The 57,671-nt window shown below is 45.3% G+C and carries 47 protein-coding genes (1 of these 47 only partly in view); 26 read left to right on the top strand and 21 right to left on the bottom strand.

The window, feature by feature from the left end; genetic code table 11:
- The first annotated feature begins 234 nt into the window (after positions 1 to 234).
- Together ACQEXT_RS04635 and ACQEXT_RS04640 are read left to right on the top strand one after the other, a co-directional pair.
- On the top strand, positions 235 to 1,632 hold the full coding sequence (locus tag ACQEXT_RS04635) for a tryptophanase (protein ID WP_426950826.1): 1,398 nt from the start codon (positions 235 to 237) through the stop codon (positions 1,630 to 1,632).
- Between the two features lie 351 nt (positions 1,633 to 1,983).
- Positions 1,984 to 4,533 (top strand): glycosyl hydrolase family 18 protein, encoded by a 2,550-nt coding sequence (locus tag ACQEXT_RS04640; protein ID WP_426950827.1) that lies wholly within the window; start codon positions 1,984 to 1,986, stop codon positions 4,531 to 4,533.
- A gap of 81 nt (positions 4,534 to 4,614) precedes the next feature.
- Here ACQEXT_RS04640 and ACQEXT_RS04645 read toward each other — a convergent pair whose 3' ends face one another.
- From ACQEXT_RS04645 to ACQEXT_RS04660, 4 genes are read right to left on the bottom strand one after another with little or no spacing between them, the layout of a single operon-like run.
- On the bottom strand, positions 4,615 to 6,729 hold the full coding sequence (locus ACQEXT_RS04645) for a type I secretion system permease/ATPase (protein WP_426950828.1): 2,115 nt from the start codon (positions 6,727 to 6,729) through the stop codon (positions 4,615 to 4,617).
- 17 nt (positions 6,730 to 6,746) lie between these two features.
- Positions 6,747 to 8,657 carry a bifunctional diguanylate cyclase/phosphodiesterase gene (locus tag ACQEXT_RS04650; protein WP_138970872.1) on the bottom strand — a complete coding sequence of 637 codons (1,911 nt, stop codon included), beginning with the start codon at positions 8,655 to 8,657 and terminating at the stop codon, positions 6,747 to 6,749.
- A gap of 5 nt (positions 8,658 to 8,662) precedes the next feature.
- Positions 8,663 to 9,373 carry a transglutaminase-like cysteine peptidase gene (locus ACQEXT_RS04655; RefSeq protein ID WP_426950829.1) on the bottom strand — a complete coding sequence of 237 codons (711 nt, stop codon included), beginning with the start codon at positions 9,371 to 9,373 and terminating at the stop codon, positions 8,663 to 8,665.
- Positions 9,374 to 10,765, bottom strand: a complete 1,392-nt coding sequence (locus ACQEXT_RS04660; protein WP_138970873.1) for an HlyD family type I secretion periplasmic adaptor subunit — start codon at positions 10,763 to 10,765, stop codon at positions 9,374 to 9,376.
- A 212-nt stretch (positions 10,766 to 10,977) separates the two neighbouring features.
- Here ACQEXT_RS04660 and pdxH point away from each other — a divergent pair, with 212 nt between their 5' ends.
- Positions 10,978 to 11,613, top strand: coding sequence for a pyridoxamine 5'-phosphate oxidase (pdxH, locus tag ACQEXT_RS04665; RefSeq protein ID WP_426950831.1), 636 nt, complete (start codon positions 10,978 to 10,980; stop codon positions 11,611 to 11,613).
- A 14-nt stretch (positions 11,614 to 11,627) separates the two neighbouring features.
- On the opposite strand, the gene ACQEXT_RS04670 is transcribed toward pdxH, so the two are convergent.
- The 3 genes from ACQEXT_RS04670 to ACQEXT_RS04680 all read right to left on the bottom strand — a co-directional run bounded on the left by ACQEXT_RS04670 (position 11,628) and on the right by ACQEXT_RS04680 (position 15,667).
- Entirely contained in the window at positions 11,628 to 12,341 is a 714-nt protein-coding gene (locus tag ACQEXT_RS04670; protein WP_331427771.1) for a helix-turn-helix transcriptional regulator, read from the bottom strand.
- A 260-nt stretch (positions 12,342 to 12,601) separates the two neighbouring features.
- The gene (locus tag ACQEXT_RS04675) at positions 12,602 to 14,428 is read right to left on the bottom strand and encodes an SUMF1/EgtB/PvdO family nonheme iron enzyme (RefSeq protein WP_426950833.1); all 1,827 of its coding nucleotides are present in this window, start codon (positions 14,426 to 14,428) and stop codon (positions 12,602 to 12,604) included.
- Between the two features lie 141 nt (positions 14,429 to 14,569).
- The gene (locus ACQEXT_RS04680) at positions 14,570 to 15,667 is read right to left on the bottom strand and encodes a PEGA domain-containing protein (protein WP_269375134.1); all 1,098 of its coding nucleotides are present in this window, start codon (positions 15,665 to 15,667) and stop codon (positions 14,570 to 14,572) included.
- 495 nt (positions 15,668 to 16,162) lie between these two features.
- Between ACQEXT_RS04680 and ACQEXT_RS04685 the strand changes: the two genes are divergently transcribed.
- From ACQEXT_RS04685 to ACQEXT_RS04710, 6 genes are all read left to right on the top strand, one after another.
- Positions 16,163 to 16,978, top strand: coding sequence for an AraC family transcriptional regulator (locus ACQEXT_RS04685; RefSeq protein ID WP_138970878.1), 816 nt, complete (start codon positions 16,163 to 16,165; stop codon positions 16,976 to 16,978).
- A gap of 187 nt (positions 16,979 to 17,165) precedes the next feature.
- A complete protein-coding gene (gene putA / locus ACQEXT_RS04690) occupies positions 17,166 to 20,285 on the top strand; it encodes a bifunctional proline dehydrogenase/L-glutamate gamma-semialdehyde dehydrogenase PutA (RefSeq protein WP_426950835.1) in 3,120 nt (1,039 codons plus the stop codon).
- A gap of 24 nt (positions 20,286 to 20,309) precedes the next feature.
- On the top strand, positions 20,310 to 21,008 hold the full coding sequence (locus tag ACQEXT_RS04695) for a 1-pyrroline-5-carboxylate dehydrogenase (RefSeq protein WP_426950837.1): 699 nt from the start codon (positions 20,310 to 20,312) through the stop codon (positions 21,006 to 21,008).
- Between the two features lie 68 nt (positions 21,009 to 21,076).
- On the top strand, positions 21,077 to 22,564 hold the full coding sequence (gene putP / locus ACQEXT_RS04700) for a sodium/proline symporter PutP (protein ID WP_426950839.1): 1,488 nt from the start codon (positions 21,077 to 21,079) through the stop codon (positions 22,562 to 22,564).
- Positions 22,565 to 22,732: 168 nt separating this feature from the next.
- A complete protein-coding gene (locus tag ACQEXT_RS04705; RefSeq protein WP_138970882.1) occupies positions 22,733 to 22,966 on the top strand; it encodes a hypothetical protein in 234 nt (77 codons plus the stop codon).
- A gap of 100 nt (positions 22,967 to 23,066) precedes the next feature.
- Positions 23,067 to 23,543 carry an Lrp/AsnC family transcriptional regulator gene (locus ACQEXT_RS04710; RefSeq protein WP_004744557.1) on the top strand — a complete coding sequence of 159 codons (477 nt, stop codon included), beginning with the start codon at positions 23,067 to 23,069 and terminating at the stop codon, positions 23,541 to 23,543.
- Positions 23,544 to 23,575: 32 nt separating this feature from the next.
- Here the strand turns inward: ACQEXT_RS04710 and ACQEXT_RS04715 are convergent, their stop codons facing one another.
- The 3 genes from ACQEXT_RS04715 to ACQEXT_RS04725 form a co-directional block, all read right to left on the bottom strand.
- The gene (locus tag ACQEXT_RS04715; protein ID WP_138970883.1) at positions 23,576 to 24,280 is read right to left on the bottom strand and encodes a DUF445 domain-containing protein; all 705 of its coding nucleotides are present in this window, start codon (positions 24,278 to 24,280) and stop codon (positions 23,576 to 23,578) included.
- Between the two features lie 119 nt (positions 24,281 to 24,399).
- Complete coding sequence (locus tag ACQEXT_RS04720; protein WP_426950840.1) at positions 24,400 to 24,828, bottom strand: acyl-CoA thioesterase; 429 nt, start codon at positions 24,826 to 24,828, stop codon at positions 24,400 to 24,402.
- A 217-nt stretch (positions 24,829 to 25,045) separates the two neighbouring features.
- Positions 25,046 to 26,476, bottom strand: a complete 1,431-nt coding sequence (locus ACQEXT_RS04725) for a methyl-accepting chemotaxis protein (RefSeq protein WP_426950841.1) — start codon at positions 26,474 to 26,476, stop codon at positions 25,046 to 25,048.
- A 275-nt stretch (positions 26,477 to 26,751) separates the two neighbouring features.
- Between ACQEXT_RS04725 and ACQEXT_RS04730 the strand changes: the two genes are divergently transcribed.
- The 3 genes from ACQEXT_RS04730 to ACQEXT_RS04740 all read left to right on the top strand — a co-directional run bounded on the left by ACQEXT_RS04730 (position 26,752) and on the right by ACQEXT_RS04740 (position 28,161).
- Positions 26,752 to 27,207, top strand: coding sequence for a GNAT family N-acetyltransferase (locus ACQEXT_RS04730; RefSeq protein WP_426950843.1), 456 nt, complete (start codon positions 26,752 to 26,754; stop codon positions 27,205 to 27,207).
- A 242-nt stretch (positions 27,208 to 27,449) separates the two neighbouring features.
- Entirely contained in the window at positions 27,450 to 27,806 is a 357-nt protein-coding gene (locus ACQEXT_RS04735) for an acyl-CoA synthetase (RefSeq protein WP_426950844.1), read from the top strand.
- 7 nt (positions 27,807 to 27,813) lie between these two features.
- Complete coding sequence (locus tag ACQEXT_RS04740; protein ID WP_426950845.1) at positions 27,814 to 28,161, top strand: GlpM family protein; 348 nt, start codon at positions 27,814 to 27,816, stop codon at positions 28,159 to 28,161.
- Between the two features lie 34 nt (positions 28,162 to 28,195).
- Here the strand turns inward: ACQEXT_RS04740 and ACQEXT_RS04745 are convergent, their stop codons facing one another.
- The 5 genes from ACQEXT_RS04745 to ACQEXT_RS04765 form a co-directional block, all read right to left on the bottom strand.
- On the bottom strand, positions 28,196 to 29,035 hold the full coding sequence (locus ACQEXT_RS04745; protein WP_426950846.1) for an energy-coupling factor transporter transmembrane component T family protein: 840 nt from the start codon (positions 29,033 to 29,035) through the stop codon (positions 28,196 to 28,198).
- A complete protein-coding gene (locus ACQEXT_RS04750; RefSeq protein WP_426950848.1) occupies positions 29,032 to 30,720 on the bottom strand; it encodes an ABC transporter ATP-binding protein in 1,689 nt (562 codons plus the stop codon). The genes ACQEXT_RS04745 and ACQEXT_RS04750 overlap by 4 nt, the downstream gene beginning before the upstream one ends.
- Positions 30,721 to 30,726: 6 nt before the next feature.
- The gene (locus ACQEXT_RS04755) at positions 30,727 to 31,275 is read right to left on the bottom strand and encodes an ECF-type riboflavin transporter substrate-binding protein (RefSeq protein ID WP_331418143.1); all 549 of its coding nucleotides are present in this window, start codon (positions 31,273 to 31,275) and stop codon (positions 30,727 to 30,729) included.
- 285 nt (positions 31,276 to 31,560) lie between these two features.
- Positions 31,561 to 32,691, bottom strand: a complete 1,131-nt coding sequence (locus ACQEXT_RS04760; RefSeq protein ID WP_426950849.1) for an HlyD family secretion protein — start codon at positions 32,689 to 32,691, stop codon at positions 31,561 to 31,563.
- Complete coding sequence (locus ACQEXT_RS04765; RefSeq protein WP_426950850.1) at positions 32,691 to 33,071, bottom strand: DUF3302 domain-containing protein; 381 nt, start codon at positions 33,069 to 33,071, stop codon at positions 32,691 to 32,693. The genes ACQEXT_RS04760 and ACQEXT_RS04765 overlap by 1 nt, the downstream gene beginning before the upstream one ends.
- Positions 33,072 to 33,214: 143 nt before the next feature.
- On the opposite strand from ACQEXT_RS04765, the gene ACQEXT_RS04770 reads away from it, so the two are divergent.
- Positions 33,215 to 34,105 carry a DMT family transporter gene (locus tag ACQEXT_RS04770; RefSeq protein ID WP_426950925.1) on the top strand — a complete coding sequence of 297 codons (891 nt, stop codon included), beginning with the start codon at positions 33,215 to 33,217 and terminating at the stop codon, positions 34,103 to 34,105.
- Between the two features lie 4 nt (positions 34,106 to 34,109).
- On the opposite strand, the gene ACQEXT_RS04775 is transcribed toward ACQEXT_RS04770, so the two are convergent.
- The 4 genes from ACQEXT_RS04775 to deoD all read right to left on the bottom strand — a co-directional run bounded on the left by ACQEXT_RS04775 (position 34,110) and on the right by deoD (position 39,525).
- Positions 34,110 to 35,690, bottom strand: coding sequence for a diguanylate cyclase domain-containing protein (locus ACQEXT_RS04775; protein ID WP_426950927.1), 1,581 nt, complete (start codon positions 35,688 to 35,690; stop codon positions 34,110 to 34,112).
- Positions 35,674 to 37,158: a tetratricopeptide repeat protein gene (locus tag ACQEXT_RS04780; RefSeq protein ID WP_426950852.1), complete on the bottom strand. Its 1,485-nt coding sequence runs from the start codon at positions 37,156 to 37,158 to the stop codon at positions 35,674 to 35,676. The genes ACQEXT_RS04775 and ACQEXT_RS04780 overlap by 17 nt, the downstream gene beginning before the upstream one ends.
- Before the next feature lie 126 nt (positions 37,159 to 37,284).
- A complete protein-coding gene (locus ACQEXT_RS04785; RefSeq protein ID WP_426950854.1) occupies positions 37,285 to 38,754 on the bottom strand; it encodes a transposase in 1,470 nt (489 codons plus the stop codon).
- A gap of 60 nt (positions 38,755 to 38,814) precedes the next feature.
- On the bottom strand, positions 38,815 to 39,525 hold the full coding sequence (gene deoD, locus ACQEXT_RS04790) for a purine-nucleoside phosphorylase (RefSeq protein WP_005394915.1): 711 nt from the start codon (positions 39,523 to 39,525) through the stop codon (positions 38,815 to 38,817).
- A gap of 351 nt (positions 39,526 to 39,876) precedes the next feature.
- Here deoD and ACQEXT_RS04795 point away from each other — a divergent pair, with 351 nt between their 5' ends.
- From ACQEXT_RS04795 to ACQEXT_RS04810, 4 genes are read left to right on the top strand one after another with little or no spacing between them, the layout of a single operon-like run.
- Positions 39,877 to 40,827, top strand: coding sequence for a YbgA family protein (locus ACQEXT_RS04795; RefSeq protein ID WP_426950855.1), 951 nt, complete (start codon positions 39,877 to 39,879; stop codon positions 40,825 to 40,827).
- Positions 40,817 to 41,608 carry a MerR family transcriptional regulator gene (locus tag ACQEXT_RS04800; RefSeq protein WP_426950857.1) on the top strand — a complete coding sequence of 264 codons (792 nt, stop codon included), beginning with the start codon at positions 40,817 to 40,819 and terminating at the stop codon, positions 41,606 to 41,608. Before ACQEXT_RS04795 ends, ACQEXT_RS04800 begins: the two co-directional genes overlap by 11 nt.
- Positions 41,609 to 41,612: 4 nt before the next feature.
- On the top strand, positions 41,613 to 43,043 hold the full coding sequence (phrB, locus tag ACQEXT_RS04805) for a deoxyribodipyrimidine photo-lyase (RefSeq protein ID WP_426950858.1): 1,431 nt from the start codon (positions 41,613 to 41,615) through the stop codon (positions 43,041 to 43,043).
- Positions 43,033 to 43,938 (top strand): L,D-transpeptidase family protein, encoded by a 906-nt coding sequence (locus tag ACQEXT_RS04810; protein ID WP_426950859.1) that lies wholly within the window; start codon positions 43,033 to 43,035, stop codon positions 43,936 to 43,938. The genes phrB and ACQEXT_RS04810 overlap by 11 nt, the downstream gene beginning before the upstream one ends.
- 52 nt (positions 43,939 to 43,990) lie before the next feature.
- Here ACQEXT_RS04810 and ACQEXT_RS04815 read toward each other — a convergent pair whose 3' ends face one another.
- The gene (locus ACQEXT_RS04815; protein ID WP_006880552.1) at positions 43,991 to 44,239 is read right to left on the bottom strand and encodes an Lpp/OprI family alanine-zipper lipoprotein; all 249 of its coding nucleotides are present in this window, start codon (positions 44,237 to 44,239) and stop codon (positions 43,991 to 43,993) included.
- A gap of 344 nt (positions 44,240 to 44,583) precedes the next feature.
- Here ACQEXT_RS04815 and ACQEXT_RS04820 point away from each other — a divergent pair, with 344 nt between their 5' ends.
- Positions 44,584 to 45,927 carry a DEAD/DEAH box helicase gene (locus ACQEXT_RS04820; protein ID WP_138970586.1) on the top strand — a complete coding sequence of 448 codons (1,344 nt, stop codon included), beginning with the start codon at positions 44,584 to 44,586 and terminating at the stop codon, positions 45,925 to 45,927.
- A gap of 116 nt (positions 45,928 to 46,043) precedes the next feature.
- Here the strand turns inward: ACQEXT_RS04820 and ACQEXT_RS04825 are convergent, their stop codons facing one another.
- Positions 46,044 to 47,687: a methyl-accepting chemotaxis protein gene (locus ACQEXT_RS04825; protein ID WP_426950860.1), complete on the bottom strand. Its 1,644-nt coding sequence runs from the start codon at positions 47,685 to 47,687 to the stop codon at positions 46,044 to 46,046.
- A 350-nt stretch (positions 47,688 to 48,037) separates the two neighbouring features.
- Here ACQEXT_RS04825 and ACQEXT_RS04830 point away from each other — a divergent pair, with 350 nt between their 5' ends.
- The 8 genes from ACQEXT_RS04830 to ACQEXT_RS04865 all read left to right on the top strand — a co-directional run.
- A complete protein-coding gene (locus ACQEXT_RS04830; RefSeq protein WP_331418153.1) occupies positions 48,038 to 48,859 on the top strand; it encodes a phosphate ABC transporter substrate-binding protein in 822 nt (273 codons plus the stop codon).
- Between the two features lie 101 nt (positions 48,860 to 48,960).
- Positions 48,961 to 49,890: a phosphate ABC transporter permease subunit PstC gene (gene pstC, locus ACQEXT_RS04835; RefSeq protein WP_426950862.1), complete on the top strand. Its 930-nt coding sequence runs from the start codon at positions 48,961 to 48,963 to the stop codon at positions 49,888 to 49,890.
- 50 nt (positions 49,891 to 49,940) lie between these two features.
- On the top strand, positions 49,941 to 50,804 hold the full coding sequence (gene pstA, locus ACQEXT_RS04840; protein WP_138970602.1) for a phosphate ABC transporter permease PstA: 864 nt from the start codon (positions 49,941 to 49,943) through the stop codon (positions 50,802 to 50,804).
- A 51-nt stretch (positions 50,805 to 50,855) separates the two neighbouring features.
- Positions 50,856 to 51,605: a phosphate ABC transporter ATP-binding protein PstB gene (gene pstB / locus ACQEXT_RS04845; RefSeq protein ID WP_138970583.1), complete on the top strand. Its 750-nt coding sequence runs from the start codon at positions 50,856 to 50,858 to the stop codon at positions 51,603 to 51,605.
- A 246-nt stretch (positions 51,606 to 51,851) separates the two neighbouring features.
- On the top strand, positions 51,852 to 52,400 hold the full coding sequence (locus ACQEXT_RS04850) for a hypothetical protein (protein WP_426950863.1): 549 nt from the start codon (positions 51,852 to 51,854) through the stop codon (positions 52,398 to 52,400).
- A gap of 26 nt (positions 52,401 to 52,426) precedes the next feature.
- A complete protein-coding gene (locus ACQEXT_RS04855; protein ID WP_426950865.1) occupies positions 52,427 to 56,260 on the top strand; it encodes a beta strand repeat-containing protein in 3,834 nt (1,277 codons plus the stop codon).
- Positions 56,261 to 56,323: 63 nt separating this feature from the next.
- Entirely contained in the window at positions 56,324 to 57,013 is a 690-nt protein-coding gene (locus tag ACQEXT_RS04860) for a C39 family peptidase (RefSeq protein WP_138970580.1), read from the top strand.
- A 12-nt stretch (positions 57,014 to 57,025) separates the two neighbouring features.
- Positions 57,026 to 57,671: the 5' portion of a hypothetical protein gene (locus ACQEXT_RS04865; protein WP_138970579.1), read on the top strand. It continues 29 nt past the right edge of the window; the window shows 646 of its 675 coding nt (coding positions 1-646); it begins with the start codon at positions 57,026 to 57,028; its stop codon lies off the right edge, out of view.

Consider the following 57,671-nt stretch of genomic DNA (forward strand, 5'->3'; position numbering starts at 1 on the left):
TGAAGTGTTCAATGAATCAGGAGGATGATGCTGTGGCATATACAAATATGTTAGACAACAGACTAGTGTTGTCGTCATGGTATAACATTGACTACACCCTATCTTTACTCAATAAAGAGTCAACGTTTCGTTAATTCCCTCAGGTGCGCTCGCGCCTAATTAAATACATCTTAACTAAACTCATTCGCGACATGACATCGCGAATCGAACAGATCTATCTTAAGGAAATTCACAATGAAACGTATCCCAGAACCTTTCCGTATCAAAATGGTTGAACCGATCAAAATGACGACATATGACGATCGTGTTAAAGCGTTGAACGAAGCAGGATTAAATCCATTTTTGCTTAGAAGTGATGATGTCTATATCGACCTGTTAACCGACTCTGGAACCGGTGCCATGAGTGATAATCAGTGGGCCGGTCTCATGATGGGGGACGAATCGTATGCTGGTAGCCGTAACTACTACAATCTTTGTGCCGCTGTGGAACATTTCTTTGGCTATAAGCTTACCGTTCCTGCCCACCAAGGGCGTGGTGCTGAACAGATTCTATTTCCGGCGCTGATCGAACGTATGAAAGCCGTACGTGGCGGTAAAGATCCGGTTTTTATCTCTAATTATCACTTTGATACAACGGCGGGTCATATCGAGTTGAACGGTGGCAAGGCAATCAACGTGGTTGATAAACATGCCTTTGACACCACTACGCCATATGATTGGAAAGGTAACTTTGATCTCGAAAAGCTCCAATCCACTATTGCTGAATATGGCGCTGAAAACATCTGTGCCATCATCACTACGGTTACGTGCAACAGCTCGGGTGGTCAACCTGTTTCGATGGCAAACATGCGTGCTGTCTATGAGATTGCGGCAAAGAATGATATTCCAGTGGTGATCGATTCCGCACGCTACTGTGAGAATGCTTATTTTATAAAGCAACGAGAAGTGGGATATCAAGATAAGTCGATGTTAGAAATCATTCGCGAAATGTACCAGTACGGCGACATGCTGACGATGTCTGCGAAAAAAGATCCAATGGTGAATATCGGTGGTCTGTGTTGTATCCGAGATCATGAAGAGTTGTTTCAGGCCGTGCGTACCCGCTGTGTTCCAATGGAAGGGTTCGTTACTTATGGCGGTATGGCGGGACGTGATATGGAGGCCTTAGCTCGTGGTCTGTATGAAGGTGCTGATGAGGACTATCTTCACTATCGTATCAGTCAAGTCGCCTATTTGGGTGAACGACTAAGAGAGGCAGGTATCCCAATCCAGTATCCAACGGGTGGACATGCAGTCTTTGTCGACGCTGCGAAGATTCTTCCACATATCCCAGCCGATGAGTTTCCAGCTCAGGTACTGTGTAATGCTTTATATCTAGAAGCCGGAATTCGAGCTGTCGAGATTGGTTCATTATTGTTAGGTCGTGATCCTGCTACTGGGGAACAGAAAGCATCGGAGCTCGAGCTAATGCGTTTGACGATTCCGCGCCGCGTCTACACCAACGATCATATGGATTACATTGCGGATGCGATTATCGAGTTAAAAGAGCGTGCACATGAGCTAAAAGGGCTTACTTTTGAATATGAACCGCCCGTTCTGCGTCATTTCACGGCGCGGTTTAAGTCGAAATAATCCGTAAATTCTTGCAAATTTTGCTACTAAATAACTGCCGTACTCGTTGAGTGCGGCAGTTTTATGTATCTCTTTGTTGTTGATAAATAGATTTATAGTCTGAAAATTATCTAATAGATCTATCACTATAATACTTAATGCTAACTGTTGGTTTTTGGGACAATGTCTTCTTTGCGATGCAATAACCTGATAACAAATTGTTAATTTCTGACTTTCACTCGAAAGTCATAGTTATCGTCATACCTAAATAACGGAAGTTTCTTAAATACTTGTCGGGATGTTCTCTGTTTTGTGGGGAGCAGATTGAACTCTAATTTTAGAGTCGACAAACAAGGAATGAGAGAAATAGGTATGAATCGTATAACTTTGTGTGCCGCGAGTATCGTATTGGCGATGTCGGGCATAGCAGTGGCGGCGCCTGCAGTGCCGATAGTGGATAAAAATGGTTCGAATGATCTTCAGTTTTCGAAAATTCAATTAGCAATGGAAACCACTTCTGGCTATGACCAGATGGTCCAATATAGCGAACTGGTCGACATCGCTATTCAGTTTAACCAGTGGAGTAGCAGTGTTACTGGTGACACGTATAAGATCTACTTTGATGGTCAGCAAGTCGCGACTGGCCCGATTAATGGCGCACAAACCGTTGCTAGCTTCACCTATAGCCAAGCTGGTCGTTACCAGCTTACCGTTGAAGCATGTGACGCTACAGTCTGTAGCACCAGTGACCCCGCAGAGATCGTTATTGCTGATACTGATGGCGCTCATTTAGCGCCGTTGCAGATGAACATTGATGCCAATAACAAGTCTTATAATACCGACCCTAATACCGTCGTCGGTACTTACTTTGTAGAGTGGGGTATTTATGGTCGAGACTTCACCGTAGATAATATTCCAGCGGATAACCTTACTCACATTCTTTACGGATTTATCCCAATTTGTGGCCCGAATGAGTCACTGAAAGCGGTAGGCGGAAATAGTTTCCAAGCGCTTACCACCGCTTGTCAGGGAATGTCTGACTATGAAGTTGTCATTCACGACCCATGGGCTGCTTATCAGAAAAGCTTCACTCAGGCAGGCCATGAGTACAGTACGCCAATCAAGGGCAACTACGGTATGTTAATGGCGCTTAAACAGCGTAATCCAGATCTTAAAATCATACCTTCAATTGGTGGTTGGACACTTTCCGACCCATTTTTCGACTTTACCACCAAAGCCAATCGAGACACTTTTGTCGCCTCCGTAAAACGATTCCTGAAAACATGGAAGTTCTATGATGGCGTTGATATTGACTGGGAATTCCCAGGTGGTGGCGGTGCCGCTGCGGATTTAGGGGACCCAGTTAATGATGGCCCTGCTTACATCGCTTTGATGCAGGAACTGCGCGTTATGCTTGATGATCTGGAAGCGGAGACTGGACGCACTTATGAACTGACATCTGCGATTGGTGTTGGCTACGATAAGATTGAAGATGTCGATTATGGCAATGCAATTCAATACATGGATTACATCTTTGCCATGACCTATGACTTCTATGGTGGTTGGAACAATGTTCCAGGACATCAGACGGCGCTTTACTGTGGCACATTTATGCGCCCGGGCCAGTGTGATGGTAGCGGTGTTGATGAGAATGGTGAAGCATACAAAGGTCCGGCATACACGGCAGACAATGGTATTCAGGCTCTGTTGGCGCAGGGTGTTCCAGCGAACAAACTTGTGCTGGGTGCGGCGATGTATGGCCGTGGCTGGGACGGTGTGACTCCGGATACCTTGTCCGATCCAACTGACCCAATGACAGGTACAGGTAGTGGTCCTCTAACAGGCACCACTGCTCAAGGTGTCTGGGAAGCGGGTGTGATTGATTACAAAGGCATTAAGTCTTACATGCTGGGTGCGGATAATACAGGCATTAATGGCTTCCAGTATGGTTATGATGATCAAGCACAAGCACCGTGGGTATGGAACCCAAGTACTGGCAAATTAATTACTTTTGATGATTCGCGTTCTGTGATTGCTAAAGGTAACTACGTACGTCAACTTGGTCTTGCTGGTCTTTTCTCTTGGGAACTGGATGCAGATAATGGTGATATCTTAAACGCAATGCATGAGGGTCTGGCTGACGGTAGTGTAACGCCTGATAATCGCAATCCAATTGCTCGCGCCGGAGCGGATGTTACGGTTGTTGGCCCTGCAAGTGTGACACTTGATGGCAGTGCTTCTAGTGATAGTGATGGCAGCATCGTTAGTTACCAGTGGACACAGACGGCGGGTACGTCTGTCAGCCTGAGCGGAGCGGCCTCAGCTTTAGCAAGCTTCGATGTTGTTGAAGTCACTCAAGCGGAAACACTTTCATTCCAATTGAGCGTTACTGACAACGAGGGTGCGGTCGCCACTGATACCGTCAATGTCACTGTTAATCCAGCCGATCAGCCAGTTGAAAACCACGCTCCTGTAGTAGAAGTTTCGGCACCTGCTAATGCAAGTCAGGGTGATGTGGTGCAAATCACCGCCTCAGCAACAGATGCAGATAACGATCCTCTTACTTACAGCTGGCAAATCCCGGCGGGTCTCGAGGCGACGATCAACGGAGCGTCTGTGAGTTTTGTTGCGCCAGAGTATAACCAGGACACTTCATTGATATTCACTGTGTCGGTTAGTGATGGCCAGGCTACGACGGCGGCATCAAGTACGGTTGTTGTCGCTGCCTCAACGGGCACTGGTGGTCAGTGTGACAACTTGTGGGATGCCACCATTCCTTATCCAAACTCAGGTACTCAGGTAGTATGGGAAGGTTATGTATGGGAAAACAAATGGTATGCAAACATTGGAGAGAACCCATTGAACTCCGGACAATGGGGAGTGTGGAAACAAGTCGGTATCGCTGACTGCTCTGCACAATAACTTAGATCAATAGTTATTTAAATGAAAAGCCATTCGGTTCCGAATGGCTTTTAATGTTGTAAATTTAGCCAAAACAACTAACTAGTTGACGGCTCTCACTTTACCTTGCTTCAGATTGTTAAGAACTTCCGATTTCGGACCGTCTGCAATGATACAGCCTTTTTCCATCACAATGACGCGGTCAACCACATCGAGCATCGACGTCTTGTGGGTAATTAAAATCAAGGTTTCACTCGCCTTAAGTTGGGCTAGTTGCTGCTTAATGTGCATTTCTGAGCGGTTATCCATCGCACTGGTAGGCTCATCCATCAGCAATACTGGAGGACGACCGAGCAGTGAACGGGCAATGGCGACTGCCTGACGTTGACCGCCAGATAGCAACATACCCCCTTCACCGACTTGTCTCTCTAAACCGGCAGGGTCCTGCTGAGTAAACACGGTAACACCAGCACGGTTCGCTGCATCGAGAACATCACGGTCATCGGCGAGTGGACGGCCAAGCGTAATGTTGTCGCGGATACTGCCATAGAACAATTGACTGTCTTGCGGCACGCAGCCAATGTTACGGCGAATATCAATATGGTGCAGTTGATCAATATCGGTGTCATCGATACGTACATGACCTTCGGTCGGCTTGTAAAGCCCCATGATCAATCGCTCTAGCGTGGTCTTTCCGGAACCTATTCGACCAATAACGGCGACTTTTTCACCTGGGTTGATGGTCAAACTTAAATCACGGATAGAGGCTATCGGTGAATCTGGATAGTGGAACGTCACCTTATCCAGTTCAATCTTGCCATGCACAATCGGGCGGTGGATGTAGCGTTTGCCTTCTTCCTGCTCATCTGGCATCGACATCACCTGCTCAATGATGGTCATTGACGATTTTGCTTGGTTGTAGCGAGTCGATAGCAGAGACAGTTGAACCATAGGACCAATTGCTCGGCCACTGAGCATGGTCGCCGCGATTAGGCCACCCATTGTAAGGTCTCCTTCTGCGATCAAGTAAACACCCAGTATAATCATCCCGACGTTAGAAGCTTGCTGAACGAAGCCTGCGGTATTTTGAATCCCATCTGTGATTCTGCGGCTCTTAATGTTCCAGTTCGCCATGTGAGCCACTGCTTCTTCCCAGCGGAACTGGAACTGGCTTTGTGCACCAAACAGTTTGACCGTTTCTAGGCCAGACAAGCTCTCAATCAGGTTGGCATACTTCTGCGACGCCAAGCGTGAACCCTCTTCGATGGTGTGTCGAAGCGGACCTTGGATCAGTAGTGAGTAAATAACCAGAATTAATACACCGACGATAGGCACGATCACCAAGTTACCTGCCATCAGCCAGATCAAGATCAGGAACAGAATCGCGAAAGGCAGGTCAATCAAAGAGCCTATAGTCGCCGAAGTAAAGAACTCACGAATCGATTCAAACTCCTGCAAATGTCGGGCGAAGGCACCGACAGAAGCCGGACGAGCTTCCATTCGAATTCCCATTACCTTGCTGAACAGTTTCGAGGAGATCAGTATGTCGGATTTCTTACCGGCTACATCAATAAAGTAGCTGCGCAGTAACTTGAGGGTTAAGTCAAACAAGAAGATGACAAAGATACCGCTGGCCAAAACCCACAGGGTTTCAAACGCTAGGTTAGGCACGACTTTGTCGTAGACCAAACGAGTAAACATTGGCGCGGCGATGGCGAATAAGTTGATCAGAATCGAGGCGATAAGTACATCGCGATAGATCTTTTTCGATTGCCAGATCGTTCCCCAAAACCAGTGCCCTTCACGCGTCTTGAGTACTTCAGGGGAGCGTTCGTCATAGCGGAACTGCTTTTTGACCAGAAAGTAGCGTCCTATGTAGAGCTCTTCCAGTTCCTTGAGTGGAATCGAAATGGGTACCAAGCCTGACGCTCCGGTTACGATTTCGGCTTCACTCCTATCGTCATTGATGCTGTTCAATACACAAGCATCGCCACTTTTGAGTATCAACACCACCGGTAGGACTAATTGAGATATGTCGGTCAATGCCGATCGGTTTTCTTTCGCCACTAAGCCTGCGCGTTCAGCGGAACGCGGGAAAAGAAAAGGGGTTAGCTTACCGTCTGAAAGCGGTAAGCCATTGATGAGTGCCTCTGGAGAGTTTGCTAAACCGTAGTATCGACTGACGTAGATAAGCGAGTTTAATAGCGGATCCTGCATGCTATACCTTTATATTGTTATTTATCTACGATAAAGCCTTGGAAGACTTCAATAAAGTGTTCTGATAAGAAATCCAGCTGCGTCTGAGTTTCGACACGCGATGCAATCGTCTTAATGCCCAAGTTATGGGCGGTTCTAGAGATCGAAGTCAGAGTGAACTTCTGTTTCTCATCATCAAGGTGATGCGTGTACAAGTAATCAAGCTTCACATAAGCTGGACGGAATTCATTGATGTAATCCAATGATTGGAAATTACGTCCATAGTTGTCAACACCAAAATCTGCGCCAGCAGCACGGACGGCATTACAGAATAGCGCCGTATGGTGCGGAGAGTTGATAAAGCAGTTTTCTGGAATCTCAAAGTGCAGTAATGACGCGATTGAATTGTGCTTGTTAAGCAGTTGCGTTACCCAGCGAATAAAGCTTGGTTGTGAAATGCTGCTCTGTGCAATGTTGATGGCAATCGGCTCTTCAAACTCTCCAGATTCAAGTCTTTTGACAATAGATTCGATAACGTACTCATCGAACAGATGACTGGCGTTAAGCTGTTCAAGAGCGAAAAGGTATTGGTTTGCACTGTATCGCTCGCCATCTTTCTCAATCGCAGAGAACACTTCTCGGTGGTAAGCCTTACCCCAGCTGTCATTAGCTGCCTGGAAGCGGAAACTGAACCAATCGTTGCTGATGGCCTCTTCCACCAAGTTTTTCCACTGCTGTTTACCCATCAGCCCTTCACTGCGTTCGCCTGTGACGTAACCATAGCTCAGCTCTGGATTTGATTTTGCATTGGCCAGAGCGTTGTCGAGCATGGTTAACAATTCAGACGAGCTGGTGGAGGCTTTGTTGTAAACAACACCTAACGCCAAGTTAGACGTAGCCATACCAGTTGGGTCGGCATTTATATCTTGGACATAAGTAACGATACTTTCTGCGATGAGTTTGAGATCGGGTTCTTCGGTATTCGGTAAGATGAAACCAAACTCTTCCGTAGAGATACGCGCGAGTGTCACGTTTGGTGACGAGAGAGAAACTTTAAGATGATCGGCTAACTCACGAACCATGCCATCACCTGCTTCGTAGCCTTTGTCATCATACAATTCGCGGATAAAACTCGCTTCTAAAATCGCCACACCACCAATACCGCCTTCACCAATCCAAGAATTAAGTTGGCTCATGTAGTATGCGCGGTTACCCAGTTGTGAAACAGGGTCGATATAGGCGCGTTCACGCAGTTGTTGTGCTTCTTTTGCTTGAGCTTGGAACGACTTTTCAAGTTGTGCCGACATGCTGTTGATACCATCGACAACATAGATGAGATCTTGGGTTGCAGGTCTTGGTAGCGGCTCGCCAAACTGGTTTTTAGCAACCTGTTCCATCTTATTGACGATAAGTTGAAGAGGGCGCAGCGCACGCTTGAGGATGAATGAGATAGAGAACAAGCCAATGAGCATGATGATACAGAATGCAATCACTAGACGCTCAAATGCAAGCCATAGCTGGGTGTAGGCTTCCCCAGGGTGACTCACAATCTCAACTTCGGCAAGTTGCATCCAACCACTGGTCACGACCCGACGATCATGGATCTTCTCAAACAAGTTAAGGTTAGTGAACCACTTAGGCACATTGTTTGGTTTGATCGGATATGAACGGAGTATTTCATCGCCAGTGTCTAGGAAGATCAGGCGAACAATCGAATAGCTACTGCCATCGAAAAGCGCATTGATTACTGATTCAACGGCCACTTGGTCCTTGTCTTCCAAATAGGGCGCTAAAGCCAACCCCACGGTATTGATGGTGTTGTTCACCTCAGAGCGTTGTTGTTGAATGAGGTTACTTCGTGTTGTGTTGAATTCGATGATAAACACCGAAATCAATAACATCAAAATCACCGCAATCATGCCCGCGACAAGTTGTTTATATAACGTCATATTGCCTACTCATCATAGTTAACTATGGGTTTATTAAGTTTGAGCGATTTCTCGCGAGCACGTAGGTCATTCCATAGGCTTAACCTCGATGATTCCCCCGCGAGTTGTCCGTTTTTCGACTTCATTAACCACAAGTTCTTACCGTTAAAACTGTAGATAGGTAACAGATCTCGTCGCGTTGAAGCTGGTTTTATTTCTGGGTTGATATTGTCTAACAGTATGGGCTCTGCACTTGGCTTTGAGTAGTAGGCGAGCACCATATGGAATTGATTCAGTTCGATAGCTTTTACGTACACTAAGCGTAATTTTTTGTCGGAAACGCCAAGTTCTAGCAGGGAGAAATATTTAGCGATGGTAAAGTCTTCACAATCCCCCGCATTACTGCCAAGAAATTCGAGGGGTGTTGCCCAATAATCATTTTGTCCCCACAAGTTAATGTCATTGACAAAATTGAGTTGGTTGAAGAAATTGTTGACCTTAGTCAGTTTCTGACGCTCAGACAGCGATTTGTATTGAGACATCTCTTTGCGCCATGTCTCAACGCGTCTCCCTGCGCGCTCGCCGTAAGTTTTACGCACAGCATCAATCCAACGTTGCTCTTGAGTGTTAAGAGCAAACGAGGTGGTTGATGCCAGCAAAAGTAGTGTAACTACTAATGCTGACTTCAATATGAAGCGAGCTTTCAAGCGTGCATCCCTACGTAATTGACCATACATCTATTCCTTTAGCGCGTTGTTTTGGGCGCTGAGTATCGGCTTGAGCAGATATTCAAGGATGGTGCGTTTACCAGTAATAATGTCTACCGAAGCCGTCATACCAGGTATGATTGGCAAGGTGTTATCTTTGTCAAGACTGGTTTCTTTAGTACGAATACGAACCAGATAAAAGCTGTTGCCCTCTTCATCAGTGGTGGTATCTGCACTGATGTGTTCCAAGGTGCCTTCTAGACCACCGTATTTAGTGAAATCATACGCACTAAACTTAACGATGGTGTGTAACTCTGGACGTAGAAACGCAATATCTTGGGGAGCAATCTTTGCTTCAACCAGCAAGGTATCTTCACTCGGGACAATTTCAACAATATCCATACCTGGTTGAATAACGCCACCGACAGTATTGACGTTGAGTGTTTTTACTGTACCCGTGACAGGTGAGGTCACGACTGTACGGTTTACTCTATCTTCAAGTCCAACCGTTGACTCCGTCATCGACGATAACTTGTCTTGCGCTTGGTTGAGTTTTTCTTGTTGCTCAGAGCGGAACTTCTGCGCAGCGTCGATGCGGCTCAACATCGCTTCTCGAATCGCTGATTTAAGCACCGGCATTTTTAGCTCACTTGAAGTTAACTCACGTTGAGTATCGTTGACTTGGCGTTGAAGCTTGAGCAACTCAATACGCGGTACAACCCCTTCATCCGCGAGAGGCTGGGTAATTTCCAGCTCTTTTTTTGCAAAGCGGTAGCTTTCACGCAGGTTTACAATTCGTGCCTGAATTTCAACCAGATCCTGTTGTTTCTGCTTTACCTGTTGGTCAATCAGTGAGATTTGGTTACGAAGATTATTAAGATCTTGGCGATATTCAGCGCGCTGACGTGCAACCAAGTCTGGTTGCAGTTCACTTAAAGTGGGTGGGAAAGCAAGTTTATTAAAATTCAATTGGACGTTTTTTTGCCAATTATTTTCGTTGAACTCCTCATCGATATCGACACTGGTGATCGAGGCTGAAAGTTGCAGAACGCTTGCGGTTAAGTTGGCAACCTGTTGCTCTCGTTCACGGTAGTCTGAGCGGAATCGAGTATCATCGATAAGCAGTAGCTGCTGACCTTTCTCAACCGTTTGTCCTTCGCGAACCAAGATCTCTTTTACCAGACCTCCTTCAAGGTTTTGTACGACCTGAACCTGGGATGATGGCACAACTTTGCCTTGACCGACGGTCACTTTATCGATCTCTGCCCATGATGCCCATAGAATGGCAAACACGAAAAAGACCACCATTACCCACAGCATGATGCGAGCGCTGCTTGGCGTATTTAGCAATAGAGCGGCTGTTTTATCGTCAACGTAATCCAGCTCGTCAGGAGTAAGCTTGTTGTAACTGCTCTTACTCATTGGTGATCCTTGTAAAATGGTGTTATTTAATTGATTTTATTATTCATTGCCTAAAATGTTAAGGATTTGCTGTCAGTTTTGTTCCTCTAATTGATATATAGCGATGTTTTAATAGCTAGTTTGTATAGAGTGTAGCGTTATCCATCGCGCTAGGCTTGAGTTCTTGTAATTAAGGGCGCACAATCGACAAAAAATTTCGCCAAGGAGAAAAGATGGAACTTGAAGATATTCGCCGTGAGTACACCAAAGGTGGCTTGCGTAGAAAAGACTTGCTAGCGGATCCGATTGCCCAATTCGATTTATGGCTTCAGCAAGCGATCGACGCTAAGCTGACTGACCCAACGGCAATGACGGTCGCAACGGTGGATGCATCAGGGCAACCTTTCCAACGAATTGTGCTACTAAAAGATGTCAATCAAGATGGTTTCGTTTTTTATACCAACCTTGGTAGCCGTAAAGCCCAGCAGATTGAAGCGAACGCAAAAGTTAGCCTGCATTTCCCTTGGCATCCACTTGAGCGTCAAGTGCATATTACGGGTGTGGCTGAAAAGCTATCTGCTGTCGAAAACATGAAGTACTTCTCTTCTCGTCCCAAGGCAAGTCAGTTGGCGGCAATCGCCAGTAAGCAAAGCAGCCGTATTAGTGCTCGTGGCGTGTTAGAAGGTAAGTTTCTAGAGCTCAAACAAAAGTTTGAAAAAGGCGAAATCCCTGTACCGAGTTTCTGGGGCGGATTTCGAATTAAGCCGCAAAGTATCGAATTTTGGCAGGGCGGTGAGCATCGCCTTCACGACCGCTTCTTGTTTTCAAAACAAGCTCAAGAGTGGCATATTGACCGCTTAGCACCATAAAAAAATACGCCGCTTTATGCGGCGTATTCGTTATCTAGGGCAACAGACAGCTGTCTTTTTAATAGCGTCTTAGGTATGTGAGACCCATATCCCTGCTCTAAAGCCATATCGATCAATTGCGCTTTGGAGTGAGCGCCAAACTTTACTCGCAGTCTCGCGACATAGCTTTCTAATGTCTTTATCGAGATGTTCATGATTGTGGCGATGTAGTGGGGTTTCTTACCATAGAGCAGTAAAAACAGCGCTTCTGATTCTCGGTTAGTCAGTTTGAGATCAAAGCGTGTTGTCGTCGGTGTTTCAGCGATAAGATTACTTTCAGGCGGTAAACCTGTCGCGCGACATATCCAGTGACCCACTTCTAGAATTGCGGTATCAGACAGCTCTTGCCCATAAAAAATTGTCCCTTGAATCTTTTCTGAATCATCTAGCCATGGGATTTTGGTAAATAAATGCGCCCGCCAGCTGCCATCTGGGTATGGGTGAATATCGAGAACTCTCAAGGACGTATTGTTTTCAATGACATACCGATCTTGTTTAACAAAATCAGCAGCACAGTGAGATGTGGGACTGGGCATTTGAAAGTCGGTAAGGCCAATACAATCTTGTGACTTCTCGAAACCGATCAGTTTGGCATAAGCAGTGTTAGCATAAACAAAGACAGAGTTGAGGTCTTTGCATCCCCAGAAACCGGGGAGTTGACGGAATAAAGAGACTTGCTGCTCGTTCACTTAAAAAAACTTCTTACTAAACAGAGTGAGTATGATACCAAAGTCACATGTGCTGTACGATAAAAAATGCCAGGCACCGTAGGATGACTGGCAAACACAAGATAAATCTTGTCGACGTGTAGAAGAGGTTCTATGCACTCAGTAAATTACTGAGCATAGACATATCAATTGATACCGAGGAGGATGGATAAATCCAACTCGCTAATGATTGTATCTGAAGAGAATAAGATAAAAAGGGGGGAAATCCCCCCCTAATATAACTAGTTAATGTCTCTAACGACTCGGAAACCTAAGTAGTTAGCGGCAGAGAATGGTGAAAGGTATAGCTGCTTGTCTGCTGCAGCCATATCTGGAGAGAAGTTCCACGCACCGCCTTTAGCAATGCCTCTCGGGCTACTTGTCCACTGCCAAACATTGCCGACCGCATCATAAACGCCTAACTGATTAGGTTTGAAAGCGCTAACGGGCGCAGTGCTTTGGTTTGACCAAGGAGTGCCACTCCAGCCAGTGTTTGCTTCACCTGGTGCAAATTCATTACCCCACCAGTATTTATCTTGGCTGCCAGCACGTGCCGCAATTTCCCACTCTTCTTCTGTTGGTAGACGGTAAGAAGCGCCAGTCTGCTTACGCAACCAATTAGTGTAAGAGACTGCATCGTTTTGGCTCACACACACAACCGGTGAATTAGGCGATTGTTTGAACCCAGGATCTCGCCAACTGCTGTTTGGAATTGGTGTCACTTCGCCTTGAGCTAGCGTGGTACAGGTGTTTTTTAGCTCAGCATCGGTTTGGTAATTGGTTTGTTCAACGAAGGTTGCAAACTGACTGACGGTGACAGGTGTCGCGCCAATACCGAAAGCATGATCAAGCGAAACTTGGTTAGAAGCCTTCTCCCCAGTGTAGTAAATACCTTGGAGAATGGTGACCAATTCTGGTGCGTGACCGCTGCTTGCCAAGCCATCAGCAAATTTAGCCCCAGCGCGTAGCGGGTTGGCTTTTTCAGTCAGTACCGCACGTAAAGACGTATCCGAGTTAACGGAAAGTTGTTGGCTGTATGACTTGTAGCCTTCTTTCTCAATCGTAATGTCGTGGATACCTATTGGTAGCATGATTTCTATAGGAGTACTGCCATAAGAAACGCCATCGATCGTTACGCTGTCGTTGTATTGGTTAGAGCGAATAGCGAGTGTGACCCAAGCGATTTCTTGGTCATCTTGGAACTGCTGATTTCCTGCTGCTCCAGGCGCAAAACAGTATTGATTATCGATTTGCAGAAGCTCACAGGCCACTTTTGCTTTAGGACGAGCCTCAAGCTCTACATCCATTAGTGTTCGATAACGAACACCATCGTAGAAGCCCTGTTCGGTAGTAATGTGTTTGACAACGTGGATGTTAAGAGCGACATCATTGATATTGCGCTTGACCAGTGAACTTTCGCTGGTGTGTTCAACAATCTCACCGCGAAATTGCTTAACTGCTTTCTGCAAAGCTAGCTCTTTAGTTTGCTGATCACATTGCGCCAAAGTTAAAGAGGCTTGGCAGCGGTTAGTGAAACTGACCGAAATTTTCTGTGGCTGTTCCAGTTCAAGCTTGAGCTGTTCGACTCTGGCGCGAAGTTTTTGTTCGTCCAATTCTGCAATAGCAAGCTTAATGGCATCGGCTTCTGCTTTACGAGTCGCGAGATTCGCTCGCTCTTCCTCAAGCTTTTGTTCAGCGTCAAGGCGTGCCTTTTGATTTTGCTTCACTGACGACCAAGCATCTTGATAGGCCTTCTGAGATGCAGCTAGGTCAACATTGGGATCATCAATCATACGTTGATAGTCCATTTCAAGCTTATTCTTGGCACTCGCAAACGACTTATCAAGAGACTCTGCCGTTTGTTGCAGAGACTTTAATTCGGCTTGCTGCTTATTGAACAGAGCTTGCTGCTCGTCTGAGGCTTTTTGTGCAGACTTTAACTCATCGTGTTTGCTAAAAAGCTTATCGTCGATCTGAATAACCGACATCTTCGCTTCCTGTGCGGAAGCGGGAGATACAAGCAAACAAGGAGATAATGCTAATAAAAGGATTGATAAACCTGGACGCATCGTCTTTCTTCTACATCTAATTATTGATTAATTGGGTATTTTAAACGAAAACGCCATCTTGTCTTAAGTTATCCGTTGATAACTTAGGATCAAAATGGCGTTTTAGCTCATCTTTGTGAATCCGGTAGGTTTTTTTAGCCGTTATCCATTTGGACGTAGCTTAACCCAAACCGTGTCATTTGCGTTGACAGTGATCACGCGATTGTATGTCTGAAAACCATTTTTCGACACTGTAACTTGATGTTGGCCACGTGGTAGAACAACTTCTACTGGCGTGCTGCCATAGTTAATGCCATTGATAACTACGGAATCATCATATTGATCTGAACGAACAGTCACATTCACCCAGTTTTTGTCTTTCTTAGCGGTTTTCTCTTCTTCACTGCCTTTTAGACAGTAACGAGTTGAAACGTTAAGTAGTTTACACGCTGCTGAGGCCTCTGGACGCGCCTGCAATTGCGATTGCATTTGAGTGAAGTAGCTATTGTTGCCTTCAAAACCAGAGCGGATGAGCTGGCTCTCTTGAACATGAACATTCAACTGAACGCCTTTGGCATTTTGCTTCGCTAGGTTTGACTCCGTCAAACGATCCATCAGTTTAGCTTTGAACGCTTTGACGGCTTTCTGTTTAGTCAGGTATTGCCCCTGGCTAGCACACTCGCCCAACGTCATGGTCGATGAACAAGTTGTTTTGTAACTTGTTTCGAGTACATCACTTTCGCGTAGCTCAGCAGAAATACGTTTTACACGCGCTTCCACTTTCTGCTCTTGTAAGTAAGAAAGCTCAGAAGTTAGACGGGCCTGCTTCTGTTTTACTTGTGAGAGGCGCATTTCACTTTCAGTTATCGCTTGTTGGTTTTCCAATAGTGCAGACTGGTTATCTTTCACTTCAGTCCACACATCTTGGTAAGCTTTCTGGAATGAAACTAGGTCGATATCTGGATCATCTAAAAGACGGTTATACTGTTTGTCCAGAGCTGACTTAGTGCGATTGCGCTTCGCATTGAGTTCTTCCTCATTGCGTTTCAGCTTAGTTCTATCATTCTGAAGTTGTTGGAGACGATCAGCTTCAGAGTTAAACTCCGCAGCCATCGTGCCCATTTCTGCTTCTTTATTTTCTAACTTAACTTCGATTTCAGAAACAGGGTCACCCTGTACATTTTCTTCTGCGAAAATCGAAGTCGAAACCCAAAGAGGGCTTAGCGCAAGCAAAAGCGCTGGCATGCGACGTATGATCATAAGTCCCTGCAACAATTAACGTTTAATAACCAATAAAAAAATAGTCAAACATAGTGCATATCAATCAAATAGTGCACTTTATATAGAAAAAAAGACAAACTTTTGACAGTCCATTGCAAAGGTGCCTTGAAAAGGTCTATTTCTTCCTTCTATTCACACTAAATAATAGAGCGAATTACCTAAGCTTATCATAAATCGAGATAAACTTAGGTGGTACATCATCCATTTTGGGCTGATTGAAGAAATATGCAAGTAAAGATTCTCGATCAGGAATAACGAAAATCGATAGAAGTGACATAAGCCGTAATTTATGTGCACTTGATCATTCTTCCAGTACGACAAATGACCAGATTTTCAGCAGTTCGCCCCGATCATTTTCTGTTTGTTGACGATGGTAAATGCAACCATTTTTATAATCAAACAATACAATTTTCGAGTTGCGTCACTTCTGGTATATCATGGCTTATCGAACATGTAATTTGACTGTGTGTCTCTATGTCATCATCCAATAAGCCGCTAAGTGATTCATCCACTGCCAAAGAATTGTCACCAAAACCAGCTCAATTGGTTACGTTGCCTTCGTATATGGAATGTCACGCGCACGACTATACTCAGGTGGTGATCGGTTTACGTGGTCAAGCGGAGTTTGAAGTTGGTGGCTACGGCAATATGGTCGGTCCTGGGCAAGGTTGCGTCGTGACATCCGGTTCAGGGCACGCATTCGGTGGTGTCGTCGGTCAATCTGATATTCTGGTACTCAATATGCCGGTTGCTTCGCAATCTGACGCTTTGATGATGCAGCGTCTTAACGAGCTTAACCAGAAAGAGACGTACTTTCAGCTCAACAATCAAATCCAAAAGCTTATCCAGATGTTAGTGGCTGAGATGCATTCTAGCCCAGATGACTTGCTGCTCAGTCGAGCTTGCAGTGATACGGTTGTGGCTTTATTACAGCGCCATATGTCGGCCTTTGAAGCGAGTCGTAAAGAATCGCGCTTCGATCTTGAAGCGATAGATCGCTATATCGAGCAGCACATGAATCAGAGAATCTCAGTGATGCAGCTCGCAGGCAGTGTGTTCTTAGGTGAGAGTCAGTTTCACTCCTTGTTTAAAGAGCAGATGGGGATTACACCTCATCAGTATGTGCTGGGCAAGCGAATCGACATGGCGAAGCAGCTAATAGAGCAGGGCAATCTCACTTTGGGACAGGTAGCCGAGTTCACCGGATTTTCAGGTCAAAGCACCTTTACTCATACTTTTTCCCGCCTCCAAGGTATTTCACCTTCTCAGTACAAGAAACGATTTGGTTAAATAAGCTAATGTAAACGGTATAAAGTTTTACTTAATTGAGTGTGACTCTGTTTTTGTTTTGTTAATATTCAGAGTTTTTAGCAAAAAACTCGGAGTTTTTGACAAGTATTCTTCTCAAGCTCAAAATACACTGCATGCCATTGTAGAAAACCTGAAATGATTTCAGGTGTGAGATTGAGGAAAACGCATGTTTACAGCGAGTAATGTGTTAAACGCTGAGTTTGTCGAGCAGCCGCTTGATAAACTTTGGTCGTTGATCTCGCCACTTTATATGGTGGACGAATCACAATGGCTTAAGCAACTACTGCCATTAGCAACACCCACTGAGTCAGAGAAAGAGCAGATTGCCATCAAAACGACGGATTTGATCAATACGATTCGTGCTGACAAAAAGTCCATTCAGATGATTGACGCTCTGTTACTGGAGTATAGCCTTGATACTCAAGAAGGCATTCTGCTTATGTGTCTTGCTGAGGCTTTGATGCGTATTCCTGACGCTGCGACAGCCGATGCTTTAATCCGTGACAAGCTCACTGTGGCAGATTGGAAATCACACCTGAAAAATTCTGATTCCGTGTTTGTTAATGCGTCTACATGGGGCTTAATGCTCACTGGTAAAGTTGTTGGCCTTTCTGATAGCGAATCTCAAAGTCCGGTAAGCGCGGTTAACCGACTAGTGAACAAGATGTCTGAGCCTGTGATCCGTAAGGCGATGCATCAGGCAATGAAAGTCATGGGACACCAGTTTGTACTTGGCCGTACCATTGCCGAGGCTCAAAAAAACGGTCGTCACATGCGTGATAAGGGCTTCACTTACTCTTATGACATGCTAGGCGAAGCGGCACTTACCACCGCTGACGCAAATAAGTACTTCAAAGATTACTTAATGGCAATCGAAGCGGTAGGCCGTGATGACTATGCTGCAGATGTGAGTCCAGCGCCTTCTGTGTCGATTAAGCTTTCAGCACTTCATCCTCGCTATGAGGTTGCGAATGAACAACGTGTTCTGACAGAACTTTACGATACCTTACAGCAATTGCTGCGTCGAGCGGTTGAGCTTGACGTCGCGATTACCATTGATGCTGAAGAAGCAGACCGCCTAGAGCTGTCCCTCAAATTGTTCGAAAAAGTGTACCGAAGTGAATTGGTCAAGGGCTGGGGTAAGTTTGGTCTAGTGGTTCAGGCTTACTCTAAGCGAGCGCTTCCGGTTTTGGTTTGGCTAAATGGCTTAGCGAAGCAGCAGGGAGATATGATTCCTCTGCGTCTTGTTAAAGGTGCTTACTGGGATAGTGAGATCAAATGGTCACAGCAGGCTGGTTATACTAACTACCCTGTTTATACGCGCAAAGAAGCGACAGATGTGGCTTATTTAGCTTGTGCTCGATTCCTTTTGAGTCAACATGTTCGTGGTAATATTTTCCCGCAATTTGCGAGCCACAATGCTCAGACAGTCACATCGATTGCAGTGATGGCTCAGCATAAAGATTTCGAATTCCAGCGTCTGCATGGCATGGGCGATTCGCTGTACAACCATGCGATGTCAGCCTACCAACAATCCGTGCGCATTTATGCACCGGTTGGTAGCCACAAAGATCTGCTGCCATATCTTGTTCGCCGCTTATTGGAAAATGGTGCAAACAGCTCATTTGTTCATCGCTTGGTCGATGCTCGTTGCCCTGTCGAAACACTGACGCAGCATCCAGTAGATATGCTTAATGCGTTTGATTCTTTCTCCAACACAAGCATTCCTCTTCCAACCAACGTGTTTAACGAGCGCAAGAACTCTTTGGGTATCAACATTGATATCGAGAGCGAAGCGAAGCCGTTTGAACATGAAGTAGAGAGTTTTCTATGTAAGCAGTGGCTAGCGGGTCCGATCATCAATGGCAACATGTTTGCCGAAAGCATGATCAAGGAAAACATCAACACTGAACAAGTCACCGCTCCTTACGACCGTCGTATTCAAGTAGGTCAGGTTGCGTTCGCTACGCTTGAGCATGTTTCGGCAGCGATTGAAGGTGCTGAGCAGGCCTTCCCTGCATGGCAAGCATCACCAAAAGCTCAGCGAGCAGAGAAGCTAGAGGCTCTCGCTGATCTGTTGGAAGAGAATCTCGCAGAGCTTGTCGCGATTTGTCACCAGGAAGCAGGTAAAACGATTCATGACAGTATCGATGAAGTGCGTGAAGCGGTTGATTTCTGTCGTTACTACGCTAAGCAAGTGGACGCGTTAGGTGAACTAACCATTAACGGTTTTGATGGGCAGACTCGTCAAGTGTCTCGTCAAGGTCGTGGTGTTTTCGTTTGTATTAGCCCTTGGAACTTCCCTCTGGCCATTTTCCTTGGCCAAGTGACAGCCGCTTTGGTTGCAGGAAATACAGTCGTGGCGAAACCAGCAGAACAGACCAGCTTAATCGCGGCTCGTGCGGTTGAACTGATGCTCGATGCAGGATTCCCAGCAGGGACGATTCAGCTATTAACAGGCCGTGGCGCTGAAATTGGCTCGGCTCTGACGTCACACCCAGCCATCGCAGGTGTCGCTTTCACTGGTTCAACAGCGACGGCGCAGCGCATTAACCAAACATTAGCAGAACGTGACGCCGCTCCAGTGCCTTTGATTGCTGAGACGGGTGGTCAGAACGCAATGATTGTTGACAGTACAGCATTACCCGAGCAAGTGGTGAGAGATGTGATTCGCTCTGCGTTTGCTTCTGCGGGTCAGCGCTGTAGTGCACTGCGTGTTCTATACGTTCAAGAAGATATTGCCGATCGCATTGTTGCTCTGATCCAGGGGGCGATGGAGGAGTTAAGCGTTGGTAAACCTTATCTTCACTCGACAGATGTTGGTCCGGTTATCGACGTCAATGCGAAGAGCAAGTTGTTAAAGCATATCGAGTTTATGACTGAAACAGAGAAAAAAGTCGCTCAACTGGTGCTTACGGATGAGCATGAAAACGGTGACTTCGTTGCTCCTTCAGCCTTTGAAATCCGTGATATTTCTTGTCTTAAAGAAGAACAGTTTGGCCCGATCTTGCACATCGTTCGATTCAAAGCAAGTGAACTCACTCAGGTGGTTGAGCAGATAAACAATACTGGTTTTGGCCTAACCATGGGTATCCATAGCCGAAATGAAACCACTTACCGCTGGATTGAAAAACATGCTCGTGTTGGTAACTGCTACATCAACCGTGATCAAGTTGGCGCGGTGGTAGGAGTGCAGCCATTTGGTGGTCAAGGCCTATCAGGCACTGGACCAAAAGCGGGTGGTCCACACTATCTTTACCGTTTTACGCAAACACAGTTTTGTTAATCGAGTGAGCAAGGAGAAGTAATTATGGTTCATCAAGTAACTCGTTTTTCTGATGCTTTCTCTGCTTGGGAAAACTGGAATTTAACTAATTTTGATTCTAAAAGTGAGTGCCTACTCGCTTTTAAACAGGCTTTACAACAAGTTCAGCCTGAGTTGGCTTCGGTCGTTTCGTACCATATTGATCAAGCGTCGGCATTGATTGCTGATACCCATAGTCTGGTCGGCCCTACAGGCGAAACCAACGAACTTTACACCGCAGGTCGTGGTGTGGCTCTTGTTATTCAGGATGATGTTCAAGAGCAAGCGAAGCTATCCGTCGTTGCGCAACTAACGGCTGCGCTGATCGCGGGTAATAGTGTCATCTTATGCAGTGATGATGCGGAGCTTTGCCAAGTGTTAGAGGCTGCCTATGTTCAGTCTTCACTTCCAACTCACCTTGTCCAGTTTGCCGCATATGATGCTTATCATCAGTTGCTCGAGTCGGACGTGCGAAGCATTGGTTATGTTGGAAATCCAGAGGTGGAAAGGACGATTAACCGCCAACTGGCTAAACGTTCGGGCGCTATTGTAAGCCTGACGTCTGAAACGGATCTTGTGAGCATTCCTGTTGCCCACGATCCTCATTTGGCGCTCCGTTTTATTACTGAGCGTACAAGAACAATAAATATAACAGCAGTGGGTGGCAATGCGACCTTGTTAGAGCTCGGAAACGAAGCCCACTAAACTTCATTGATTTGCCCTCGTATTGAGGGCATTCAGGGAAGGCGATCTTTCAAAAGAGGACATATCACATGGAAAATAGCTTTGCTATTACAACCACGTTTATTGCGTATCTGGTGTTGATGCTTGCCATTGGTGTTATCGCATACCAGCGTACAAAAAATTCAAGCGACTACTTTCTTGGTGGTCGTTCATTAGGCCCTTGGCCGGCGGCGCTTTCTGCAGGTGCATCCGATATGAGTGGTTGGCTTCTGCTTGGTCTGCCGGGTTATGCGTACGCAGCGGGCATTGAAGCATTTTGGCTAGCGGGCGGTCTACTGGTAGGCACATGGTTGAACTGGTTAATTAATGCTAAACGTCTTCGTACTTACAGTATCACGACTGACGCACTGACTTTACCAGAATTTCTATCTCGTCGTTTTAACGATAAATCTAAACTGATTCAGGTTATTTCTGCTTTCTTTATTCTTTTATTCTTCCTTTTCTACACCAGTTCAGGCTTGGTTGCAGGCGGAAAATTATTTGAAACAGTCTTTGGCCTAGATTACTCCACGGCAGTAATCATTGGCACCGTTTGCGTCGTCTCTTACACGCTATTCGGTGGCTTCCTGGCGGTATCTTGGACCGACTTAGTGCAAGGTCTGCTGATGGCAGCGGCACTGATGATCGTTCCAATTACTGCGTTGGAAGGTGGTTTTGGTCAGCTTGGCAATGATCTTGCCGCGATTAACCCTGAGCTATTAACGCTATGGGATGACTCTAAAGGTGAACCACTTTCTGCGATTGCGATTATCTCTCTGGTGGCTTGGGGCTTAGGTTACTTTGGTCAGCCACATATCCTGGCGCGTTTCAAAGCATCTCGCTCAAATAAAGATCTGACAACGGCTCGTCGTATTGCGGTGATCTGGACTGCGCTATCAATGGCAGGTGCGATTCTAGTAGGTCTCGTTGGCTTAGTTTATGTGACAAACTCTGGTGTAAGCATTGATGATGGCGAGAAGATCTTTATGCTTCTGGTGAACTCTCTGTTCCACCCTGTTATTGCCGGTATCCTACTTGCTGCAATTCTAGCTGCGGTAATGAGTACTGCGGATTCTCAGTTACTGGTTTCCTCTTCAGCGTTGGCAGAAGATTTCTACAAGCAAGTGTTTAAGAAAGACGCAAGCTCAGAAGAGATTGTTATGGTTGGGCGTATTGCCGTCGTTGGCATCTCAGTTGTTGCGCTAGTTTTAGCGATGACACCTGACAGCTCAGTGCTTGGCTTGGTTTCTTACGCATGGGCTGGTTTTGGTGCTGCATTTGGTCCTGCGCTAATCCTTAGCCTTTACTGGGAAAGAATGAATCGTAATGGTGCACTGGCGGGTATTGTAGTTGGCGGTGTGACTATCGTTATTTGGAAGCAGTTATCAGGTGGCTGGTTCGACGTGTATGAAATTGTCCCTGGTATCATTTTCTCGACTCTTGCTATTGTTGGTGTAAGTTTAACGACTGGCGAGCCGGAAGAGGCTGTGAAAGCGCAGCACAACACGTTCAAAAAGCACTTAGCTGAACTGGACTAATTGATATTGGTTCGAATGAAAAGCCCCTAAATTTAGGGGCTTTTTTGTTGTCTATTGACTATTTATTGAACTTGTCTCACGTTTTCTAAACTAATGTTTGAATTTAATGAACTCTAGGTTTCAAAATATGTCAGTTATCAATAACGCTAACACTTAGGACGAACGGAAATGCCTCACATGTACTGTCATTGTTGTGATAAAAAAACGGCACATAAAATTGTCATGAAGCGTTGTGAGACGCAGAATAACTCGGTAGTTAAAAATATGGCGAACTTCTTTGCCACCGTTTTCCAAGGTGACCACTATGTAAAAATGGAAAAGCAGGCCTTTTGCAGAGTTTGCAATAGCCAAACAGAAGTTGTGACCGCACAAGACGCTTTTTCTGACGCAAAAATCGCATAACCTTCACATAATTTATCGCTAACTCAACGATCGCTATCTGTGGCTCGGTGCTTTTGTTTTAGAATACCTTCAGCATCTATAACAACTTAATGAGCCGTTAATGGATTTAGATAGAATTGATCGTGAGATCCTGCGCGCCTTGAATCTGAAAGGCCGACTTCCTATTGTTGAACTCGCCAAGCAAGTTAACTTAACCACCTCTCCTTGTTCTGATCGGGTAAAAAGATTGGAGAAAGAAGGTTATATTACGGGCTACCATGCTGAGCTAAATCCAGAAAAGCTGGGCTTGGATGTACAAGTGTTCATTCATATTCGTTTGGATCAAACCAGTTTTTCAATATTTGAAAAGTTTGCTCAAGCTGTGGCGGATATGCCGGAAATTGAAGAGTGTTATTCGCTATCAGGTGACTTCGATACCATGATTAAGGTGCGTGTAAAGGATATGAAAGCGTACCAGAACTTTATGTCGACCAAATTAGGAACCTTGCCCGGCGTGATACAAACTCGCAGTGAAGTGGTTATTGAAGAGCATAAGACCAGCTTTGGCGTTAATGCAGATCTCATATCGAAACTATAAAAAAAGGAAGCTTACCGCTTCCTTTTTCAATTTTAGGCAATAAAGGATGAAATTATGCCAATAATGCCACCAAAGATCCCGCCCCAAACGACCAACCAGCCTAGGTGTTCTTTGATCATTCTCTGAACGATTTCCTTAACCAGTTTGGGCGTCAGTTCATTGAGGCGCTGATCGATGATGTTCTCAACGTTAGTGCGTATTTCATCCATCATCGCTGGGGCTTCAAACTGTTCTTTTAAGGCATCTTTGATGGTGTCGCTCTGACTCATGTCGACAATCGCTAGTTTCATTTTCTCGACAAAAGGTTGTTTCATAGGTTGGAGCGCATCTGTGCCACCAAACATCGCCAGCATGCCACCGAATTGAGAGTTGGCGATGACGTCAACGAGTGAGTCAAACGTTGGGTTAAAGTCTATCTTTTCAATCACTGGCTCAAGGTTAAGGGACTTGCCGCCAGCCATTTCCTTGCTTAAGAACTTGTCGATGTTTTCTTGGGTAAAAAACTGCTCCATCATCAGTGTCTTGATTGCTGATTTAAATTCTTCAAAACGCGCAGGAATAACACCGGAACCATAGAGACCAGGCACCTTTTCAAATAGCATATGAATGGCAAGCCAGTTGGTGATGGCGCCTGAAAACGCAAATAGTCCAGCGTATAAGGCAATTTGGTTGTCTGCTTGATAGCCACCTGCTAGTAAAGCGAGTGCGATAAGATTGGTTAGTAAGCTCTTGTTCATTGACAAATAAGGTGTTTATTTACGATGGAGAGGAGTATATACCAAGTCAAATATGAGATGTCACACAAATTGATTTGGCGCTCTGATGAAATCGCCAAATCGAATCTAGGATTTTGAGCTTATCGTTCTTCGGCTAATAAAATAGCTTGTTTGATGTTTTCAGGTATAGAAGCTTTGGTGTGGTGCTTAAAGTCAAACATGACGCAAGTGGCTGAACCAACGGTCGTCACTTTACCAGTGCTTTCACTTACGATCTGGTACTCCATTGTGAATCGGTCATCTTGCAAGTCAGTGACACGGGAACCAATTAACAGCGTATCTGGATAAGTGACTGGTGCTTTGTATCGACACTCGGTGTGGCTGAGCACAGGGCCTATATGGTTTTGTTGTAGGTTAACGAGCAGATTGATTTTGTTGAAGTAGTCGAGTCTTGCTGTTTCAAAGTAGCGGAAATAAACCGCGTTGTTGACGTGTTGCAAAGCGTCCATCTCGCCCCAAGCCACCTGAATTTTCGTTACTGTAGCAAATTCGGCCAGTAGTTCTTCCATGTTACATCTCCTTAAACTGAGCTTTTATTCTAGTGGCTAAGTGCGATGCTGTGCAGAAATTGTTATCAGTTTGTGATCCTAGTTGTTCGGTACAAGGCGATGCAACTGAAACGTTCGTCACAATGAAATAGTAAAAGAGTCGGTATCCTTGTTCGTGATGGAGGGGAGTCTGCAATACAGGGCAAAAAGAAAGGACCCGAAGGTCCTTATTGGTCTATTAAGTGCGATAGCCTTTTAGTATTTGAGCCAGAGATACGGAGGCTTTAGTGAGATTGGCTACCCCCATTGAGGATTGTTCTGCCACACTACGAATTGTATTAGATTGCGCTCGAATCTCACTCAGTTCTGAGGCGATGTCATTGGCAACCGCGCTTTGTTCTTCCGCTGATGTTGATATCTGAATGCTCATATCTTTCAGAGCGCGCGCTGATTCGGAGATGGATTGTACGTCATGGCCAATGTCTGCGACGATATCACTGCTGGTTTGGGCTTGGCTCACGGTTTGTTCAGTAATTGAAGCGATAGTGCGCGTTTCTGATTGGAGTTTCTCAATCATGGTCTGGATTTCGACTGTTGCGGCTTGAGTTCGTCCTGCCAACGTGCGTACTTCATCTGCTACTACAGCAAAGCCACGTCCTTGCTCACCAGCGCGAGCTGCTTCGATGGCGGCATTCAATGCTAGTAGATTGGTTTGCTCAGAGATAGCGTTGATGGTGGTGATCACTTCATTAATTTGTGTCGTGTTATCAGTGAGGCTAGAGACGGATTGTGACGCCTGACCAATGTACTCGGACAGCTTAGTGATTTCATTGATAGCGGACTGAACGCGTTGGTAGCTTTGATCAATATGCTCAGAATCGCGCTCAGTTTGTGCTGTTGAGTGCTGAGAAATGTTCGTCACTTCTTTTGCTGAAGCCGTCATCTCTTCCATGGCGGTAGCGACAGAATCTAATGAGGCGTATTGCTGGCTGATTTGGGTTTCGCTCAATTTCATCTCTTGCTCGAATGAAGCTGAAGTTTCACTCAGTGTTGTCGCATTATCTTTCACTGTCACGACTAAGTCGGTCAGGGTATCCATTGCTTTGTCTAGAGCACAGCCGATAGTGCCAAACTCATCACGCCCTGGATGGAAGCCGAGGCGAGAGGTTAAATCACCTTCACCAATGCGTTGTGTTGTGGTGTAGAGAACCCACAGAGCACCACCAAGGAATGTGGCGACCCAGTAGCAGAATAGTGCAAAAGGAAGCGCCCAGATAAAACTGAGGGCAAAACTGGTCATTGCTTCGGATTTTAACTGTTGTAACTCACCAGCACGATTTAATGTTAACTGATAGAACTTGCCATCTTGGGCTTGTGCGGTCGCTGTAACGATGCCGTCACGGAACGTCGCTGCTTGTGAGCGGTTGACTTGAGTCACATTAGACAGTGCGCCAAGTTTCTGTGGATCGGCGACTTTGGCTAGCTCAGCGATGTGCTGTTCAGCGGTGACAACGGCTGACTGCTCGAACATTTCGATAGTATTGGTATATCTTCCGCCAGCCAATGAGGCTACCGCTAGAATAAATAGGGCAAAAATGGCCCACATCTTGTCATTGATCGACATTTTAATGAACAAGCGATCTATCGTTCGAAACTCTACTTCTTTCATACTAGGATTCCTTTTCCGTCTCAGCCGGAAAGCTTACAGTTATATTGTAAAAATCTGATTACAAATTTATCGGCCTAAGGTGAAGAATTATGAGTCATCAGTCGCAATAATTTGTAATTAAAATTCCATTTTATCCAAGTAATGTGACGATGATCGTTATTCAAGGGAGGCTCTAGTTATACCCGTTGTATATCAATCGCTGTCACGATGCAGATGGAAATATTTGGTCTTTTTCTTGCTAAGTTAACAATAGTATTGAGATAAAGAGAATGACAATGGAAATTAAAACAGGCCTATTGGATCATCCTGATGTGCTATTGCTACTTGAGCAGCACCTCGCGGATATGAATGCCACTTCGCCCGCCGAGAGTGTCCATGCGTTGGATGTAACGGCGCTGAAAGCTCCTCAAGTGACTTTTTGGACAGGCTGGAGCAATGGAAAGTTATTAGGATGTGCCGCGTTAAAACACATTGATGATACCCATGGAGAGATCAAGTCAATGCGTACTGCCGAGACTTCGCGTGGCCAAGGTGTCGCTGCATGTTTGCTCAATCATGTATTGGAACATGCCCATCATTCCGGGCTGAACCGTGTCAGCTTAGAAACGGGCTCGATGGCCTTTTTTGCTCCGGCCCGTTCATTGTATGAGAAATTTGGTTTTGAGTACTGTGAGCCATTTGCAGACTATGAGCTCGACCCTAACAGCCAGTTTATGACGCGTAATATCTAATTTAACTTAGCAATAACCCAATAGTGCGAGCGCTATATATTGGTGCGTTGGTGCGCTTTAATAGTGCAACAATACAGGTCCAAATACCACATTGCTCTAACGGCAAGATGCCGCAAAGTGTCCAACATCAATTTGGATGCAATTTTCATCTGGTGAGAATTGCACCAATCTGATGGGTCGTTATTCTTATCCGCAGTTACTACTCTAGAGCCACATATGCCACCTAGTAGGTGTTCTACACGATGAATCTGATTGTTAATATTCAAAAAAGTGTGCGAAAGCATGGCTTTGAGATGGCCACGAGACAAGCTTGGCGTTGTGGGGTAAAAGCCAATTTAGTTAAGCGAGTTATTGGCGTTGCTCGTGGACAAATTGTGTGTGTCGTTGAAGGTGTTCGTCCTGAACTATCGACAGAGATAAATAACGCGCTTCACACTGATGACAAGCAGGGCAGATATGTGTTTGTCGGAGGCATTGTTTGGCTCCCCAATGATTTGCTTGCCCCCGGTTTTCCCGACTTTATGTTTATGCATGTTAGAAATTTGGGTAGCAAGCATAAATACATGACTGATGAAGAGCTGTTCTTAAATTTGGCGTAGGTAAGCGATGGTAGCGTTATTTTTTAAATGTCTGATTGGTGCCACCGCTGTGTTGGTGATTGCACTGCTGTCCAAATCGAAGAACTTTTTTATTGCTGGTTTAGTACCGCTGTTTCCAAGCTTTGCTTTGATCGCGCATTACATTGTCGGCTCAGAGCGGAATATGGAAGATTTACGAGCCACCGCCTTGTTTGGCCTCTACTCACTGCTCCCTTATGCTAGTTATCTGTTAGCCGTCTACTATTTCAGCTATCGCTTTAGTTTGGTTCAAACCCTAAGTATGGCTACCGCCGTTTGGGTTGTGTCAGCGATGATGTTGCTCGTAATTTGGACCAGAGCTTTAGCGGTCAGTTAGAAGAAAGCCTAGAGTTCGACTCTAGGCTTTTTTGTTAGAACGGATACCAGAACAATTCGGTTTCTAGATAGCGCTTAGCTACCGCCAATATGACGATGACCGCAATGGCTAGCAGGCAGAGTTTGTCCGTGTTGCCTAGTGGTCTTGAGCTATACCATGAACGGGTATTGTGGCGTCCAAATCCTCTTAACGTCATCGCGTTGGATATTTCATCTGCTCGGTCCAAGCTTGAGAAAATGAGAGGACCAAGGATCTTAGCCACGTTCTGTAGGCGCTGCATTAGAGGTGTGTTTTTTGATATATCAAGGCCACGGGCCTGTTGAGCGTGCATGATATTGACGAAATCGTTCTTGACCTCAGGAAGGTAGCGCAGTGTCAGACTAACGGCATACGCAATCTTGTACGGCACGCCAATGCGGTTCAAGCTGGCTGCAAACTCTGTCGGGTGAGTAGTAAAGACAAATACCAAGGCAATTGGGAACATGCTGAAGTATTTGAGAGTGACCGTAACCAAATAGAACAGAGTCTCTTGAGTTAGCGAATAGTGGCCAGGCAGATTAAACACAACAGTGCTTGATCCAATGTATTCACTGCCTTGTTGGGGAGCCAACAAAAACATAAATAGTGCGTTGAGTGTTAAGACACTGGCTGTACCAATGAGCAAAGGTTTGTAAACTTTGAAAGGTACTTTTGTGATTTTTAGTAAGTACAGGCCTGCCACAATCAGTAAACCAATCAATCGGATATCGAAAGTGGTCAGTACCACAGTGACCCAAGCCATAAATAAGGCGAACTTGGTAATGCCATTTAGTGCATGCAAAGGCGACTTGGTATCGACATAACTGATACCAAACTTCATTTTAGAAGCTTTCATGCTGCGTGATTCTCTAGTTGGATGAAGTACTGCATAAACGCATTGATATCGGCTACATCTAAACGCTCTGCCAGATCATATAGGCTAGTGGTGGTTAGATTGGCTTTGTCGAGTAGCTCGGGCTGGCTGAAAACTTCAGTCATCGGCGCATCTGCTATCAAGCGGCTGTCAGAAATAACAATTGAGCGGTCAGTGTATTCGAGCACAAGATGCATATCGTGGGATATGATCATGACAGTAATACCCAACTGCGAATTTAGTTTGCGAACAAAGTTCAGCATAGAGGTATAGTTGCGATAATCCTGCCCTGCGGTAGGTTCATCAAGAATCAGCAGCTTAGGCTCTAAAGCAAGGATTGAAGCGATGGTCACACGCTTTTTTTGTCCATAGCTTAGCGCTTCAATTGGCCAGTTTCGGTACTTGCTCAAACCACAGAGTTCAAGGGTATCGAGCACTTTCTTCTCAACCTGTTGTTCTGACAATCCTTTGTTGCGTAAACCAAAGGCAACTTCATCAAAGATCATGTGGTGTGAAATCATATGATTTGGGTTTTGTAACACCACACCAATTTGCTGGCTGCGCTCAAAGATAGAAAGAGTAGCAATGTCTTCTCCCTCTAAACAGATAGAACCTGAATCTGGCTCGATCACACCCATAATTAATTTGGTAAGCGTCGATTTTCCGGAACCGTTTTTGCCGAGTACAGACACAAATTCGCCGTGAGAAATAGTAAAAGAGACGTTTTCTAACGCATTCTTCTCACCATCGTAAGAGTAGGTTAACTCGTTGATGGTAAGTAGAGTATCTTCTGAGCGAGTAAGCGTTTTGGTTGGACTCTGCCAGTTGGCAAAGTGCGGCCTATAGCCAGTGATAGGCATCTCTTTAATAGAGGAGTAAGTGTCCAATTGTTCCAACGGACAATTGGCCGCTTTTAGAGCCGTTAAGTAGAGTGGTTCACGAATTCCATGAGTTTCGAGCAGAGTTGACGCCAGTAATGCGTCGGGTGTCATGTCTGCAACAATTTCTCCTTGTTGCATTAGAATGACTCGATCTACGGGGCGGTGTAGAACATCTTCTAGTCGATGCTCTATGATGATGACTGTCTTACCCGTATCACGATGCAACTGGTCAATGATCTCGATGGTTTTTCGGCTTGTCTTTGGATCCAAAGCGGCAAGTGGTTCATCAAACAGCAAAGTATCAACATCATCTACTAGGATGCCGGCAAGCGATACACGTTGTTTCTGGCCTCCAGATAGATCGTGTGGCGAACGATCAAGCATGTCACCGAGCTCTACCATTTGCGCCGTTGACTTGACGATAGGATACATCTCGATGTTCGAGGCCAGTTGATTCTCTAACGCAAAGGCAATGTCTTCGCCTACACTCAGCCCAACGAATTGGCTATCGGTGTCTTGTAACACCGTACCAATCTGCTCAGTGTATTGGTGAAGATCCAATTGAGTCGCCGCGTTGCCATTTAAAAGCAATTGACCTGAAGTCTCGCCCTTGATGGCGTGCGGGATCAGACCGTTCAGGCATTGTCCAAGTGTTGACTTTCCGCTACCACTTGGCCCGATAATGACGATTTTCTCTCCTTTCTCTATCCTTAGATTGATATGTTTAAGCGTCGGTTTATCCAGTGACTCATATCTAAAAGAGAAGTCAGAAAATTCAATGGTCATTATCGTTTAAGCCTCCGAAAGATTGCGGCTTTGTTTGTTGCGTTTTGCGACCGATTTAAGGATAAAGTAACCCACAACGGCGATCAGAACGGTGTTACCCGCAGCGATGATCGTCAACTGAGTAAAGACCTTGGTGAATGGTTCTGCGTAGAGAACGGTGTCGAGCAAGGCTGAACAGCCGTAGCCAAATACATTGCCAACCAAAGCAAGGAGAACGAAGAGAATAAAATCTTTGTTATCGAAGTGGCCTTGAGAGATACGCTGTTTGGTTAAGATAGGGAAGAAACCGATCACCAAGCCGACAATGCCTGAGCCCAGAACCCAAGTTAGCCATACGCCCCAGCCAGCAAATAAATCGGTCACCCAGTGGCCGATAAATCCAACTAGGAAGCCAACGATAGGGCCAAATAGTACAGAGAAAAGAGCTAATACAGCCATTGCTGGTTTAAGTGTTGTATTGGCGAAAACTGGAATACCAAACATAGGCAGGCCGCCGATACCGTAGAGTGCTGCGCCGATCGCAATGACCACGACTGTTTTTGCTGAAAAGTTCATAGATAACCTTTTGTATTACATCCTTTCATCCGTGCTTTTAGCGATGAACAACGAGCGAATGAATGGCAATGAAATTGTAAAAGAACGCAATGATAGGTGCTTTATTTGATTGAGTTTTATACACCTATGTTCGTCAGGTGCAGATTATACCTTCAGAGTTTGAGCTTGGAAAGCTAACTATCTGGATGGCTAAAAAGTAGCTGGTTCTTTTACTGATTAAAAATGCCGTTCTTAATCCTGCCAATGAAAAAGGCCTCTATGGTGGAGGCCTGTTGATTGGTAGGGTTAATGATCGAGATAGAGGTAGTTTTGCCAGCTCTTCATTCGAATCAGGACTTTACGCATGATAGAAACATGGCTGAACCTATCTGAATAGACGGCCACTTCAACTGCAGTACCTAAAGGAAGTTGGTACTCAGTGAGGTCGTCAGTAATTTTAAGCGTCACAAAGACTCGTCCACTGGTTCTCAATGCTTCAGTACCAAGTAAGCTACCACGAGCTTGGAACTGGCTTTCGCCTATGGCGGGTAGAACCTCTATCACTTCGCCTTTAAACACTTTTCCTGGTAGTGCTCTGAATAGAAACTCAGCTTCAAAACCTGGTTTTAGTCTTTGTAGCGAATTTTGGCGAAACGCGGCGGTATAGATTTTTTCTTCGGTATGGACGAAAGTCATAACCGGTGCCAGCGGTAGCGGTACGGCCATTACACCAGGTCGCAGCGCAAGTTGTGTGGCAAAGCCATCTGTGGGCGCTCTCACGACGGTCTGCTCTAAATCAAACTCGGCTTTGCGAAGGTCAGCTAAAAGGCGAGCGACCGTGGTGTTTTCACCGCCGATCACAGAGTCTAGCGCTAGCTCAGCTTGTTCAACGCCCGCTGCTGCGGACTCAACGGCTGCTTGCGCTGCTTTGTAGGCTTGACGGCGAGTATCAAGTTGCTGCTCGGTAAACGCACCTTTATCGTAACCACGTTGATAGCGCGAGAACTCTCTTTGTGCTTTATCTCGTTCAGCAATCGCTTGTAATTCTGTGGCTTTGGCGGCCTGAAGCTTAGACTCTAAGCCAAGGGCTCCCTGGCTTGCTTCTTTGATTTGAGCTTCTAACTTAGCCACTTCGGCCTGATAAGGGATGGGATCAATTCGAAACAAAATATCGCCTTGTTGCAATGGCTTATTTGCTTCGACAGGGACCTCAATCACTTTACCACGCACGCCAGACACGATCGGTGTTGAAGAGAAAATCTGATTGCCGATCTGAGTAAATGGGTGGTTGAAGTTCATTAATAGAATCAGCGTACCGATCAAAACCACGCCCCCAAGCACTGCTGTTGGGACAGTCCACTTATTCAATGGGATATTGAATACTTTGAAAATGGTAATACATAGCGCGGCATAAGTCAGAATGAGTAGTAAATCCATTATTGCTCCTCCTGCTTATTGTTATCATCAGACTTTTTCTGGCTCTGGGTTGCTTTGAGGGTTGCAATTTCCTGCTCTAACTGAGCAACCTGATCGATGAGGGTGGAAACTCGATGGTGGATATCATGCTGCTCTTCTTCGAGCTTTTGAAATCCCCAGCCCCGCTCTTTTCGCCAAATGGTGGCCCAAATCCACAAAAATGGCCAAATGGCATGAAGAGTAAAGAGGCTAACCCAGCCCGCGTAGTGAATGGCGTCTTGGTGGGGGTGCCCGCGCTCTTTAGCTATTTCATAGGGAATATCGTGAATAACGATAATGCCATAGAAGATAACTAGGGCAACAAAGACCAACAGCCCTAAGGCGAAGTAGTCTAAAAACATAGCTAAGTCCCTGTAGTTGTGTTTCTAAATTTAAATCGTACGGCGGTTGAGAAATAAAGTATAGAAATAAAAACAACAAATTAGCGATTAATTGGTTACAATTTTGTCAAAAGTTAACAAACAGCAACGTTATGCGAGGAATGATGGGTTTTCAGGGAGAGATTGCCGCAATTGGCGCTGCAATGGTGTGGGCGCTTGCTACTTGGATTTATAGCCAGTTTAGCCATCGTTTTTCAGCACTGCAGTTGAATATTCTAAAAGGCGTCATTGCTTCGGTTATGATGCTGGTCGTACTGCCGTTTGACGCACAGTTTGACCAACCGATCTCTAAAGAACACTTGCTGATTTTGGCTCTATCTGGCGTGATTGGAATTGCGGTGGGCGACAGTGCGTATTTTGCCTCATTAAAGCGGATTGGTGCCAACAAAACACTCCTGCTGGAGTCATTGGCTCCGCCGCTCTCCGGTGTACTAGCCATCGTCGCTCTTGGTAGTACACTGTCATCCCAGAGTTGGCTTGGTGTTATGATCACCACTCTTGCGGTGACTTTCGTCATCTTTCAACCCACTGAAAACAGCCGCAATATGTCTTGGTCAGGCGTAGCTTTCGGTTTGTTGGCGAGTGTCTGTCAGGCGACAGGCGTGGTTATTTCTCACTATGCTCTCGTCGCCGGTGATCTTCCGCCGCTACTCGGTGCATTGATCCGACTCTCTGTGGGAGTCATTGCGGTGATAGTGGTGATTCAGTTTGTTGAAAAAGCCCCTTTTCGAATGATAAAACACCACGTAAAAGAACTGACATCACAAGCATTTTTGTGGCTGCTGGGGGCGATTTTTGTTGGTACTTTCCTTGCTCTATGGTTGCAACAGGTATCACTCAAATATGCCAATCCAGCAATTGCGCAAACCTTGATTGCGACCAGCCCTTTGTTCATGCTTGTGATTTACTTGTTTAAAGGACAGCGAATCGACGCCAAAAGTGCTGTAGGCACAGTGGTCGCGGTGGGGGGGATTTCTTTGTTCTTTATTCAGTAGTTGACTACTCAGTGCAGACTTGATTGCGCCCATTTGCTTTGGCTCGATAAAGTGCTTTATCTGCTCGGTAAAATGTGCGCTGGGTGTTTTCGCCCTCGCGATGGAGCGTGATGCCAATACTTACGGTTAGTCCGCGTTCGCCAAGAATATTTTGCCAACCAAAATTGAAAATACGCTCACGGTAGTTTTCGGCATGCAATTCAGCCTGCTCGAGTGTAGAACGTTCGAGAATCACCAAGAACTCTTCTCCACCAAAACGCACACATGAAGCGCCACGAAACTTGAAATAGGTTGAAAGTTCGTGGGAGACGTTAACAATAGCTTTGTCGCCAACCAAATGGCTCAGCTCATCATTGATCGACTTAAAGTGATCGATATCGACGACCATCAAAGCAAATGGCACATCATGCAACAGCAAGTCTTTCAGTTTGACATCCAACCAACGGCGGTTGTGTAGAGAGGTCAAAGGATCGGTGAACACGTCTTGTTGAAGCTGAGCTACGGTATGCTTTTGGCTTTCTGTAGTCTCTTTCAGCTCTCGGTTCTCTTGCTCCGACAAGATCAGTTTTAATTGCAACTCAAAACGAGAAAGTCGACGTAGTTGACTGGCGCCTAACTCCCCGATTGGGATCTTCTTCATTAGATCACTCTCAATCCGGTAGGCGCTTTTTTGGTATTCTAGGGCACTTTTGAAATCATCTCTCTGCGCGCTAATTTCCGCCAGCGAGTTACATAGCTGAAGGTTGAGGATCGGAGACGCGTATTGTTTGATTCGTTTTCGGGTTGATTCTAGAACCCAATTTGCAATATGAGGTTTATTTACTTCACACAGGCAGGCAGCAAGTTCTAAACGGATCATGTTAGACAGCCAAGTCGAGTGAATGTTACCTGTCGTGTACTGTACGTTGCCAAGACAACGCATCGCTGAGTCTAGTTGTCTGCTTTGTCGATATAACTTTGCTTGGTAGAGAAGAATTTGGCCAGACAGAACTTTGTCACTGACTAGGATGCTTAACTCTTCACACTCTTTAATCAGATCGCTTGCAGCGGTGGTTCGATTGAGTTCGATATAACAGGCCAACATATAGAGTTTGTAACGCAAACGGAGCGAACGACTACTAATGGCATGGTCGATACTGTCAACTTTTTGATAATAACGCAGTGCGCGGTTGTGATCGCCATAGGCATCGCATAAGTTGCCCATACCTATGACCGCAAGAACATAAGCATCAATGAAGCCGTTATCGACCGCTATCGTCGATGAACTGCTGTATTCACCAAGAGCGCCATGGTAATCCCCATTTTCTACCAGTTTATCTGCAAGTGCGTTACGTACCTCTAAAATGAGCTCAGCGTCTTCAGGCAGAGAGAGATACCTTAACGCTTGTCTAAGTTCATCTATGCTGGCTTGCAACTGCTTCAGCTCAAAACGAAACTCAGCGCTAATGATTAAACACTGTGCTTTTTCCTGCGATGTGGTTGCTACATGTAGTCTGACATGATCCCAAAATATCAATGCCTCTTCACCGGACACGGAAGCTGCATCTAAACCGGAGTCAGATATCTTTTTAAACAATGCTTCCATCATGATCTTCCTGTTGCAGGCTGTCTTCGAGCTGCTCTAATGTGAAAGGGAAAGAGAGGATATCTTGGTATACAACCTTAGGTAAATCTTGGTTGAGCCCACGACGGTGCCATGGGTAAATTTCAATCATTTTTGCAAGGATATGGAAAACGTTAAGCGCTTCTTCACCTTTGTCGGCCAGAAGTAATCCGATGCGTTCACTGCTCAGTCGAGCCAGCAGATCTTGTTTATTACAAATCGAGTGTGTCAGTTCCGCACAGACATCAAGGCAGTTGGAGTCATGGTGTTGGATGGTAATGACGGCATGGTTCGATCGTTTCAGTTCAGTCTTGAATAGAACTAACTGCTCCCACCAATAGGTTTCCGATACCATCTGACTTAACTGTTTGTCTGGGTCAAATTCATGTTGACCACGAATTCGGTTGATCAGCTTGCGGGCGCGTTGTTCGAGCTGTCGTTTAGACGCGCGGGCTTTGTCGTTACTGACTCTTGCTGTTTGCTCGCGGAGCATAGCAATAGAGTGTTTACGATATTTTTGAAACGCTTGAAGGGCAGTTTGGTAGTCACCCGACTCTTCAGCGACACGAGATTGTTGGAAACAGATTTGCGATAGCAACTCGCCATTGTCGAAGGAAATGGCAGACTGTTCTGCCTGTATGAGTAATTCTGCGGCTTTTTCAGGTCTTTTACGGAGAAGTTCGACTCGCGCTCGGCTAATGAATGAGTGCGCCTTCATCCAAATGAGATCGTGGCGCAGGGCGAGTTCGTGAGCTTTGCTGGTGGCTTGTTCTGCATCCTCGATGCGCTCAAGTCCTAGCAGGGCTAATCCTCTAAAATCCCACACTTCTGCTTGCCATGTTTTATCTTGATGGTCTTTTAACACTTCCATCGCACCATCGAGAACCGAGAGCATTTCTACATAGTTGTTGAGTAAATACAGATCCCAAGCGAGTAAGATTCGTGCCTTACCTTCGAGCCAGCCAATACGGCTGTTATTGGCCACCTTAACGGCTAATTCATGGGTAGATTTGGCAAGTTGGTATTCGTGGGTGATACGCCAGACATTACCAAGGCCAATCAGTGCTTCGAGTTGGATTTCTGTTTCATCAACTAGGGCAGACTGCTCTAGCGCGTTGATCCAAAATTGTTGTGCGGAGTAGTATTTGGCTTCTCCCCAGTAATGCAGGGCGTGAATGTGTAAGATTTCTGGAAGGAGGTCGTCAGTATCAAGTGCATTGAGTTTACTATGGGCGTCTTTTATGTACTTTAAGCCCTTGCGGTACTCCATTGTGCACCAAGCACAACGAGACATGATGATTAGACACTGGATTTCACCTTCAGGGAAAAGGATCTGCGATGAGCGAGCGGCGCATTGCTCAGCAATCGCCCACACTTTATCGGGTTCCGTTTCAATTCGCCCTTTGAGTTGCTCAATTTCGACTTCTAACAGTCGCTGGCTTTTATCCAATGAATCAATCCTTTACTGCATCAGTGTTCACATACTTACTGGTATTATATTAATTGCTAAAGAATGAACACTACTAAAAGTGCTAAAACAGAAACTGTTTACGGGCATTCGTCACATTACTGAGAATTATGAAAGTAGTTCGCGCAAAGTCAAAGGTGATTGAGTTAATTCTAAAGTTTGAGCGGCTGTCCTTCCTGTCTTATCCTGATAGCATAAATTATGCCATGCTCTGAATATATCAAGCATTGGCATCAGTCCACCTGGACGTAACTTGCGCCTAGGTTCATTGATAAAGCTCTCAAACAAAGTTTGAAAACGATGTTGATAAAACTCTGTTTGGCGGATTGAAGCCTTACGAAGCCACTGTTTTGGTTGGTTATTATTCCCAGCTAGGTAACAAATACCTTTAGAGGCTTGTTCGCCAGACACTATTGCCCACCTATCGCGCCACCATCCCATGTGAACAATATCGATTTTGTCGATTGGGTTTTCTTCTCGCCACGTTTTATCTTCCTCAACGTACATAAGGTCGATATTTTGACGCTGTATTCTCGGCAGGCAAACACTCAAGGCCGCAGAACGTAGTACCGGATCTTGTGGCAAATATATGGAAACTTGACGCTCACTGTGACACATATCCATCACGTGCAGAAAATGCGCGTAGGAAGTATAGGGTGGACGAATCAACGCACCCTTCGACGGGTAGTTAAATACCGTAAGATTTCCCATTGGATCTTCAACGTTACCGCGAGCCAAAATGGTTTGATATTGCTGATCAATGCGCTCCCTTAAAAACGGTGAAGGGGTTGGCGCTGGCATATTGGCTTCGGATGAATGTTCACGTGAAACGAATCGTGCCGGAAACTGATACGGATCGTGATCGACACTTCCACTAGGTTCTTCGTCAGCAGAATAATTGACGTGTTGACATAAGATGTAACCACTGTGCGCTTCACCAGTCGCTATCCACAAAACGCCATTATTGCTTTTGGGCTGGAGAGACACGTAATGAGAGGCAAGCTGATAGTCTTGAGCGTGGTTTACCCAACGGGCGTCAAACATGGCCAGTTTTCTACGACAACGACTTGCGATGTGATCGAGGTGATCGTAAAACGTCTTTGGATTGATCTCTAACTTGCGGCATATTTCGCGTACGGAATAGCCCATAAAGAGCAAACCAAGTAGGTTTTCTTGGAAGTGCAGTTTTTTATTGGCACCTGACCATTTATCGACAAACGTCGACTGACATGACTTACAACGGTAACGCTGACGGTCACCGCTATAGCCAAAGGCATGGTATAGATGTTTATGGGTGTGGACAGAAAGTCCGAAGTTTTGACAGTCGTCATTACGACAGGCGGGTAGGCCGTCGCTGTGGAGATGTCTAAGGCGGTGAAGTTCATTTAAAACTTCACGGTTATTAAGTAAGGGGGGGAAAGCACCACACTCCCGACATACCATCGCAGGTCGCTTAGGGTTAGCATGCTGCACAACGTAACGATGCGCTTCACTCAATCCAAAGTTGTCACACGCCAATGTTTTACAAAAGTTGAGCTGTAACCCGTCTGCTTCCTGTGGCAGTTTGCCAGTAGTCACTATCTCCCCCTCGGGATATTCAGGCCACCAAAGACAACTTTGGCGGCAATAAGAATAGAATTAGATGTTGATCGCTGTTTCTAGAGCCACTTTCATCATGTCGTTGAATGACTTCTGACGCTCTTCTGAACTTAGCTTCTCACCACGGATGATATGGTCAGATACGGTTAGGATAGTTAGTGCTTTCGCCCCTAAGTCTGCAGCAACACCGTAGATACCTGCTGCTTCCATATCAACACCTAGAATGCCTAGCTTTTCCATCTTCTCGAAGATGTCCGCTTCTGGTGTGTAGAATAGGTCTGCAGAGAATACGTTACCTACTTTTACAGGAACTTGTTGAGCACGCGCTTGGTTCACCGCTTCTTCAAGTAGACCGTAGTCAGCAATCGCCGCGAAATCATGGTTGTTGAAACGAATGCGGTTAACTTTAGAGTCAGTAGAAGCACCCATACCGATCACAACGTCCATTAGGTTTACGTCGTCACGTACCGCGCCACAGCTACCTACACGAATTACGTTCTTCACGCCGTACTCAGCGATAAGTTCGTGCACGTAGATACAGCAAGAAGGGATACCCATACCGTGGCCCATAACCGATACTTTTTTACCTTTGTAAGTACCAGTAAAACCAAACATATTACGAACGTCACAAACTTGCTTGACATCTTCTAGGAAAGTTTCAGCGATGTACTTAGCGCGAAGCGGGTCGCCTGGCATAAGTACTGTTTCTGCGAAATCACCAGGTTGAGCGTTAATGTGTGGGGTTGCCATAGTTATTACTCCAAATTTATTAGTCAATCACGGTGTTGATTACTAATTGTGTTGATTTTGAAAAATCTGTTGAGGCAATACTAGCTATATCTGCCAATACTCCATGAGAAGTATGTCACAAAAGAGCGGCTATGTGTGTCAAATGTGCCTATTGATAACCAAATGTGTTGAAACTGGTAAAGCAATCGATTCGGAAAAACGTTTGCTTTATGTGGTGAACCAAATAAGCAATTTTTTCGTACCATTTCCCATGATTGTACAAACACTATTTTTGTACAGTTGAAGAAAATTATGCTAAAACTTGTACAGGATTTTTACTTGTATAGCCACAAAGTTCGTAAGGAGCTCGCTATGGAACAGAAGATTAAGATTGGCATCAGTGCTTGTGTATTGGGCGAACGAGTGCGATTCGACTCCGGCCATAAAGTCAGTAAGTTTGTGACCAAAGAGCTCGCGCCTTATTTTGATTTTGTATCCGTCTGCCCTGAGGTGGGAGCCGGGATGCCAGTACCAAGACCGACGATTCGCTTAATTTCGAATGAAGAGCGAATTGCTTTGGTCGAAACGAAGGATCCAAGCAAGGAACATACTCAACAAATGCTCGACTTTTCCAAAGCAAAAGTAGAGGCGCTAGCGAGTGAGCAGTTATGCGGCTATATCGTCTGTGCTAAATCACCAACTTGTGGCATGGAAAGAGTCAAAGTCTACAAAAATGGTGGGGCTGAAAACATTGGTGTTGGGCTTTATACCAGAGAGTTAATGGAACGAATGCCATGGCTACCGGTAGAAGAAGACGGTCGGCTCAATGATCCTGTGCTCAAAGAGAACTTTGTAACTAGGGTCTACACCTTACAAGATTTCTATCAGTCTATGGGTGATGAACCGACAAGAGGGAAAATCGTCGCATTCCACTCTAGATATAAGTTGGTACTGATGGCACACCATCCTCAGTCCTATAAAAAATTAGGCAGCTTAGTCGCCAATATAAAAGAGTATCGGCTTGATGAGTTTTACTCTCTCTATCGTGAAGGGCTAATGAAAGCGATGTCGTACCGAGCGAGCAGAAAGAATAACACCAATGTTCTTCTCCATATTCAGGGCTACTTTAAACGTCAATTAGGTAAAGCCGAGAAACAAGAGCTGCGTCAGACCATCGATGATTATCGTGTCGGTTTACTCCCTTTGCTTGCCCCCCTAACTCTGCTTAAACATTACTTGTCGGCGCATCCTGATCAGTACCTTTCTCAGCAGGTGTTCTTCCAACCCCATCCTCAGGAGTTACGTTTAAGATATGGATTGTGAACAAAAGCAGTATGCAATTAGAGAAGTGTCTCAACTGACTGGTGTAAAGCCCGTGACATTGCGGGCTTGGCAACGGCGCTACAATTTAATTCAGCCACACCGTACGGAAAAAGGTCACCGAATCTATACTGAGCAGCACATAGCGCTTATTGGGGAGATACAGAGTTGGCTGAGTAAAGGAGTCTCTATCGGTAAGGTCAAACAGGTTTTAGATCTGAATGACGCCGGCGAGGCAAATGAGCTGACCGTTGTCAATCATTTGGATGAGGTACCGTTGTTGTTAGAGGCTTTAGCTAAGCTCAGCAAAAACAAAGCGGACTCCATCATTGCCACAGTGCTGAAAGAGTACCCGATTGATATTGTAGAGCGGCAGTTCATTCAGCCCACTGAAAAAGCGCTTTCCGTGGTTCGGTTCGGTTTACGATCACTCCAAACTGGGATGATGAGAACCTTATTAGTTGCACGGCTTAACGAGATTTTAGAAGCAGAAAACAAAGTATCTAGCTCTAAACGTTGCTTACTTATTTGTTATGAAAGCACCAACGATATCGAGTCTCGCTTGTGGGCATTAACGCTTTCTCAGTCAGGTCTGCATGTCGTTATTGTCGATGGTGTCGATGACTTGTCGGGATTAGTAGAACACCCTGACTTAGATGTTTATGACACATTGGCGATTTTTAGTGGACGTCCAGTTACCGTAGCCCAGCAATCTCATATTGAGAGAATTAAGCTCAGTTTTAGCGGCAACCTGGTGCTATCCGATATGGTAGAAAGCGAGTAAAACGATGAAGTTAGTATGGCTACGTAGAGACCTGCGTGTCGAAGATAACCGCGCCTTGAACTTAGCATTAGCATCAGGCCAACCTGTCGCAGCCATTTATGTTGCAACTCCTAAGACTTGGCAGCGTCACGGCTTGGCACCTATTCAGGCAGACTTGATCTTTCGTCGCTTATGCGAATTGCGCAATGATCTTGATTTACTCAATGTCCCTCTATTCTATGTGCAAGTAGAGACGTTTACACAGGCGGCAGAGAGAGTGGCTGATTTGGCACAAGCTAACTCAGTGAGCGGCGTTTTCTACAATAAGGAGTATGAAGTTGACGAGCGAAATCGCGATTCATATTTAGAACAGCAACTGAGCGATTCAGATATCGAAGTGATAGGGGTCGATGACAAGTGTGCGTTGAGACCGGGCAGTGTGCTCAATAAACAAGGGGACTACTTCAAGGTTTTTACCCCGTTTAAACGCGCATATCTTACCAAATTGTACCAACAGCCTATTAGCGTACTGAAAGCAAAGCCTGTCGACTGCAAAGCTGAGCTTCAATCCATAGATGGCATAGAACGGTTTTCGTCGGCTTGTGCGCTAGATTACCCTCGCGTGTGCAGTGCAAGTTACTCTGTCGAAACCAATGCTATCATTGGTCAACTTCGACGTTTTGTTTTTGAACGTTGTGATCAGTATGATCAGCAAAGGGATATTCCATCGATCAACGGCACCAGTATGCTATCTCCCTATTTAGCTATAGGGGCCTTATCGATACGTCAGTGCATGGCCCGTCTCCATGATAGTCAGACATTACCACTTACCGCAGGAAGAGAAGTTTGGCTAACTGAATTAGTCTGGCGCGACTTTTATCAGCACTTGATCTACTTTGAAGATAAGTTGAGTAAAGGCAAGAGCTTTGTTGAATGGGGAGATTCACTTACTTGGCGAGATTCAGCCAGCGCAGTGATAGCTTGGCAAACAGGACACACAGGCTATCCCATTGTTGATGCAGCAATGAGGCAGCTAAACCAGACTGGCTGGATGCATAATCGATTAAGAATGATTGTGGCCAGTTTTTTAGTCAAAGACCTGCATCTAGATTGGCGTGTCGGCGAACGATACTTTATCTCGCATCTCATCGACGGTGACTATGCGGCCAATAATGGTGGCTGGCAGTGGTGCGCTTCTACCGGTTGTGACGGCCAACCCTATTTCAGGATCTTTAACCCCATTTCTCAGGGAGAGAAATTCGACCCTCAAGGTGACTTTGTTTACCAATGGATTCCTGAGCTAGCCAAAGTACCTCGCCAGTTTATCCATCAACCCTGGAAGTGGAGTAAAGCAAAGGAATTGTCATATCCGTCACCAATAGTTGATCATAAGACCGAAAGAGAGATAACCTTAACCCTTTATAAAGATGCTAAGGACAATGTGAATGGTACGTAAGTTTATCGCGTTCTTTTGTTGTATAAGTTCGCCTTTATTTGCGGCTACTTACGACTTGCCTGCCAAAGAAAGCAGTATAGTAGGCAGAACTCAATATCATAAGGTGCAAGAAGGTGACACATTGGCGAATATCGCCAAGCAATACGATGTTGGTTTTCTCTCTCTTATGGCTGCAAATAAGGGGGTAGATCCCTTTCTTCCCACTGTAGACTACGTATTGACTATTCCGACCCAAATCATTTTGCCTAATGTTGAACGTCAGGGAATCGTGATCAACTTAGCTGAGTTACGACTCTACTATTTTGAACCTGAGATCAATAAGGTACATATTTTCCCTGTCGGCATTGGACGTATAGGGCGTGATACTCCAGAAATGGAGACTAAAATCAGCCAGAAACGTCCAAATCCTACGTGGACTCCACCAGCATCGATTCGAAAAGAGTATCTTGCCAAAGGCATCGAGCTACCAGCGGTTGTACCGGCCGGTCCTGAAAACCCACTAGGAGAATACGCGTTACGCTTGGCGTACGGCGCTGGAGACTATCTAATTCATGGGACCAACAAAGATTTTGGTATCGGACTTAGAGTCAGTTCAGGTTGTATTCGCATGGATCCGAAAGATATCGAGTGGTTGTTTTCACAGGTTCAGTTAGGGGAGAAGGTACGTGTGATCAATGAACCTATCAAGGTGGCATTAGAGCCAGATCGAAGTGTCTTTCTCGAAGCTCATGAGCCTTTGACTCGTAGTGATGGCATCAAGAAACCTTTAATCATGCCGCAAGAACTGACATGGTGGTTGGAAGAATTTGACCAGTCGGATGTTAAGGCTCGAGCCGCAATCCTTGCTCAAAACGGTGTTCCCGTCGAAATCGTCGCACCAAGCTTTATCAACTAAAGAACAAAAAAGAAAGGGTCTGCATGCAGACCCTTTCTTTTAAAAGACGTAATTACTTAGTGTAAGACTGAGCAATGTTGTCGATACGCTCATTTGCACGAGCTGCTTCTTCTTGAGCTGCCATAGCCGCATCACCAGACTTACGAACTTCTGATTGAAGAGCTTGAACGTCTTGGCTTAGCTGGCTTACTTGATTGCTCAGTTCATCCATTTTCGCAGTAGTAGCTTCGTCTGGACCAGACGCACAACCAGCTAGTAGAAGCACAGAAGATGCTGCAGCTGCGATCAACATTTTGTTCATAAGTGAACTCCTTGCATGTATAAGTATCAATAAAATGTCCTATACCTTTTTGTGTATAGTAACGTCAATTAGTGTAGCCCTAATCTTACGCTTCCAAAAGTCAGAAAAAGTCAAAAAAACCCAAGATTTTAGGTAATTATCGAATTAGTTGACCCACGTCTCATTGGTGAGAGCAATGAATGTAAGGCAATAAAAGTGATACTTTTATCGCATTAGTGACATTCGATATTATTTTATGTGATCTCTATCCTCCTTGAGCGAATCCAGTTATCATAGCCTGTTTTTATTAATTCCCGTGTTGTAAGGCTCCATCATAAGCTTCGCCTGCGACACTTAATGATCAAATGGAGAATACTTTGCAATTTAAAGATTTAGGTTTAGACAATCGCTTACTCAAGAACTTAAAGCATTTTGACTTTAAGAAGGCGACAGAAATACAGCAACAAGCGATCCCGGTCGCGATTGCAGGTAAAGATCTGTTGGCTTCTTCGAAAACGGGTTCTGGTAAGACGTTGGCTTTTGTTTTGCCTATGTTGCACAAGTCATTAAAAAACAAAGCATTCTCTGCAAAAGATCCTCGCGCATTGATTCTTGCACCAACGCGTGAGTTGGCAAAACAGGTTTACGGCGAACTACGTTCTATGCTGGGTGGCCTGACGTACGACGCGACTCTGATTGTTGGTGGTGAGAACTTTAATGATCAGGTGAAAGCACTACGCCGCTACCCTAAGTTCATTGTTGCGACGCCAGGGCGTTTAGCCGACCACTTAGAACATCGTTCACTGTTCTTAGATGGACTTGAAACACTTGTTCTTGATGAAGCAGACCGCATGCTTGACTTGGGCTTTGCTCCTGAACTGCGCCGTATTCACCTTGCTGCTAAGCATCGCCGTCGTCAAACTCTCATGTTCTCTGCCACACTTGATCATGCTGAAGTGAATGACATCGCTTTCGAAATGCTTGATGCGCCAAAACGTATTGCGATTGGTGCAGGTAGCGCAGAGCACACAGATATCACTCAGAAGTTTTACTTGTGTGATCACTTAGATCATAAAGAAGCGATTTTAGAACGTATCTTAGAGCAAGAGAACTACAAGCAGCTGATTATCTTTACGGCGACCCGTGCCGATACGGAAAGACTGACCGCCAAGCTGAATGAGAAAAAGCTGAAAGCGATTGCGCTTAGCGGTGGCTTAACTCAGACTCAGCGCAATACGATTATGAGTCAGTTTGAACGTGCTGTGTTTAAGATTCTTGTCACAACCGATATTGCTTCTCGCGGTTTGGATATTGCTAGCGTTACGCACGTGGTTAACTTTGATATGCCGAAACATACTGAAGAATATGTTCACCGAGTCGGTCGTACTGGTCGAGCAGGTAATAAAGGTGACGCAGTTTCTTTGGTTGGGCCAAAAGACTGGGATAGCTTTAAGCGTGTAGAGGCGTTTTTACAGCAAGATTTAGCATTCTCTGAGCTTGAAGGGCTGAAAGGTAAATTTAAAGGCTTACGTCCTAATAAACCCGATTATCGTGGTAAAGGTAAGTCTGCGAAGAAAGCGGCACCACAAGCCAAGAAAGCAGCCAAGAAACCCGTTAAACGCGATAAGAGTTTCCATCAGAATGTTGCTGTGGGTGATACGGTATTCATTCCGAAAAAGAAAGTCGCACCGAAAACAGACGACGAATAAGCCGTCAGATAACAAGATAATGTCACGAAAAAGGGTTGCTGTAATGGCAACCCTTTTTGATTGTTCACCACCCATTTTTGGGCGGGGATTATCACTGCGTTAGGGCAGTGTAGTCGTTAGACTTTAAAGAAACCAAGTTGTTGCTTTTGGTTTTCTGCAAGGGTTGAGAGTTCTTGGCTCGCCGCCGCAGACTGAGTAATACCTGTCACGTTTTGGCTTACTAATTCATAGATGTTGCCAAGATTTGTATTGATGTCAGCAGTGACTTGACCTTGCTCTTCGGAGGCGACAGCCACTTGTGCGTTTAACGTGGTGAGTTCAGAGATAGACGCACTAATGTTGTGCAATGCACTACGAACTTGCTCAGCTTGTTGTTGATTCTGTGCAAGCAGATCCAAGCTTGAACTCATGCTGTCGTTTGCAGTACCTGATTGTGTTTGCAGCTCTTCAATGATGGTCTGAATCTCTTTGGTCGATTCTTGAGTACGTGCGGCTAGCATACGAACTTCGTCAGCGACTACGGCAAATCCACGCCCACTCTCGCCCGCACGCGCGGCTTCGATTGCGGCGTTAAGAGCCAGCAAGTTGGTTTGCTCAGAAATGCTTTCAATCACTTCAATGACTTTGCCAATTTGCTCAGACTGTTCTTTAAGATTAGTGACTACGTTTGCAGCTTGGGCCAGTTGGTCAGCCATCTTGATGCTTGCACGAGTGTTTTGCTCAAAAATCTCTAGACTTTCGCGAGCAAGTTTATTTGCACTGCTTGAGGCTGCATCTGCTAGGTTAGCATTTTGTGTTACTTCCGAAGCGGTGGTTTCCATTTGGTTGATAGCCGAAGCGACTTGCTCAACTTCATTCTTTTCTTGATCTGAGTTCACGCTTGATTGAGTCATTACCGCTGCGAGTTCCGTTGACGCAGAAGCCACATCGACACTGATTCTAACCAGTGAGTCTACCGTTGTTTTCAGTTGAACAACGGTCGCGTTAAAGTCGCGCGACAGTGCAGTAATTTCATTGTTGCCTTCTTCAGCTACAGTGATACGTAAATTGCCTTCAGCGAGCTCTTTCATTGCTTTCTGAAGTTGCTTAATTGGTGTCACGATGACGCCAGCAAGTAGCCAACTGATTGCACACGCGGCCAATAGAACAATAGCCAATCCTACCACCGAATTAAACATGACGCCTGAGTGAATTTCTTCATTCTGTTCCACTTCAGCGAGAGCAATCTGGTTTAGCTTTTTCGATAGACTGTCGATAGCGTCTACCATCTGTTTACCTTTATCACGGTAAATGCCAGAAGCTTGATTGTACTGGTTATCAAAATCACTAGAGGTCACAGATTGACCGTGTTTTTTGTTGAGTAACGGAATCATCGTTTCTATCGAATAGCTAACGTAATCCTCGATAGCGAGTTCCATTTGCTCGATCTCACGCTGGAGACCGTCTATATCACGCAAATTATCGAGTAGGCGCAGATTCTCTGTCTGTTTCGTACGAAGCGTGACTTGTAATTGCGCAACATCTTCCGCGCGGAACAGGCTGTAGATAGCCTTAATGCGCATTCCGTAGGTATTATCAATAATCTTAGTCAGCTCATCTTTGTGCTGAATAACATCATGGGTAGAAACGGTCACTTGGTTAAAGGCATTCTTCAGGGTAGAAGTGCTGTAGCTGATGCCTGCAATAAGGAGCAGTATTGTAAATACTACAGGCACAACAACTTGCAGCTTGATAGATAAGCCACTTAATAACTGGCGCATGAATAGTCCTCTTCTGATAAAAGATATTATTATATTTGTTTGATAATCATTCTAATTTGCATTATCGATAATGCAATCAATAATTCGCGCTATTGTAAAACACTGCACGGTGCAGGGTCACTAAGGAATTATATTATTTAACATAGTCTTACAGGATGTTGCTTGGTTTGTGTGAGAGGGTACTTATGTTTGGTTAACCTAGGGTTACAATTTTATTTTGAGTATTGAAAGATTTTCACCTTTGTCATAGAGGCTTCAACTAAGTGAAACACAACTGTCATATTCGAGTCCTAAAGTGGGCAGCGTTCAAGTTAAACACAACGGCAATAACGCCACTTAAGGATAATGTGATGAAAAAGACAGTAATCGGTGCAATCGCACTTCTAGGCGCAATGGCAGTGACTTCAGTTTCTGCTAAGGAAACGATCTCTGCTGTAGGTTCTAGCAGCGTAACTCCACTGATGGAAGTTTTCTCTGAAACATACATGAAAACAAACCCAAACATCTTTATTGAAGTACAAGGACCTGGTTCTTCTGCGGGTGTTAAAGCGGCCAAAAATGGCAGCGCGGATTTAGGCATGTCTTCGCGTAACCTAAAAGATTCTGAAAAAGAGCCTGCTCTTAAAGAACTAACAATCGCGCTAGACGGCATCGCAGTTGTCGTTAACCCAAAGAATGGTTTAGAAATGTTAACTGGCGAACAAGTAACGGCTATTTATAAAGGCGAAATCACTAACTGGAAAGATGTTGGTGGTGCAGATAAGCCAATCGTCGCGATCACTCGTGATACAGCGTCTGGCACACGTGGTGCTTTCGAAGACATCATGCAACTTAAGAAGAAAGTTTCTGGCAAGAGTGTTTCTGCAATCTCTCAGCGTGCGCAAGTGGCAAATGGTAACGGTGCACTAAAAACAATGGTTGCTTCAAACCCTTACGCGATTGGTTATATCTCTTTGGGTACAGTAGATAACACAGTCAATGCACTCTCAATCGATGGTGTACCGGCAAATGTGGACAATGTTAAGAACGGCTCTTATAAAGTTGCACGCCCATTCCTAGTTCTTTACAAAGAAGGTAAACCATCAGCAGAAACTCAAAAGTTCCTAGATTGGATGGTGACGCCTGAAGCACAAAATCTAGTAGGCAAAAAAGGCTACATCTCAGTTAACTAATCTCAGTTGGCCCCCTTAACTTTGCTCAGCCCACTTTTTCGGGCTGAGCGTTTTCAATCCATTTCGACTCTGCTTTGCAGCTCGAACTGCGAGATTTTCATATGACCATCGCAAATAGTGAAAAGCTTATGAATACTGAATTGACTCAATTGAATAAGCCAGGTCTGCGCGCTAAAAAGCGTGTGGATTGGAAAGAACGAATTTTCCACGGACTATTTCTTACCAGTGCGGTTATCGGTATTGTCTCTCTAGCGGTTATCGCTTACTTCATCGTTAAAGAAAGTATCCCTGCGTTCCAAGAAGCGGGTGTTTCTGGCATCGTGCTTGGACAAGATTGGTTACCACCTGCACTGTATGGTGTGGCAACCATGATTGTCGCCTCTGTGGTTTCTACCTTAGGTGCGGTTGTGGTAGGGGTTCCTATCGGTGTTTTAACGGCAATCTATATTGCTGAAATCGCACCAAAGCGTGTGGCGGATATTATTCGCCCTGCGGTAGAGCTACTCGCGGGCATCCCTTCTGTGGTTTATGGTTTCTTTGGTTTGGTCATCATCGTTCCGCTGATTCAAGAAATCTTTGATGTGCCTGCGGGTAACACGATTTTGGCGGGTATTATCGTACTTGGTGTGATGATTCTTCCTACAGTTATCACCGTATCTGAAACGTCCATTCGTGCGGTTCCACGTACCTACAAAGAAGGCTCATTAGCACTTGGTGCCTCGAAAATATTTACTATTTTCAAACTGCTAGTTCCAGCTGCGCGTAGCGGTATTATGACAGGTGTGATATTAGGTATCGGCCGAGCGTTAGGTGAAACCATGGCGATCATTATGGTGATGGGTAACGCCCCTGCGATGCCAGAAGGTATCCTCGATTCAGCACGTACACTGACTGCTAATATTGCAATCGAAATGTCTTACGCAAGTGGTGTTCACGCCAACGCTCTATACGCTACAGGTGTTGTTCTACTGGTATTTATTATGTCTCTTAATGCCGTTCTGCTTTACCTGAACCGTGAGAAGGCGAGGTAATAATCATGTCTGCTATTAAATCATCACCTAATCAGTCAAAGGTCTCGCAAATGGACACTGCAAAGCTGAAAAAGGCGCGTCAGACAAAAGATAATATCTTGAATGCTTTTGTTTGGGCTTCTGCCGCACTTACCGTTGGATTCCTGTTTTGGATTATTTGGTACATTCTGTCGAACGGGCTAAAGCACGTAGATTGGGCATTCATTACCGATAGCTACACCGCAACGGGTGAGGAGAAAGGTATTTTTCCTATGATTGTGTCGACCATATATATGGTTATCGCATCGATCGCTGTAGCTGCACCACTTGGCATTATGACGGCAATCTACCTAACTGAGTATGCCAAAGTCGGAAGTCGTCTAGTTAAAGTAATTCGTTTCTGTACCGAGTCATTAGCAGGTATTCCATCGATCATCTTTGGTCTATTTGGTATGACATTCTTTGTGGCGATCCTTGGCTTGGGTTTCTCGATTCTATCGGGTGCTTTGACTCTAAGTATTCTTATTCTTCCGGTGATTATCCGTACGACGGAAGAAGCACTCATGGCAGTGCCTCAAACTTATCGTGAAGGTTCTTATGCATTGGGATCTTCAAAAATTTACACTATTTGGCGTCTTATCTTACCAAGTGCGACACCAGGTATCTTAACTTCGGTCATTCTGAGTATTGGTCGTGTAATTGGTGAATCTGCGCCTGTTTTCTTAACCGCAGGTATGGTTGCGCGAATCCCTGATTCTTTACTGGATTCGGGACGCACGCTGACGGTTCACCTTTATAAGCTAACTACCGAGCTGTTCACTATTGATGAGTGGAATCAGGCATACGGTACAGCGACAGTGCTGATTGTTGTGGTCTTACTGATCAATACGGCAACGAAATTTATTGCGAGCTACTTTAATAAAGCGACGTACTAACCCTTTCAGCACAAGTTAAACACCAATTACAGAATTTAAGAGATTAAGAAAATGAACAAATTTAATATTGAAAACCTAGATCTTTTTTATGGTGAAAACCAAGCCCTGAAATCGATTAACTTACCTGTACCAGAACGTCAGGTAACGGCGCTGATTGGCCCTTCTGGCTGTGGTAAGTCAACATTATTACGCTGCCTTAACCGTATGAACGATCTGATTGAAGGGGTTAAGATTACCGGTCGTCTAGAGATGGATGGCGACGATATCTACGGTAATATCGATGTTGCAGACCTACGTATAAAAGTAGGAATGGTGTTCCAAAAGCCAAACCCATTCCCAATGAGCATCTACGAAAATGTCGCTTATGGCTTACGTGCTCAGGGGATTAAAGACAAAAAGCATATTGATGAAGTGGTCGAACGTTCATTGCGCGGCGCGGCGTTGTGGGATGAAGTGAAAGATCGTCTTAAGTCCCATGCGTTTGGTTTGTCTGGTGGTCAGCAGCAACGTCTTTGTATCGCACGTACCATTGCGATGGAACCTGATGTTATTCTGATGGATGAACCTACTTCAGCCTTAGACCCAATCGCGACGCACAAAATAGAAGAGTTGATGGAAGAGCTGAAAAAGAACTACACCATTGTCATCGTGACTCACTCAATGCAACAAGCGCGTCGAATCTCAGATCGCACGGCCTTCTTCCTCATGGGTGAACTTGTAGAACACAATGATACGCAGATTATTTTTAGTGAGCCAAAAGACGACCGCACAAGAGGTTATGTCAATGGTGACTTCGGCTAACCAGTTACTGGCACAAAAATTATAACTATAAGCGATGGAACTTTGCCCCTCATTTGAGGGGCTTTTTTATGTCTTTAAGAAAGAAATGGCTGTTTCACATGTGTCTCACCTGTCTCACTACACTGTCTCATGTGAGACTGATATATCTAACTTTTTATCATAAGGTGTTGATTTTTAGTTGTTTATTTTTTGGCATGAGCGTTGCTCTACCTAATGTGAATCCGAATTGGCTTCAGGTTAGGGATAATGCAAAAAGTAATTCTGATAATAACAAGTTTATTTAGCCTTCAACTCTCAGCACAAGAGTTAGTCACTTTAGGTCCGTCTACGTTTCAAGGGGCGGAAGGGGCTATTACCGTCAATATCGCTGCTGGTGAGCACAATGTTCAAAGCAGTAACTTTGTCTACTCAGCTCAGGGTGACTATGAGTTAACTATCATCTCTTCAACACAAAGTTCAAAGATCGCTTCTTCTGCTTCGGCGTCTATTGAATCAGCTGCATTCGATAGTGCTGGTGGCTATATCAGTGCCAACCTAGCGGCTGGTAACAGTAATCAACAGCACAACATCATCATTTTCGCCCCTAGTTCTGAAGTGAGCTGGGAAGTGGCTGATCTCAGCTCTCAGTCAGCAGCGATCTCTGATAGAGGATATTCAGAGAAAGGTGATGACCTTTCAGTCGACATCGCTCCACTTGCTCTAAACGGAGCTAGCGGAGTTATTCAAATGAGCCAAATCGCCGGTAGTGGCAATACCGTGCGCAATACATTCCAAATGCCAACAACCATAAATTAATCTCAATGAAATGAGGAAAAAACACCATGGAAAAACAATGGAATAAGGTACCGTTAGCGGTAATCATCGGAACGATCCTATCTGCGCCTGCCTATGCAGATGGGCTTGAAGTAGAGGCCAATAATTTACAGGTCTCTGCGGACAACTGGGTGGATGTAACATTTAATGCTCCAGGTGTTTCCGATACGGGAATCACAAATAACGCCTCATTAAGCAGTGGTGCATTTGATGATGCAAGAGGGGTTGTGCATTCAAACGTTGCTGCGGGATTTTATAACCAAGGTAGCAACCAAGCCTCTATGGGTACACGTGCTGAAGGTAATTTAGATGAGGCTGCTTCAGTTAGAGCTGGTTCTGCGCAAGCGAGCAGTGGTGAAAACCTGTCGATGAAAAAAGACTTTGGTGGCGATAATGACAACAGTGCAACTTTAGACGGTGCATTTAAGGGTGCCAAAGGCGTTATCGGCACAAACGTTGCCGCGGGTGTATCAAACTTGCAGACCAATAATGTTGCTATGGGTAATGCCGAAGATGCTAGCGAACTAACATTGACAGCAGCCTCTGAACAATACCTTGGACTTGCCCGCACTGATGGTGGTGAGGTTGAAGGAAACACGGTGAACTCACTGGGTGCGGACAATGTCGCAAAAGTTCAGGGTGACGCGTTTAAAGGTGCTAATGGCATTGGTGGGGCTAACGTTACTTCAGGAATGGCTAACCAACAAGCGAACTCTGTCGCTTTAGCCAACTTTGTTACTGTTGGTTCAGGTGATCCGTCTGAAGGAAATCCAGCTGCAAATATTGGTGAGACATTAGGTGTTGATGGACTACCTGCTAACACTAACAACAAGCAACCTTTAGATAACCAGACTGAAGTGACAAGCGTTACTCTGACATCGAAAGGTAAACAGACTCTGGATGGAAATAGTGTAACTGTTGATGGCGACCCGCATCAATTCCAAAACAACACTTCACTGATCGATAATGTGTTTAACGCTGTGAAAGGCATTTTCGGTCTTAACGTGGCTTCCGGCGATCTTAATGCACAAAGTAACAATGTATCGCTAGGTGTGACGGCGCTACCTGATCCAGATACTGGTAGTACAGTTAACGTCAATGCCCTTGCCGAGCAAAGTGTACAAAACAACTCTGTAAGCTATACCAATAACGATGGTAACAACAATAACCCATCAACCAATGATGCCACGATTTCAAAGAGTTTTGTTGGTGCGAATGGTATCGTTGGTGCTAACGCTGCCGCGGGACAAAATAATGCTCAAACCAACAACGTTGCGGTAGCGGTGACTGAGCCTAATGGTAACGGGCCTGTTGATGCTGTCAGTGTGGTTGCATCGTCAACTCAATCTGTCACATCTAATACATTAACTCAGACGCAAGACGCTAGCCTTGGTCAGGTGACCAACAATGCCACTATTAATAAAGGTTCTTTCTCTGGTTCACAAGGCATAGTAGGCGCTAACGCTGCAGCTGGTCAGTTCAATGCCCAGTCTAACCAGGTGAGTGTTGCCTCCGTTGCTGGTTGGATAGACTCACAGTCTGGAACTAGTGGAGTTGTTAAGGCTAATTCTGAACAAACAGTTTCAGGCAACGCCATGGCGACAGAGGGAGAGGAGAACTACGAAGTAACTTCAAACGCGACATTAACTGGTAATGCACTAGATAATATTACCGGTATTACTGGCGCGAATATCGCAGCAGGTCAAGGCAATGCTCAAACCAACAATGTTGCAATGAGCAGTGCATACGGTGATGTCGACTCTTCTGAAGTAGTGGCGGAGAGTACACAAAACGTCACTCAGTCAAACATTTCACCGGACAGTGAATCGGACTTAACGTCAAGCGCAACTATTAGTTCTAACTTCTCGAGTGACATTTCAGGCATCATGGGTGTCAATGTGGCGTCAGGTCAGTCGAATGTGCAATCTAATAACGTCGCCTTGGCTTCGTATAACGACCAGAATGAATCTACAGCAGATGCACTTCAAGTTGAAGCAACCAGTCAGCAAGCCGTGACTTCAAATGATGTCTTTGCAAGTGGTAATGGCTATATCGATAACAATGCATCGATTGATGGTTCGTTTAAGGGTGGAGTCAGTGGTGTGGTTGGCGTGAACGTCACGTCGGGCCAAGCTAATGCAGCAAGTAACAACGTTGCACTTGGTTTATATGCAAGCAATCAGCAAGATGACTCTCAGGGCGATTTAATCAAAGCCAAAGCTAGCTCAGAACAATCGGTTGTTGGGAATACTAATAACATCGATCAAGGTAGCGAAGCTCCTATCAGCAATACAGCGTCAATTAAGAACTCATTCACTAATGGAGCGTCTGGCGTGGTTGGCGTGAATAACGCGGCTGGTCAAGGTAACGCTCAGGCTAATAACGTAGCGATTGCCTTAGATGAATCATCGGATGACGGTGCTGGCGCTGGTTCAGTTATTGCCGCATCAAATCAGGATGTCATCAGTAATAATACCATTTCGGATATCCAAGAAGGCATTGCCGTTTCGAACCAAGCAACGCTAGCAGGCTCATTCACAGATGTGTCGGGTGTTGTTGGAGTTAACCTGTCTTCAGGCCAAACTAACGCGCAAGCTAACAATGTGGCGATTAGTAATGGCTCTGGCGGTGGTGAAACTAACCCATTCTCTAAACAGGACGGTATTGACACGACATCAAGCTTTAGTGGTGTGCTAGCGGCAAGCATTCAAGAGATTGATGGTAGTGATGTGACGTTAGGAGCGAGTGATACGGTTTCGGAAAATGTTGCAACACTTACAGGTTCGTTTGCTAAAGCAAGTGGTGTAATTGGTGCTAACGTTACTGCTGGGCAGGCTAACGCGCAATCGAACAATGTGGCGATTGCGGCTGACGGTCAATCCGGTGCGCAAGATGGCACATTAGCAGCGGCGGCAGTTAGTCTGCAAGAGTTCGATGAAGTGGATGTATCGCTAGGAAGTGGTTTCGAAAATAGCGCGACACTAACCGAATCGTTCAATAATGGTACTAAAGGCATTGTTGGCGCGAACGTGTCTTCTGGTCAGGCAAACGCTCAAACCAACAACGTAGCACTTTCTTCAAATGATGGTCAGCCGTCAGTAGCGGTTGCGGGTAGTGCTCAGGTTATTGGCGCGCAGCTAAATGGTGCAGGTACTGGTAATACGGGTACCAACAATCCAATGACTGTGACTAATGAGCTGTTTGCAAGTGAAGCGACTCTGTCGAACTCATTTAAAGACGCGAAAGGTATCCTAGGTGTCAATATAGCTTCAGGCCAGTTAAATGCTCAGGCAAACAATGTTGCGGCTTCAGTAACTGGTACCGATGCTGGTGCTCCTACTGGTGCAGTCAACGTCCAGGCTGCGGTTATTAATGAAGTGAACTACAACGCCACAGGTGCTTATACAGCAGTACTTGGTAGCAATGCATTCAACGGTGCGACGGGTGTGATTGGTACCAACATGGCGGTCGGTGTTGCGAATGGTCAAAGCAATAACGTTGCAATGCAAATCGCTGATGGCAATACCTCTGGTCCGGCTGTAGCAGCTAACATTCAAGGTTCGTTTGCCAATGGAGCAGCAACCAGAACAACAACTGGAGCGGTTGATGTTGATGGTATGGCTGAATTCGCAGGTCTTGCTGTTGAGAGTGTACAGCTAAGTAAGTTTGCAGTGTCTGATAATGGTACTGGTAGTAACAGTGACCTGGTCAGCGTAGGCAATACAGCGACAATCACAAACAGCTATAAAGGTGCTAAAGGTGTTATCGGCGTTAACGTAGCATCAGGCTTAGGCAACTTGCAAAGCAACAATGTTACGCTTGTCGCTTCACGCGGCAACTAACGACATGGTGTAAATATCGAAATGCCCTCTTCGGAGGGCATCCTTTTAAGCTTAAGGATAAGTATGAAATTTTGTCTTTTGACTGTTGGATTATGTCTGTCGACCCTGACTCAAGCGGCCACGGTTTACCTTGATGGTTTGGTACCTGGGGTAGGTTCGATGCAGAAGGAAGTGGTCAGCATCAAAGAGAGAAAGTTTCTAAATATCGTACGACAACAAACCGACTTTTCTTGTGGTGCCGCCTCACTAGCTACCTTGCTTCGTTATGGATACAACATCGATACCGATGAACAAAAGGTAATGAACGGAATGTTTCAGGTATCGGATGCGACAGCGGCGAGAAAGCTTGGTTTTTCAATGTTGGACATCAAAAACTATGTCGAACAAGGATTGGGCATGAGGGTTCAAGGTTACAATATTCCGGCGGATAAGCTTAGTGCCTTGCCTATTCCAACCATCGTCTTGCTAGACATTAAAGGATACCGTCATTTTGTCGTGCTAAAGAGAGTGGATAAGAGTGGCAATGTCTATATTGCAGACCCTGCACTCGGCAACCTGACTATGTCTGTTGAACAGTTTACTCAGGGTTGGCAAGGAGTCGTTCTGGCCGTGGTTGGTCAGGGGTATGATCAAAGCTCACCTTTAGCCATGCCTTCTCCACCGCTCACGGTACGTTCCCTGGAGGATCAGTTTGCTCCGGTAACGGCCTTTAACTTAATGGATTTTGGCTTCAATGCATCGGAGTTGTTCTAAAAGGGAAATACAATGAAGATCAAATGTTTGGCAGCTTGTCTGTTTACCTGCTTTCAGGCTAATGCGGCGGTTGACTGGCAATCAATGCAAGCAACCTTGGTAGATGAGCAGCAACTATCGACGATGCGGGGTAAGTATCGAGTCGCGCGTTCTGGAGAGGATCTCTATTTTGGGGTACGAATGATCACCCATTGGAGTGATTCGAATTCATCAGGTTCAGCTGGCATGGATGTTGTCGTAAATGGCAACAATGTTAGTGTTACTCCATTAGATGGCAGTGATTTACAAAACAGCATTAATGACAACGGAATCCATGGCAATGGTTCGGGAATGGTTCAATTGGTTCAAATTGCAGGGAATGGCAACTCGGCAAGCAATGACTCTGAGCTGAAGTTGGTGGATAGTGGCGGGTTAACCTCAACGTCGTTATCGGGTTCCTCGCAAGTTGAATACTATCAAGTCTCTGGTGGTGAGAACCGTGTCGGATATAAAGTGACCATCGGAGAAAGCATAGCAATCCAAGAAATTCGTAGCTTGAAATCGGCACATGGAGCCTATCAAGGTATAAAACTCAAAGGTGACGATTTGGTGGTTCAGAACCAAATGTTAATGGAGGTGAAGATTCCCGACTCGTGGAAGCAAAGTCGAGACTTGATGG

The organism is Vibrio sp. TRT 29B02 (genome assembly GCF_050113655.1).
Lineage (GTDB): Bacteria > Pseudomonadota > Gammaproteobacteria > Enterobacterales > Vibrionaceae > Vibrio.

What these genes read in the sequence shown, in the direction of transcription:
- ACQEXT_RS04635 (WP_426950826.1), top strand. Translation starts at nt 235, where the DNA reads ATGAAACGTATCCCAGAACCTTTCCGTATCAAAATGGTTGAACCGATC.
- ACQEXT_RS04640 (WP_426950827.1), top strand. Translation starts at nt 1,984, where the DNA reads ATGAATCGTATAACTTTGTGTGCCGCGAGTATCGTATTGGCGATGTCG.
- ACQEXT_RS04645 (WP_426950828.1), bottom strand. Translation starts at nt 6,729, where the DNA reads ATGCAGGATCCGCTATTAAACTCGCTTATCTACGTCAGTCGATACTAC.
- ACQEXT_RS04650 (WP_138970872.1), bottom strand. Translation starts at nt 8,657, where the DNA reads ATGACGTTATATAAACAACTTGTCGCGGGCATGATTGCGGTGATTTTG.
- ACQEXT_RS04655 (WP_426950829.1), bottom strand. Translation starts at nt 9,373, where the DNA reads ATGTATGGTCAATTACGTAGGGATGCACGCTTGAAAGCTCGCTTCATA.
- ACQEXT_RS04660 (WP_138970873.1), bottom strand. Translation starts at nt 10,765, where the DNA reads ATGAGTAAGAGCAGTTACAACAAGCTTACTCCTGACGAGCTGGATTAC.
- pdxH (WP_426950831.1), top strand. Translation starts at nt 10,978, where the DNA reads ATGGAACTTGAAGATATTCGCCGTGAGTACACCAAAGGTGGCTTGCGT.
- ACQEXT_RS04675 (WP_426950833.1), bottom strand. Translation starts at nt 14,428, where the DNA reads ATGCGTCCAGGTTTATCAATCCTTTTATTAGCATTATCTCCTTGTTTG.
- ACQEXT_RS04680 (WP_269375134.1), bottom strand. Translation starts at nt 15,667, where the DNA reads ATGATCATACGTCGCATGCCAGCGCTTTTGCTTGCGCTAAGCCCTCTT.
- ACQEXT_RS04685 (WP_138970878.1), top strand. Translation starts at nt 16,163, where the DNA reads ATGTCATCATCCAATAAGCCGCTAAGTGATTCATCCACTGCCAAAGAA.
- putA (WP_426950835.1), top strand. Translation starts at nt 17,166, where the DNA reads ATGTTTACAGCGAGTAATGTGTTAAACGCTGAGTTTGTCGAGCAGCCG.
- ACQEXT_RS04695 (WP_426950837.1), top strand. Translation starts at nt 20,310, where the DNA reads ATGGTTCATCAAGTAACTCGTTTTTCTGATGCTTTCTCTGCTTGGGAA.
- putP (WP_426950839.1), top strand. Translation starts at nt 21,077, where the DNA reads ATGGAAAATAGCTTTGCTATTACAACCACGTTTATTGCGTATCTGGTG.
- ACQEXT_RS04705 (WP_138970882.1), top strand. Translation starts at nt 22,733, where the DNA reads ATGCCTCACATGTACTGTCATTGTTGTGATAAAAAAACGGCACATAAA.
- ACQEXT_RS04710 (WP_004744557.1), top strand. Translation starts at nt 23,067, where the DNA reads ATGGATTTAGATAGAATTGATCGTGAGATCCTGCGCGCCTTGAATCTG.
- ACQEXT_RS04715 (WP_138970883.1), bottom strand. Translation starts at nt 24,280, where the DNA reads ATGAACAAGAGCTTACTAACCAATCTTATCGCACTCGCTTTACTAGCA.
- ACQEXT_RS04720 (WP_426950840.1), bottom strand. Translation starts at nt 24,828, where the DNA reads ATGGAAGAACTACTGGCCGAATTTGCTACAGTAACGAAAATTCAGGTG.
- ACQEXT_RS04725 (WP_426950841.1), bottom strand. Translation starts at nt 26,476, where the DNA reads ATGAAAGAAGTAGAGTTTCGAACGATAGATCGCTTGTTCATTAAAATG.
- ACQEXT_RS04730 (WP_426950843.1), top strand. Translation starts at nt 26,752, where the DNA reads ATGGAAATTAAAACAGGCCTATTGGATCATCCTGATGTGCTATTGCTA.
- ACQEXT_RS04735 (WP_426950844.1), top strand. Translation starts at nt 27,450, where the DNA reads ATGAATCTGATTGTTAATATTCAAAAAAGTGTGCGAAAGCATGGCTTT.
- ACQEXT_RS04740 (WP_426950845.1), top strand. Translation starts at nt 27,814, where the DNA reads ATGGTAGCGTTATTTTTTAAATGTCTGATTGGTGCCACCGCTGTGTTG.
- ACQEXT_RS04745 (WP_426950846.1), bottom strand. Translation starts at nt 29,035, where the DNA reads ATGAAAGCTTCTAAAATGAAGTTTGGTATCAGTTATGTCGATACCAAG.
- ACQEXT_RS04750 (WP_426950848.1), bottom strand. Translation starts at nt 30,720, where the DNA reads ATGACCATTGAATTTTCTGACTTCTCTTTTAGATATGAGTCACTGGAT.
- ACQEXT_RS04755 (WP_331418143.1), bottom strand. Translation starts at nt 31,275, where the DNA reads ATGAACTTTTCAGCAAAAACAGTCGTGGTCATTGCGATCGGCGCAGCA.
- ACQEXT_RS04760 (WP_426950849.1), bottom strand. Translation starts at nt 32,691, where the DNA reads ATGGATTTACTACTCATTCTGACTTATGCCGCGCTATGTATTACCATT.
- ACQEXT_RS04765 (WP_426950850.1), bottom strand. Translation starts at nt 33,071, where the DNA reads ATGTTTTTAGACTACTTCGCCTTAGGGCTGTTGGTCTTTGTTGCCCTA.
- ACQEXT_RS04770 (WP_426950925.1), top strand. Translation starts at nt 33,215, where the DNA reads ATGGGTTTTCAGGGAGAGATTGCCGCAATTGGCGCTGCAATGGTGTGG.
- ACQEXT_RS04775 (WP_426950927.1), bottom strand. Translation starts at nt 35,690, where the DNA reads ATGGAAGCATTGTTTAAAAAGATATCTGACTCCGGTTTAGATGCAGCT.
- deoD (WP_005394915.1), bottom strand. Translation starts at nt 39,525, where the DNA reads ATGGCAACCCCACACATTAACGCTCAACCTGGTGATTTCGCAGAAACA.
- ACQEXT_RS04795 (WP_426950855.1), top strand. Translation starts at nt 39,877, where the DNA reads ATGGAACAGAAGATTAAGATTGGCATCAGTGCTTGTGTATTGGGCGAA.
- ACQEXT_RS04800 (WP_426950857.1), top strand. Translation starts at nt 40,817, where the DNA reads ATGGATTGTGAACAAAAGCAGTATGCAATTAGAGAAGTGTCTCAACTG.
- phrB (WP_426950858.1), top strand. Translation starts at nt 41,613, where the DNA reads ATGAAGTTAGTATGGCTACGTAGAGACCTGCGTGTCGAAGATAACCGC.
- ACQEXT_RS04810 (WP_426950859.1), top strand. Translation starts at nt 43,033, where the DNA reads ATGGTACGTAAGTTTATCGCGTTCTTTTGTTGTATAAGTTCGCCTTTA.
- ACQEXT_RS04815 (WP_006880552.1), bottom strand. Translation starts at nt 44,239, where the DNA reads ATGAACAAAATGTTGATCGCAGCTGCAGCATCTTCTGTGCTTCTACTA.
- ACQEXT_RS04820 (WP_138970586.1), top strand. Translation starts at nt 44,584, where the DNA reads ATGGAGAATACTTTGCAATTTAAAGATTTAGGTTTAGACAATCGCTTA.
- ACQEXT_RS04825 (WP_426950860.1), bottom strand. Translation starts at nt 47,687, where the DNA reads ATGCGCCAGTTATTAAGTGGCTTATCTATCAAGCTGCAAGTTGTTGTG.
- ACQEXT_RS04830 (WP_331418153.1), top strand. Translation starts at nt 48,038, where the DNA reads ATGAAAAAGACAGTAATCGGTGCAATCGCACTTCTAGGCGCAATGGCA.
- pstC (WP_426950862.1), top strand. Translation starts at nt 48,961, where the DNA reads ATGACCATCGCAAATAGTGAAAAGCTTATGAATACTGAATTGACTCAA.
- pstA (WP_138970602.1), top strand. Translation starts at nt 49,941, where the DNA reads ATGGACACTGCAAAGCTGAAAAAGGCGCGTCAGACAAAAGATAATATC.
- pstB (WP_138970583.1), top strand. Translation starts at nt 50,856, where the DNA reads ATGAACAAATTTAATATTGAAAACCTAGATCTTTTTTATGGTGAAAAC.
- ACQEXT_RS04850 (WP_426950863.1), top strand. Translation starts at nt 51,852, where the DNA reads ATGCAAAAAGTAATTCTGATAATAACAAGTTTATTTAGCCTTCAACTC.
- ACQEXT_RS04855 (WP_426950865.1), top strand. Translation starts at nt 52,427, where the DNA reads ATGGAAAAACAATGGAATAAGGTACCGTTAGCGGTAATCATCGGAACG.
- ACQEXT_RS04860 (WP_138970580.1), top strand. Translation starts at nt 56,324, where the DNA reads ATGAAATTTTGTCTTTTGACTGTTGGATTATGTCTGTCGACCCTGACT.